The organism is Rhodoferax sp. (genome assembly GCF_013297935.1).
GTDB lineage: Bacteria > Pseudomonadota > Gammaproteobacteria > Burkholderiales > Burkholderiaceae_C > Allorhodoferax.
In genome coordinates, this window is the sequence record NZ_JAAFIX010000003.1 from 113,951 (window position 1) to 171,268 (window position 57,318).

Annotated in this window: 49 protein-coding genes, 1 tRNA gene and 1 pseudogene (2 of these 51 only partly in view); 18 read left to right on the forward strand and 33 right to left on the reverse strand. The window is 62.0% G+C overall.

Annotated features, from left to right (window positions below; all coding sequences use genetic code 11):
- From QZW03_RS06030 to QZW03_RS06050, 5 genes are all read right to left on the reverse strand, one after another.
- A protein-coding gene (locus QZW03_RS06030) for an integrase arm-type DNA-binding domain-containing protein (protein ID WP_296509080.1) crosses the window boundary here: on the reverse strand, positions 1-1,069 show its 5' portion. The gene continues 155 nt to the left of window position 1, outside the view; only the first 1,069 of its 1,224 coding nucleotides appear in the window; the start codon lies at positions 1,067-1,069; the stop codon falls past the left edge of the window.
- A gap of 160 nt (positions 1,070-1,229) precedes the next feature.
- Positions 1,230-1,317: transfer RNA gene (locus QZW03_RS06035), tRNA-Ser, on the reverse strand.
- Positions 1,318-1,380: 63 nt separating this feature from the next.
- Positions 1,381-2,691 carry a serine--tRNA ligase gene (serS, locus tag QZW03_RS06040; RefSeq protein ID WP_296509081.1) on the reverse strand — a complete coding sequence of 437 codons (1,311 nt, stop codon included), beginning with the start codon at positions 2,689-2,691 and terminating at the stop codon, positions 1,381-1,383.
- A gap of 102 nt (positions 2,692-2,793) precedes the next feature.
- A complete protein-coding gene (ispH, locus tag QZW03_RS06045; RefSeq protein ID WP_296509082.1) occupies positions 2,794-3,744 on the reverse strand; it encodes a 4-hydroxy-3-methylbut-2-enyl diphosphate reductase in 951 nt (316 codons plus the stop codon).
- On the reverse strand, positions 3,741-4,205 hold the full coding sequence (locus QZW03_RS06050) for an FKBP-type peptidyl-prolyl cis-trans isomerase (protein WP_087496686.1): 465 nt from the start codon (positions 4,203-4,205) through the stop codon (positions 3,741-3,743). The genes ispH and QZW03_RS06050 overlap by 4 nt, the downstream gene beginning before the upstream one ends.
- A 56-nt stretch (positions 4,206-4,261) precedes the next feature.
- Here QZW03_RS06050 and radC point away from each other — a divergent pair, with 56 nt between their 5' ends.
- Entirely contained in the window at positions 4,262-4,981 is a 720-nt protein-coding gene (gene radC, locus QZW03_RS06055; protein ID WP_296509083.1) for a DNA repair protein RadC, read from the forward strand.
- A 13-nt stretch (positions 4,982-4,994) separates the two neighbouring features.
- A complete protein-coding gene (locus tag QZW03_RS06060) occupies positions 4,995-5,639 on the forward strand; it encodes a Smr/MutS family protein (protein ID WP_296509084.1) in 645 nt (214 codons plus the stop codon).
- Positions 5,640-5,677: 38 nt separating this feature from the next.
- Here the strand turns inward: QZW03_RS06060 and QZW03_RS06065 are convergent, their stop codons facing one another.
- The 17 genes from QZW03_RS06065 to apbC form a co-directional block, all read right to left on the reverse strand.
- Positions 5,678-6,079, reverse strand: coding sequence for a group II truncated hemoglobin (locus tag QZW03_RS06065; protein ID WP_296509085.1), 402 nt, complete (start codon positions 6,077-6,079; stop codon positions 5,678-5,680).
- Between the two features lie 2 nt (positions 6,080-6,081).
- Positions 6,082-7,410: a type II toxin-antitoxin system HipA family toxin gene (locus tag QZW03_RS06070; RefSeq protein ID WP_296509086.1), complete on the reverse strand. Its 1,329-nt coding sequence runs from the start codon at positions 7,408-7,410 to the stop codon at positions 6,082-6,084.
- Positions 7,410-7,751, reverse strand: coding sequence for a hypothetical protein (locus QZW03_RS06075; RefSeq protein ID WP_296509087.1), 342 nt, complete (start codon positions 7,749-7,751; stop codon positions 7,410-7,412). Before QZW03_RS06075 ends, QZW03_RS06070 begins: the two co-directional genes overlap by 1 nt.
- Positions 7,752-7,916: 165 nt before the next feature.
- Positions 7,917-10,433 carry an FtsX-like permease family protein gene (locus QZW03_RS06080; protein ID WP_296509088.1) on the reverse strand — a complete coding sequence of 839 codons (2,517 nt, stop codon included), beginning with the start codon at positions 10,431-10,433 and terminating at the stop codon, positions 7,917-7,919.
- A gap of 233 nt (positions 10,434-10,666) precedes the next feature.
- Positions 10,667-12,148, reverse strand: coding sequence for a SulP family inorganic anion transporter (locus QZW03_RS06085; RefSeq protein WP_296509089.1), 1,482 nt, complete (start codon positions 12,146-12,148; stop codon positions 10,667-10,669).
- Positions 12,149-12,524: 376 nt separating this feature from the next.
- Positions 12,525-13,790, reverse strand: coding sequence for a gephyrin-like molybdotransferase Glp (glp, locus tag QZW03_RS06090; protein WP_296509090.1), 1,266 nt, complete (start codon positions 13,788-13,790; stop codon positions 12,525-12,527).
- Entirely contained in the window at positions 13,790-14,497 is a 708-nt protein-coding gene (mobA, locus tag QZW03_RS06095) for a molybdenum cofactor guanylyltransferase MobA (RefSeq protein ID WP_296509091.1), read from the reverse strand. Before mobA ends, glp begins: the two co-directional genes overlap by 1 nt.
- Entirely contained in the window at positions 14,484-15,311 is an 828-nt protein-coding gene (locus QZW03_RS06100) for a substrate-binding domain-containing protein (RefSeq protein WP_296509302.1), read from the reverse strand. The genes mobA and QZW03_RS06100 overlap by 14 nt, the downstream gene beginning before the upstream one ends.
- The gene (locus QZW03_RS06105) at positions 15,311-16,021 is read right to left on the reverse strand and encodes an ATP-binding cassette domain-containing protein (protein WP_296509092.1); all 711 of its coding nucleotides are present in this window, start codon (positions 16,019-16,021) and stop codon (positions 15,311-15,313) included. The genes QZW03_RS06100 and QZW03_RS06105 overlap by 1 nt, the downstream gene beginning before the upstream one ends.
- Positions 16,018-16,761: an ABC transporter permease gene (locus tag QZW03_RS06110; protein WP_296509093.1), complete on the reverse strand. Its 744-nt coding sequence runs from the start codon at positions 16,759-16,761 to the stop codon at positions 16,018-16,020. Before QZW03_RS06110 ends, QZW03_RS06105 begins: the two co-directional genes overlap by 4 nt.
- The gene (locus tag QZW03_RS06115; protein WP_296509094.1) at positions 16,758-17,708 is read right to left on the reverse strand and encodes a formate dehydrogenase accessory sulfurtransferase FdhD; all 951 of its coding nucleotides are present in this window, start codon (positions 17,706-17,708) and stop codon (positions 16,758-16,760) included. The genes QZW03_RS06110 and QZW03_RS06115 overlap by 4 nt, the downstream gene beginning before the upstream one ends.
- Positions 17,709-17,716: 8 nt before the next feature.
- The gene (fdhF, locus tag QZW03_RS06120; protein ID WP_296509095.1) at positions 17,717-20,611 is read right to left on the reverse strand and encodes a formate dehydrogenase subunit alpha; all 2,895 of its coding nucleotides are present in this window, start codon (positions 20,609-20,611) and stop codon (positions 17,717-17,719) included.
- Between the two features lies 1 nt (position 20,612).
- A complete protein-coding gene (locus QZW03_RS06125) occupies positions 20,613-22,415 on the reverse strand; it encodes an NAD(P)H-dependent oxidoreductase subunit E (RefSeq protein ID WP_296509096.1) in 1,803 nt (600 codons plus the stop codon).
- Positions 22,416-22,441: 26 nt separating this feature from the next.
- Positions 22,442-24,070 (reverse strand): OFA family MFS transporter, encoded by a 1,629-nt coding sequence (locus QZW03_RS06130; protein ID WP_296509097.1) that lies wholly within the window; start codon positions 24,068-24,070, stop codon positions 22,442-22,444.
- 139 nt (positions 24,071-24,209) lie between these two features.
- Positions 24,210-25,751 carry a methyl-accepting chemotaxis protein gene (locus tag QZW03_RS06135; protein ID WP_296509098.1) on the reverse strand — a complete coding sequence of 514 codons (1,542 nt, stop codon included), beginning with the start codon at positions 25,749-25,751 and terminating at the stop codon, positions 24,210-24,212.
- Positions 25,752-25,861: 110 nt separating this feature from the next.
- On the reverse strand, positions 25,862-26,809 hold the full coding sequence (locus tag QZW03_RS06140; RefSeq protein ID WP_296509099.1) for a LysR substrate-binding domain-containing protein: 948 nt from the start codon (positions 26,807-26,809) through the stop codon (positions 25,862-25,864).
- A gap of 15 nt (positions 26,810-26,824) precedes the next feature.
- Complete coding sequence (apbC, locus tag QZW03_RS06145) at positions 26,825-27,916, reverse strand: iron-sulfur cluster carrier protein ApbC (RefSeq protein ID WP_296509100.1); 1,092 nt, start codon at positions 27,914-27,916, stop codon at positions 26,825-26,827.
- Between the two features lie 131 nt (positions 27,917-28,047).
- On the opposite strand from apbC, the gene QZW03_RS06150 reads away from it, so the two are divergent.
- Complete coding sequence (locus QZW03_RS06150) at positions 28,048-29,334, forward strand: patatin-like phospholipase family protein (RefSeq protein WP_296509101.1); 1,287 nt, start codon at positions 28,048-28,050, stop codon at positions 29,332-29,334.
- A 5-nt stretch (positions 29,335-29,339) separates the two neighbouring features.
- Here the strand turns inward: QZW03_RS06150 and QZW03_RS06155 are convergent, their stop codons facing one another.
- Positions 29,340-30,275: a LysR family transcriptional regulator gene (locus tag QZW03_RS06155; protein WP_296509102.1), complete on the reverse strand. Its 936-nt coding sequence runs from the start codon at positions 30,273-30,275 to the stop codon at positions 29,340-29,342.
- A gap of 113 nt (positions 30,276-30,388) precedes the next feature.
- On the opposite strand from QZW03_RS06155, the gene QZW03_RS06160 reads away from it, so the two are divergent.
- On the forward strand, positions 30,389-31,003 hold the full coding sequence (locus tag QZW03_RS06160; protein ID WP_296509103.1) for an NAD(P)H-dependent oxidoreductase: 615 nt from the start codon (positions 30,389-30,391) through the stop codon (positions 31,001-31,003).
- Between the two features lie 116 nt (positions 31,004-31,119).
- Here QZW03_RS06160 and QZW03_RS06165 read toward each other — a convergent pair whose 3' ends face one another.
- The 4 genes from QZW03_RS06165 to QZW03_RS06180 all read right to left on the reverse strand — a co-directional run bounded on the left by QZW03_RS06165 (position 31,120) and on the right by QZW03_RS06180 (position 34,879).
- On the reverse strand, positions 31,120-32,427 hold the full coding sequence (locus QZW03_RS06165; RefSeq protein WP_296509104.1) for a hypothetical protein: 1,308 nt from the start codon (positions 32,425-32,427) through the stop codon (positions 31,120-31,122).
- A gap of 11 nt (positions 32,428-32,438) precedes the next feature.
- On the reverse strand, positions 32,439-34,010 hold the full coding sequence (locus QZW03_RS06170; RefSeq protein WP_296509105.1) for a ShlB/FhaC/HecB family hemolysin secretion/activation protein: 1,572 nt from the start codon (positions 34,008-34,010) through the stop codon (positions 32,439-32,441).
- A 121-nt stretch (positions 34,011-34,131) separates the two neighbouring features.
- A complete protein-coding gene (locus QZW03_RS06175; RefSeq protein WP_296509106.1) occupies positions 34,132-34,278 on the reverse strand; it encodes a hypothetical protein in 147 nt (48 codons plus the stop codon).
- A gap of 64 nt (positions 34,279-34,342) precedes the next feature.
- Positions 34,343-34,879 (reverse strand): PadR family transcriptional regulator, encoded by a 537-nt coding sequence (locus QZW03_RS06180; protein ID WP_296509107.1) that lies wholly within the window; start codon positions 34,877-34,879, stop codon positions 34,343-34,345.
- A gap of 138 nt (positions 34,880-35,017) precedes the next feature.
- On the opposite strand from QZW03_RS06180, the pseudogene QZW03_RS06185 reads away from it, so the two are divergent.
- The 5 genes and pseudogenes from QZW03_RS06185 to nadB all read left to right on the forward strand — a co-directional run.
- Positions 35,018-37,042 (forward strand): annotated as a pseudogene (locus tag QZW03_RS06185) (NADPH-dependent 2,4-dienoyl-CoA reductase); the annotation flags it as partial.
- Between the two features lie 573 nt (positions 37,043-37,615).
- A complete protein-coding gene (locus QZW03_RS06190; protein ID WP_296509108.1) occupies positions 37,616-38,428 on the forward strand; it encodes a crotonase/enoyl-CoA hydratase family protein in 813 nt (270 codons plus the stop codon).
- Positions 38,429-38,812: 384 nt separating this feature from the next.
- Positions 38,813-40,981: a methionine--tRNA ligase gene (metG, locus tag QZW03_RS06195; RefSeq protein WP_296509109.1), complete on the forward strand. Its 2,169-nt coding sequence runs from the start codon at positions 38,813-38,815 to the stop codon at positions 40,979-40,981.
- 27 nt (positions 40,982-41,008) lie between these two features.
- The gene (locus QZW03_RS06200) at positions 41,009-41,755 is read left to right on the forward strand and encodes a YoaK family protein (RefSeq protein WP_296509110.1); all 747 of its coding nucleotides are present in this window, start codon (positions 41,009-41,011) and stop codon (positions 41,753-41,755) included.
- Positions 41,756-41,791: 36 nt separating this feature from the next.
- Entirely contained in the window at positions 41,792-43,399 is a 1,608-nt protein-coding gene (nadB, locus tag QZW03_RS06205; RefSeq protein ID WP_296509111.1) for an L-aspartate oxidase, read from the forward strand.
- Positions 43,400-43,411: 12 nt separating this feature from the next.
- Here nadB and QZW03_RS06210 read toward each other — a convergent pair whose 3' ends face one another.
- On the reverse strand, positions 43,412-44,395 hold the full coding sequence (locus QZW03_RS06210; protein WP_296509112.1) for a LysR family transcriptional regulator: 984 nt from the start codon (positions 44,393-44,395) through the stop codon (positions 43,412-43,414).
- Positions 44,396-44,542: 147 nt separating this feature from the next.
- Here QZW03_RS06210 and uraD point away from each other — a divergent pair, with 147 nt between their 5' ends.
- Genes uraD through QZW03_RS06230 form a run of 4 tightly spaced genes read left to right on the forward strand, consistent with a single transcriptional unit; the run spans position 44,543 to position 48,122 of the window.
- Positions 44,543-45,082 (forward strand): 2-oxo-4-hydroxy-4-carboxy-5-ureidoimidazoline decarboxylase, encoded by a 540-nt coding sequence (gene uraD, locus QZW03_RS06215; RefSeq protein WP_296509113.1) that lies wholly within the window; start codon positions 44,543-44,545, stop codon positions 45,080-45,082.
- A 27-nt stretch (positions 45,083-45,109) separates the two neighbouring features.
- Positions 45,110-46,177 (forward strand): TRAP transporter substrate-binding protein, encoded by a 1,068-nt coding sequence (locus QZW03_RS06220; RefSeq protein WP_296509114.1) that lies wholly within the window; start codon positions 45,110-45,112, stop codon positions 46,175-46,177.
- A 21-nt stretch (positions 46,178-46,198) separates the two neighbouring features.
- On the forward strand, positions 46,199-46,819 hold the full coding sequence (locus QZW03_RS06225; RefSeq protein WP_296509115.1) for a TRAP transporter small permease: 621 nt from the start codon (positions 46,199-46,201) through the stop codon (positions 46,817-46,819).
- Positions 46,812-48,122: a TRAP transporter large permease gene (locus tag QZW03_RS06230; RefSeq protein ID WP_296509116.1), complete on the forward strand. Its 1,311-nt coding sequence runs from the start codon at positions 46,812-46,814 to the stop codon at positions 48,120-48,122. The genes QZW03_RS06225 and QZW03_RS06230 overlap by 8 nt, the downstream gene beginning before the upstream one ends.
- Before the next feature lie 98 nt (positions 48,123-48,220).
- On the opposite strand, the gene QZW03_RS06235 is transcribed toward QZW03_RS06230, so the two are convergent.
- The 5 genes from QZW03_RS06235 to nadC all read right to left on the reverse strand — a co-directional run bounded on the left by QZW03_RS06235 (position 48,221) and on the right by nadC (position 54,495).
- The gene (locus QZW03_RS06235; protein ID WP_296509117.1) at positions 48,221-50,200 is read right to left on the reverse strand and encodes a methyl-accepting chemotaxis protein; all 1,980 of its coding nucleotides are present in this window, start codon (positions 50,198-50,200) and stop codon (positions 48,221-48,223) included.
- 133 nt (positions 50,201-50,333) lie between these two features.
- Positions 50,334-50,732, reverse strand: coding sequence for a response regulator (locus QZW03_RS06240; protein ID WP_296509118.1), 399 nt, complete (start codon positions 50,730-50,732; stop codon positions 50,334-50,336).
- A gap of 97 nt (positions 50,733-50,829) precedes the next feature.
- Complete coding sequence (locus tag QZW03_RS06245) at positions 50,830-52,422, reverse strand: methyl-accepting chemotaxis protein (RefSeq protein WP_296509119.1); 1,593 nt, start codon at positions 52,420-52,422, stop codon at positions 50,830-50,832.
- A gap of 100 nt (positions 52,423-52,522) precedes the next feature.
- Positions 52,523-53,626 carry a quinolinate synthase NadA gene (gene nadA, locus QZW03_RS06250; RefSeq protein WP_296509120.1) on the reverse strand — a complete coding sequence of 368 codons (1,104 nt, stop codon included), beginning with the start codon at positions 53,624-53,626 and terminating at the stop codon, positions 52,523-52,525.
- On the reverse strand, positions 53,626-54,495 hold the full coding sequence (gene nadC, locus QZW03_RS06255) for a carboxylating nicotinate-nucleotide diphosphorylase (RefSeq protein WP_296509121.1): 870 nt from the start codon (positions 54,493-54,495) through the stop codon (positions 53,626-53,628). The genes nadA and nadC overlap by 1 nt, the downstream gene beginning before the upstream one ends.
- Before the next feature lie 95 nt (positions 54,496-54,590).
- Here nadC and QZW03_RS06260 point away from each other — a divergent pair, with 95 nt between their 5' ends.
- The 5 genes from QZW03_RS06260 to panC all read left to right on the forward strand — a co-directional run.
- Positions 54,591-54,923 carry a hypothetical protein gene (locus tag QZW03_RS06260; protein WP_296509122.1) on the forward strand — a complete coding sequence of 111 codons (333 nt, stop codon included), beginning with the start codon at positions 54,591-54,593 and terminating at the stop codon, positions 54,921-54,923.
- A 59-nt stretch (positions 54,924-54,982) separates the two neighbouring features.
- Entirely contained in the window at positions 54,983-55,189 is a 207-nt protein-coding gene (locus tag QZW03_RS06265) for a DUF3460 family protein (protein ID WP_296509123.1), read from the forward strand.
- Between the two features lie 62 nt (positions 55,190-55,251).
- Complete coding sequence (locus tag QZW03_RS06270; protein ID WP_296509124.1) at positions 55,252-56,100, forward strand: ScpA family protein; 849 nt, start codon at positions 55,252-55,254, stop codon at positions 56,098-56,100.
- A gap of 92 nt (positions 56,101-56,192) precedes the next feature.
- Positions 56,193-57,095, forward strand: coding sequence for a 3-methyl-2-oxobutanoate hydroxymethyltransferase (gene panB / locus QZW03_RS06275; RefSeq protein ID WP_296509125.1), 903 nt, complete (start codon positions 56,193-56,195; stop codon positions 57,093-57,095).
- A gap of 13 nt (positions 57,096-57,108) precedes the next feature.
- On the forward strand, positions 57,109-57,318 hold the 5' end (the start) of the coding sequence (panC, locus tag QZW03_RS06280) for a pantoate--beta-alanine ligase (RefSeq protein WP_296509126.1). It continues 615 nt past the right edge of the window; only the first 210 of its 825 coding nucleotides appear in the window; it begins with the start codon at positions 57,109-57,111; its stop codon lies beyond the right edge, outside the window.

Below are 57,318 nucleotides of genomic sequence, written 5' to 3' on the forward strand. Positions count from 1 at the left end.
GGTCAAAACCAAGCGCTTCACGAATCAAAGTCCGCCCGGTTGCCCGGAAACCATGCCACGTTTGCACCCCCTGATAACCAAGCCTGATAAGTGCGGCACCTAGCGCAGCTTCGGACATTGGCTGTTTTGGATTGGTAGCGCCGGGGAACACATATTCACGCTGACCCGTCAGGGGGTGGATTGATTCGAGAATCGCCACGGCTTGCGATGGCAGGGGGACAACGTGAGGCTGGCCCGTGGCTTTACCGGCCTTAGATCGCTTCATATCGGCGCTGGGAATTGTCCAAAGGCCCGCCGATAGATCAAGATCACACCAACGCATGCCGCGCAGGTTGCCGGGGCGCTGAAACAGGATGGGGGCTAGTTTGAACGCAGCGCAAACCGCAGGGGTTCCGGTGTATGCATGAATGACCCTGAGCAACTGGCCTACCTTTTGCGGGTCAACCAATGCAGCATGGTTTTTCTTTTCAGACTTTTTTAACGCTGGTGCAATGTCTAGGGTGATATTGCGCTCTGCCCTACCGCTAGCGATTGCCAAGCCCCATACCCCCCCGGCAGTGACCCGGACGCGCTTAGCGCTCTCCACAGCCCCCCGGCGCTCTATACGCCTGAGCACTTCTAGCAACTCCGGGCCGGTTATCGATGCAATGGCACGTTTGCCGAGCCATGGCAAAAGATCTTTATGGATGTTGCGATATTCACGCTCATAGTGTGAAGCGCTCCACTCCGACTGCTTCAAATCAAGGTATTCGAGAGCGACAGATTCAAGACTGTTAGCAGCTGCAACCGCTTTTTTTAGCTTATCCGCCCGCTTTTGATCGCTGGGGTCAATCCCTTGAGCAAGCAACTCCCGTGCATCGTTGCAATCTCTGGCAGCTTTTGCCAATGTCACAGCAGGGTAGACGCCGAGGGCAAGGGTTCTTTGTTTCCCGTGCATCCGATAAGCCATGCGCCAATATTTGCCCGAGGCCGTAACGTGCAAATAAAGCCCCTTACCGTGCGAATACTTTTCGCCGGTTGCCGCGCCTTTGTGTTTGACCTTTTTTACAAAGGTGTCGGTGAGTACCATGCGCCCCCCTAGAGTTGGATTTTTTATGTACCAACAAAAATACCAACATTTTTGCTGGATTCCATGATACCAAGCCGGACGAAGTGGGACGTAAAAAAACCCGCTCTCCAATGAAGAAGGCGGGTTTTAGGGCTTTATGGGACTGTATAAAACCGATAACTGGAGGAGAAGGAGGGATTCGAACCCTCGGTACCTTTCGGTACGCCTGATTTCGAGTCAGGTACATTCGACCACTCTGCCACTTCTCCTGAATTCGTGTCGGTCGAAACGAAGCCACGATTCTAGCAGGCTTGTCCGACCGTTTTGAGGGCTCAGGCCTTGAGCACGCTCACGCCGCCCATGTAGGGGCGCAGCGCTTCGGGGACGGTAATGCTGCCATCGGCGTTCTGGTGGTTTTCCAGCACCGCCACCAGTGCACGGCCCACGGCCAGGCCGGAGCCGTTGAGGGTGTGCACCAGCTCGTTCTTACCCTGCGCGTTTTTAAAACGAGCCTGCAAACGGCGGGCCTGGAAGGCTTCGCAGTTGGAGACCGAGCTGATTTCGCGGTAGGTGTTTTGGGCGGGCAGCCAGACTTCCAGGTCGTAGGTTTTGCTGGCACCAAAGCCCATGTCGCCAGTGCACAGGCTCATCACGCGGTAGGGCAAGTTCAGCTTCTGCAAAATGGCTTCGGCGTGACCGGTCATTTCTTCCAGCGCTTCGTAGCTCTGATCGGGGTGGACAATTTGCACCATTTCCACCTTGTCGAACTGGTGCTGGCGGATCAGGCCGCGGGTATCGCGCCCGGCGCTGCCCGCTTCAGACCGGAAGCACGGGGTGTGAGCCGTGAGCTTGATGGGCAAGTCGGCCTCGGCGGACACCACGTCGCGCACAAAGTTGGTCAGTGGCACTTCGCTGGTGGGAATGAGGTAGAGCGCGGTGTTGTCATCGCCGCCCTCTTGGCCGCCCTTTTTGGCGGCAAACAGGTCTTCTTCAAACTTGGGCAGCTGGCCGGTGCCGCGCAGGCTGTCGCCGTTGACGATGTAGGGCGTGTAGCACTCGGTGTAGCCGTGCTCGGTGGTCTGCACGTCCAGCATGAACTGGGCAAGGGCGCGGTGCAGGCGGGCGATTTGCCCTTTCATGACGGTGAAGCGTGAGCCGGTGAGCTTGACGCCCATTTCAAAGTCCAGCCCCAAGGGATTGCCCAAGTCCACATGGTCTTTGACTTCAAAGTCGTAGGTCTTGGGGGAGCCCCACGTGCGCACCACCACGTTGCCGTGCTCGTCTTCACCCACGGGCACACTCTCGTGCGGCAGGTTGGGCACAGCTTCCAGCATGGTTTGCATTTCGGCCTGAATGGCGTCCAAACGGGTGGCAGAGGCCTCCAACTCGGCCTTCAGGCTGCCCACTTCCGCCATGGCCGCGTCAGCCTCTGCGTGCTGGCCCTTGCCTTTGAGCATGCCGATCTGTTTGCTCACGCTGTTGCGCTTGGCCTGCATCTCTTCGGTGCGCATCTGGATGGTCTTGCGCTCGGCTTCCAGCGCCGTGAAGGCCTCCACATTCAAAAAGACCTGTGGGTTCTTGCGGGTCAACAGGCGGGCAACTACCGAATCCAGGTCTTTGCGCAGCAGGGTGATGTCTAACATGGCGTTTCTCGTACTTTCGGGTCAAATCAGGTTCAAATCGGGCTCTAGCCCTCTATTTTATTGCGCGAGCAGCTACGTTTTTAGTAGCGCCCAGCACCGGCATCAGACTTCCAGCTTCAGGCCCTTGGGCAGCGGGAACTTCACGGTTTCTTCAATGCCGTCCATCTTGCGCACCGACACAGCGCCCAGCGCCTTGATGCGGTCGATCACGGCCTTCACCAGCACCTCCGGGGCGCTGGCACCCGCGGTCAGGCCCACGCGCTGCTTGCCTTCAAACCACTCGGGCTGGAGCTCATCGGCGTTGTCCACCATGTAGCTCTCGGTGCCCAGCTTCTGGGCCACTTCGCGCAGGCGGTTGCTGTTGGAGCTGGTAGGGCTGCCCACCACGATCACAATGTCCACCTGCGGGCTCATCACCTTGACCGCGTCCTGGCGGTTCTGGGTGGCGTAGCAAATGTCTTGCATCTTGGGTTTTTGGATTCGCGGAAAGCGGGCTACCACGGCGGCGGTGATTTCGGCCGCGTCGTCCACGCTCAGGGTGGTTTGGGTCACCACGGCCAGTTTGTCGGTCTGGCCGGGCTGGATGCGGGCTACGTCGGCCACGTCTTCCACGAGGTGAATGCCGCTCTCCAGCTGGCCCATGGTGCCTTCCACCTCGGGGTGGCCTTTGTGGCCGATCATCACAAACTCATAGCCTTCTTTGTGCAGCTTGGCTACTTCGACGTGCACCTTAGTCACCAGCGGGCAAGTGGCATCAAAAATCTGAAAACCCCGACGCTCCGCCTCGCGCTGGATGGCTTGGCTCACGCCGTGGGCCGAGAACACCAGCGTCGCGCCCGGCGGCACATCGTCCAGCTCTTCGATGAAGATGGCGCCGCGCTCTTTGAGGTCGTTCACCACATAGGTGTTGTGCACGATTTCATGGCGCACGTAGATGGGGCGGCCGAACTTGGCCAGCGCCTTCTCCACGATCTCGATGGCGCGGTCTACGCCCGCACAAAAGCCACGTGGCTCGGCCAGCAGAATTTCTTGGGGCAATACAGTGGTGGTCATAACACTCCAATCAGCTGCACTTCAAACGTGACTGGCTGGCCGGCCAGCGGATGGTTGAAGTCAAACAACACCGCGCGCTCGGCGCCTTCGCCGCGCAGTTGCAGCACCACACCGGCAAACTGGCCTTGGCCATCGGGCGTGGGGAACTGCACCACATCGCCCACGTTGTAGGTCTCCAGCGGATCGCCCATTTGCGTGAGCACCTTGCGGGCCAGCCACTGCTGCATGTCGGGATTGCGTTCGCCAAAGGCGGCACCTGCCGGCAGCTCAAAGGTGGCGCGCGCGCCCTCTTCCATGTCCATCAGGCAGGCCTCGACGGCGGGCGAAAGTTCGCCTGTGCCCAAGCTCAGCGTGGCGGGCTTGCCATCGAAAGTGTTGATGATGTCCCCGGCGGGGCCGCCCAAGCGGTAATGCAAGGTAAGAAAGGAGCCCGGCTGAACCCGGGGAAGCGTGCTGGTCATAGAAGTCCCGATAAACTGCCCCGTATTATCCCGCCCCCGACGCCCCGCCCCTCCCTATGCCCCTCAAAGACCTCCCCCTGGAAGCCCAACCGCGCGAGAAGTTGCTTGCGCGAGGCCCCGGGGCGCTCAGCGATGCGGAGTTGCTGGCGATTTTGTTGCGCACCGGTATTGCTGGCAAAGGGGTGTTGCAGATGGCCGAGGAGCTGCTGCAACTCAAAAAAGATAGCGCCTCGCGCAATAACGACGGGCGCCAGGGCGGGTTTGGAGGCATAGCGGGACTGCTGCACGCTACCGCCGACGACCTCAAGCGCGTCAAAGGCCTGGGACCTGCCAAGCGGGCCGAGATTGTGGCGGTGCTGGAGCTTGCCCGCCGCGCCATGGCGCAGCGCCTGCAGGAGCGCGAGGTGTTTGCCGACCCGCAGGCCGTCAAGCACTACCTGCAGCTCCACTTGGCCGCCAAAGGGCACGAGGTGTTTGCGGTGCTGTTTTTAGACACCCAAAACAAGCTACTGGCCATGGAAGAGCTGTTTCGCGGCACGCTCACCCAGACCAGCGTGTACCCGCGTGAGGTGGTCATTCGCGCGCTGCACCACGGTGCGGCGGCAGTGGTGCTGGCGCACAACCACCCCAGCGGCAGCGTGCAGCCCAGCCGTGCGGACGAGGCGCTGACCCACACCCTGAAAGCCGCGCTCGCGCTGGTGGATGTGCGGGTGCTGGACCACATCATCGTCGGGCCGGGTCAGGCGCTGTCTATGGCTGAAACCGGCCTCATTTAACCCAAGGGCACCCATGAAAATCAACGCCCTTTCCGACCTGAAGCTGGTCAAAAAAGAAATCGAGGCCCAGGCAGCCCGCGAAGCGGCGCTGGCCGCGCAAAAAGCGCTGGACGCCAAACGCAAAGCCGCGGCCAGCAATCTGTTTCAAGCCGCCATCGGCAAGGTCAAACCCTTGGAGCCACCACAGCGGGCCAAGCTCACCCCGGAGCCACCCAAGCCTATTCCTAAGCAGCAGATGCTGGACGACGCGGCCGCGCTGCAAGAGGCGCTGAGCGACGAGATCGACGTCACCACCCTGCTCGACACCGACGAGCACCTGAGCTTTCGCCGCCCCGGCGTGGGCACGGACGTGACGCAGAAGCTGCGCAAAGGCAAGTGGAGCATCCAAAAGCAGATTGACCTGCACGGCTACCGCAGCGACGAGGCGCGCGAGGCCCTGGGCGCCTTTATCCGCGAGTCGCACCGCAACGGCATCCGCTGCGTGCGCGTGGTGCACGGCAAGGGCCTGGGCTCGCCCGGCAAAGCGCCGGTGCTCAAAGAAAAAGTGCACAAGTGGCTGGTGCAAAAAAGCGAGGTGGTGGCTTTTGTGCAGGCCCAGCCTGCGCAGGGTGGCGCGGGGGCGCTGGTGGTGTTGCTGCAGCCGCAAAACCGCGCCTGAGCCGCGCTTGAGCCGCGCTTGAGCCGCGAGAGTTCGCCTCAGTTAGCGACGTTGCGCATCCAGTCGGCGGTTTGAAAAAACGAGGCTTTGAGCCGCTCGTGCAGCACTGGGTCGATGTTGGTTTCTCCCATGGACTGGTCCATGCAGGCCAACCACTGGTCGCGCTCCAAAATGCCAATTTTGAACGGCATGTGCCGTGCCCGCAGCCGCGGGTGACCGAAGCGCTCCACAAAGTAATCGGGCCCGCCCATCCACCCGCACAGAAACCAGAACAAGTGATCGCGCGCCTTGTCGAGGTCGGTGCCGTGGGCAGCGCGCAACTCGGCGTAGCGCGGCTCCAGGTCCATCAGGTCGTAAAAGCGATCGACCATAGCGCGGATTACGGGCTCACCGCCTATGGTGTCAAACAGGGTGGGGGCGTTGGGTTCTTGGATTTGCATGCTTAATCTTTCAAAGTCTTAGTTTTGCGTATCTCGGCTTGCAGCGCGGGCGATGCAATGTCGTCCAGGCTGCGCATGGCGGGGGCCAGTTGGTCCAGCAGGCGGCCCATGCCGGGGTGGCCGGCTGCCAGCTCTTCAAACGTGGTGCGCCACTGGCGTAACTCGCCCCAGATGCGGCGGATGATGGCGATGGCCGTGGTGCGCTGCGGCACAAAGGCACTGTAGGCGGACATGGCGTTGTCCAGCGTGGCGAGCTTGCCTTGCTGGCCCACTTGCAGATGCAGTTGGCGCTCAAACGCCATGCTGGGGCGCGGCACTACGTCGTACAAGGGGCTGAGCGACCAGCCGGGGTGCTGCCCTAGCGTGGCGGTGTGGCGCAAAAAGCCGTGGTTGCGCAGGTGGTCGTCATCGTTGCTGACAAAGATGTTGAACACCATGCGGCCAAACAGCTCTTCGCAGTTGGCGCGTATCTGGCTGGGGTGCACCTGATCGCGAATGGCCTGCGCCAAGTGGCCATAACCTTTGGTGCGCGATTCAAACTCATCACACGCTACCAGCGTCAGGCCACTCACGAAGGGCAGGCGCTCCTCCCGCTCCAAGGCGCTTGTCACACGATCGAAGCGCCGCACCAGCAAGACCGACTTGCCTCCAATGTCGATGACCTTGACGTCAGGCACTGTCAGGCCACAGCGGCCTGCCAGTTGCAGGGTGAAACTCTCGGCCCGGGCCATGTCGAGGGTGTCGCCCACCGCTGCGAATTTGGCCAGCCACAGCACACCCGATTCGTCCCGCACCGAGGCTTTGGGCCGCGCGCCACCCGCGCTCGGGCCGGCGCCGAATACATCGGCCAGGGTGGCGGGTATGGGCAAGCCCTGCTCGATGCGCTCTGCCGCTTCCAGCATGTAGGGGAGCGAGCGAATAGGCGCTGCGCCTGTGTGCATCGGGCTATCGAGCGATTCGCGCACATCCAGTGCGCCCACACGGTCGCTACCTGCACCGAGCAGGTAGTCGGCCTCAGACAGGCTGTTGGCAGGCACGCGGCGCTGAGCTTCGATGACGCGGCGGCCCCAGGCGTCGGGCGCAGCATCACGTATGCCGCCGAACTGCGCGAGTTGGTTCACCGGAAACATCTCTGTACCGCGCACACGGCCTTTGTCAGCCAGACTGAGGCTGATGGGGTCGATCTCAAAAGCGTCGGACCTGTCGATATAGCGGGTGCCGTAGGCAAAGCTGGAGGCCACGACTTCACGCTCTTGGGTGAGCGACAAGCGCCCGGCAGGCGCCCAACCTTCCGTCAGATGGCCAAAGACATAAAGCGTGCGCTGTGGCATCAGAAGTCCAGCGCTTGTAGTTCAGCGGCCGACATGGGACGGACCCGCTGGGTGGCCTCGGCCTGTGCGAGGGCCGCAAGAGAGGGGTCAGACTCTTGCAGCAAGGCCGGAAGCGACAAGCCCGGTGCAATGGCCTCCAAGTAGCGAAAAATCTGCCCCCATGTACGGCTGGGATCGCCCTTCTCAATCAGCACCGCCGTGGAACGGGCCAGGCCGGCGCGCGCGGCAGCATCCGCTTGGCGCACCTTGCGAGCGCGCCGAAGTCGAGCCAGCTTGACGCCAATGCCTTCCATTTCAGCCAGATGCTGGGACGTCAGAAGAGGCGCTTCATTGTATTTCATGTCCGCAATTTCAATCACAATCGACTTAAAGACTGATATTACGGACATTTCAGCGATAGAGCAAGCAAGCTTTAGAGAAAATGCTCTTCAGCCACGAAAAATGACATGAAAAAGTGCTGCCAGCCCACGTAGATATTGCGCGAGAAGCTATTAAATCAGTAGCAATCAGCTCGATGCGCGTCGCAGGGTTTCGACCACGGGGCGGCGCAGCACATCGCGCAGGCCCCACCAGCCGGCGGCCAGCGCGAGCACGGCACCGGCCAATGCGCCAACCAGTGGCACCCAGAGCTGCACGGTCCAGTCGAACTCAAACACGTAGCGCGCCAGTGCCCAGCCCACTGCTGCCGCCACAACCGAGGCCAAAAAGCCTGCCAGCAGGCCCACGCCCGCCAGTTCGGTGCGCTGCACCTGGCGCAGCAGGCTGCTGCCCGCGCCCACCGCCCGCATGATGGCGAACTCGCGCGCACGGTCTTCACGGGTGGCGGTCACCGCCGCAAACAACACCACCAAGCCCGCCGCCAGCGTGAAGCCAAACAAAAACTCCACCGCGCGGATCACCTGGTCCAGCACGCGCTGCACCTGGTTGATGGTGCTGCTCATGTCCACGTTGGTGATGTTGGGGAATTCGCGAACCAGTGCGTTGTCAAAGCCCTTGGTCTCCGGGGCCTTGAACGCGCCCATGTAAGTGCTGGGCACGTCTTTCAAGGTGCTGACCGGGAACATCACAAAGAAGTTGGCCCGCATGGAGCCCCAATCCACCTTGCGCAGGGACGTGATTTTGGCCTCGGTCTGCACGCCGCCCACATCAAAGCGCATGGTGTCGCCCAGCTTGAGGTTGAGGGTTTTGGCAATGCCCTCTTCCACGCTCACCGCGCCGGCCTCTTCCTCCGTCCATTGGCCGCCCACAATGATGTTGTGCTGCGGATTTTTGGCGCTGTGTGAGAGGTTGAATTCGCGGTCTACCAGGCGCTTGGCGCGGTCCTCGGTGTAGTCGTCGGGCGACACCACTTTGCCATTCACCGCCACCAGCCGGCCGCGGATCATGGGGTACCAGTCGAATTTGGAGACGCCCTTGTCGGTCAGGGCTTTTTGGAAGGCATCGGACTGCTCGGGCATCACGTTGATGACAAAGCGGTTGGGCGCATCCGGTGGCGTGGCTTTGCGCCAGCTGGCGATCAGGTCGGTGCGCAGCAGCACCAGCAGCACCAGCGCCAACAGGCCCACCGACAAGGCGCTCACTTGCACCACGGTGTAGGCAGGGCGGGCCGAAATCTGGCGGGTGGCCAGCACCAGCCAGCGCGGGGCGGTAGTCTCGTTCACGCTCTTGCGCAGCAGTTTCACCGCCACCCAGCTCAGCGCGGCAAACACCAGCACCGCAGCGGCGAAGCCGCCCACGGCAATCAGGCCCAAGGTCAGGTCGCTACTGACCGTGAGCAGCAGCGCGGCAAAACCAGCCACCCCCACTGCCAGCACGCCCAAGGACGCAGGGCGCAGGTTGCCCACATCGCGGCGAATCACTCGCAGGGCCGGCACCTGGGCCAGCTGCAACACTGGTGGCAAGCCAAAAGCCATGAGCAAGGTCAGGCCCATGCCCACACCCAGCAGCGCGGGCCACAGCGTCGCCGCCGGCAGGGCCGCGTCGACCAAGCCGGCCAGCAAGGCCACGAACAGGTAGTGCACCCCAAATCCCACGGCCACGCCCAGCGCGCTGGCAAACAGGCCTACCAGCGCAAACTCAAACGCATAAGCGCTGGCAATGGTGCGCTGCGAGAGGCCCAGCACCCGCAGCATGGCGCAGTCGTCCAGGTGGTTAGCGGCAAAGGCGCGCGCGGCCAGAGCTACGGCCACAGCGCTGAGCAGCGCAGCCAACAGGGCCACCAGGCTCAAGAATTTGTTGGCGCGGTCCAGGGTCTGGCTCATTTCAGGGCGGCCGCTTTGCAGCGACTCGACCCGCACACCGCGCACTGCGTCTTTGACCTGGGCATCCGCCCACTGCACATAGGTTTTGACAGCGGCCTCAGGGCCTGCCACGGCCATGCGGTAGCTCAAGCGGCTGGCAGGCTGAATGAGCCCGGTGGCGGCAATGTCGGCCTCGTTGAGCATGACGCGGGGCGCAAAGTTCATGAAGCCACCGCCCCGGTCGGGCTCAATGACCAAAATGGCGCCCACCTTCAGGGTGGTGTCGCCCAGCAAAATCGGGTCGCCCACTTGGATGCCAATGGCATCCAGCAGAGCAGCATCTACCCAGGCTTGGCCGGGGGCAGGAATGTCTTTGGTGGGGGCGTCTGGCGTATCGGGCGCGCTGCTGATGCGCAAGGTGCCGCGCAGCGGGTAGCCGGTTTCTACGGTTTTGAGGGCCACCAGCTTGGCAGCGCCGCCTTGGGCATCGCTGGCGCGGGCCATGGTGGGGAAACCCAGGGTGTGAACCACCTGCAGGCCGAGTGCGCGGGCACGCTCTTCAAAAGCCGCGGGGGGCTTGTTGTCGCTGGAGATGACGGCATCGCCACCCAGCAGCTGGCGCGCATCGCGCTGTAGGCCGCCTTGCAGCCGGTCGGCAAAAAAGCCCACCGCCGTGAGCGCCGCCACGGCCAGCGTGACCGCCAGAATGAGCAAACGCAGCTCGCCGGAGCGCACATCGCGCCAAAGGGTGCGCCATCCGAGGCGCCAGAAAGACAGGTTCATGCCGCCACCTTACCAGCTTGGGAAAAGCCACAAACAATGCGGGCCGGGTTTACCCGGTGGGGAGGCGCATAGGCATTGTGATGGCACGGGCTTCAGGATGGGGGCCTCTGCACTCGCCCGGCCATAACTGGCTCATCGCAACCCGACACCGAGGTATCGCACCGTGCTTTCCTGCTTGGTGCGTCCCGGGATCAATTGCGCTGAACGAATGGCGGGCGAGGATGCATCGGGGCTCAGTGCCCCATCAAGATGTTGTCTGCAAGGTCCTTGTCATGCACGCCGAACTTATCGACCATGGTTGCGCTGGCCTGGTTGAGCCCGAGCACATTCACCTCCACGCCCTTGCGGCGGAACTTGAGCACCACCTTGTCGAGCGCGCTGACCGCCGTAATGTCCCAGAAGTGAGCGTGGGTGAGGTCGATGCAGACAGTGCTCTGCGTGGAGTCGAAATCAAACGCATCGACAAAGCGCTCGGCCGAGGCGAAAAAGACTTGGCCATAAATCTCGTAGGTGCGCGTCTGGCCCTCATGCTCAGACTTCACTTGGATGACCAAAATCTGTGCAATCTTGTGGGCGAAGAAGAAGCCTGAGAGCAACACCCCAGTCAGCACGCCGCGCGCCAAGTCGTGGGTGTAGACGGTAACCGCCACGGTCGCCAGCATGACGAAGCTCGAGCTCTTCGGATGCTCCCGCAGGTTCTTGAATGACCCCCAGTTGAAAGTGCCGATAGACACCATCACCATCACGGCAACGAGTGCAGCCATCGGAATTTGCTTAACCCAGTCGCCCAAGAACACGACCAGAATCAGCAGTACGACCCCTGCGATCAGGGTGGACAGACGTCCGCGACCGCCGGACTTCACGTTAATGACCGACTGCCCAATCATGGCGCAGCCCGCCATGCCGCCGATGAATCCGGTAGCGATATTGGCAACGCCCTGTCCCACGCACTCGCGGTTTTTGTTGCTCTTGGTATCGGTCATCTCGTCCACGATGGTGGCAGTCATCAGCGACTCCAGCAGACCGACCACCATCAACGTGACGGAGTACGGCAGGATGATGCGCAGCGTTTCCCAATTGAGGGGTACGTCAGGCAGCAGGAACACCGGCAAGCTGTTGGGCAACTCACCCATGTCGCCCACGGTTCGGATATTCAGGCCCAGATAGATGGACACGCCAGTGAGCAGCACGATGGCGACAAGCGGAGACGGCACGGCCTTGGTGATGTAGGGCAGCCCGTAAATGATGGCCAACCCGGCGGCAGTCATGGCATAGACCTGCCAACCTACGTTGGTCAATTCAGGCAACTGGGCCATGAAGATCAGAATGGCCAGCGCGTTGACAAAGCCGGTCACCACCGAGCGGGAAACGAAGCGCATCAAGGCGCCCAGCTTGACCCAACCCGCAAAGATTTGCAGTACGCCCGTCAGCACCGTAGCAGCGAGCAGGTATTGAAGTCCGTGGTCTTTGACCAGCGAGGCAATCACCAGCGCCATGGCACCGGTCGCCGCCGAAATCATGCCCGGGCGACCCCCTGCGAAGGCAATGATGGTCGCAATGGAAAACGACGCATACAGACCAACCTTCGGGTCGACCCCCGCGATGATGGAGAAAGCGATTGCTTCAGGAATCAGGGCCAGCGCAACCACCAGACCGGCGAGCACATCGTTGCGGACATTGGAAAACCAGTCCGACTTCAGCGTGGTAAGTGACATAGAAATTGAGGACGACGCACGGGCGCAATCCAGATAGGAGGACAGAAATGAACCCGGGTCGCACTTGGCGACTGGTCAGGTGTAAAGATTCAGGCTGGGCCGGGTGCCCGGCTGCCTTAAGGTGGTGTCACGGAATAAAAGTAGCCGCGTGGCATATCGGCGCCCCGGTAGTGCACGGGGCAAAGTAGATAGGTCAGTAAACACCGCGACATGCAGAGAATTCTATCCCGCGGCCCCAACAGGGCGGCCCTCAATCTTTGCTAACGGGCTATCCCGCTGAAAGCATGCTTAATGGTTTGCGGGCAGTAGCACACCCCACCAACGGAGCCAAGTCAACACTCCGCAGACCCACAGCCCGCGCTACAAAGTCGCCGCGCTACATCACTCCGTCAAACATCATCACGCTGACCGCATCACCCACCGCCACGTTGCCCTGCTCGTGGCCCAGCACGATGAGACCGTTGGCTTGCACCATGGAGCTGAGCACGCCCGAGCCTTGGTTGCCGGTGGTGCGCACTTGCAAGCGCCCGTCTGCGCCGGTGCTGACGATGCCGCGCTGGTACTCGGTGCGGCCGGCTTTCTTGCGCATGACCTCTTGGCTGTGGGCCTGCAAGAGCGGCAAAGGCTTGGGGGTGGCGCCCATCATCTGCAAGAGCGCCGGGCGCACCAGCGACAAAAAGGTCACCATGACCGCCACCGGGTTGCCCGGCAGGCCAAACAGCACGGTGCTGCCGATGCGGCCCAGCGCAAACGGGCGGCCCGGCCGCATGGCGATGCGCCAAAAGGCCACATCGCCCAGGCGGGCCATCATGCCTTTGGTGAAATCGGCCTCGCCCACGCTCACGCCGCCGCTGCTGATGATCACATCGGCCTGCGCGGCGGCGCTGCGAAACGCGGCCTCCAGCGCAACAGGCTCGTCGGGCACCACACCCAGCTCCACCACCTCGCAGCCCAGGCGCTCCAGCAGGCTGGTCACGGTGTAGCGGTTGCTGTCAAACACTGCGCCCTCGCGCAGCGCCTCGCCGGGGGATTGCACCTCGTCGCCGGTAGACATGTAGGCCACTTTCAGGCGGCGCACCACGGGCAGCTCTTTCAGGCCCAAACTGGCCGCTAGCCCAAGTGCCGCGGGCGCTAGCAGCTCACCTTTTGATAGCGCTACGCCACCGAGTTGCAGGTCTTCTCCGCGCAGGCGGCGGTTGTCGCCCGGGCGCAGGCGGTCTGCAGGAATTTGCACCAGGTCGCCCTGCACGGTGGTCATTTCGTGCGGCACCACAGTGTCCAGCCCGGCGGGCAGGATGGCGCCGGTCATGACCTTGAGGCATTCGCCCGGCTGCAGTGTGCCCGTCCACGCTTTGCCAGCGAGCGCAGTGCCTGCCACGCGCAGTTGCAACTGGGCCGCCACGGCCAGCAGGGTGCCGCTGAAGGCAAACCCGTCCATGGCCGAGTTGTCGTGGGCGGGCACGGCCATGCCGGAAATCACGTCGGCGGCCAGCACCCGGCCTGCGCACTGTCGCAGGGGCAGGGTCTGGGTGCCCTGCACCGGCGCGACCATGCGGGCGATGAAGGCGTTGGCGTCGTCCATGCGCAGGGCTTGTGGGTCGTAGCCCTGCAAAGAGCGGGAGATAGCGTCCAGAGAGTTCATCAGGTTTCGAGCTGGCGGAGTTCGTCCAGCGTGTTGGCGTTGGCAAAGGCGCGAGGGTCGTCCCCCAGCGCATCAAAGGGCACTGCGGTGCAGCGCAGGGTGGCAGTCCAGGCGTCGACCTTGCGGCCGCCGCTGCTCAAAAAGGCGTGCAAACCGGGCGCCACCGCCGTGCGCATGAGGCAAAACACGGGCTGGGCGCGCAAGGTTATTTGCCCATCGCGCCCGGCCTCGGGGGCCATCACCACGGCCATGTCGGCATCGGCTTGCAGCAAGGCGGCCAAGAGGCGCTGGGCCATATCCAGAGGGAACAGCGGGCTGTCGCAGGGCACGGTGAGCATTAGCGGGGTGGCGCACACATCGAGCCCGGCTTGAAAACCGGCCAGCGGCCCGGCGAACTCGCTATCGCGGTCCGGCACCACCTGCACGCGCCCGGCACCCAGAGTGGCCTCGCCCAAGGCGCGGTAGACCTCGGGGTTGCGGTTGGCATTGACGATGGCTTGCGCCACCGCCCCGCCGAGCGCCCCGCCCTGCTGGGCCTGCAGGCGCTGCAAAGCGTGTTGCGCCATGGGCAGGCCGTTGAAGAGTTGGAGGCCTTTGTCGACCCCGCCCATGCGCATGCCGCGGCCACCCGCCAGCACCAGGGCCGTGATGTCCTGCAAGCTCGGGGCGTGGGCCGGGTGCGCCGGTACAGATTCAGTTTTTGGCATTCGGGAAGAAAAGTGGTTCACCACCGATTTTGTAGCCTGCAATGACCGCCTGGCCCGCCGCTGACGTCACCCAACCCACAAATTTCGCCGCGCCGGTGGTGTTCACATGCGGATGCTTGGCGGGGTTCACCGGTAGCACGCCGTATTGGTTGAAGAGCTGCTTGTCGCCTTCCACCAGGATCACCAGATCCGCCCGGTTTTTGAAATTGAGCCAGGTACCCCGGTCGGTGAGGACGTAGCCACCGGTGGAGGCGGCAATGTTGAGGGCCGGGCCCATGCCACAGCCGCACTCGCGGTAGCTGGCGAATTTGGGGGCCTCCAGGCCGCTGGCTTTCCAGTAGCGCAGTTCGGCGGCGTGGGTGCCGCTGCGGTCGCCGCGGGAGACAAAGTTGCCACCGGCGGCTGCCAGCTTTTTGAAGGCCGCCACAATGTCTTTGCCGCGCACTGCCGCAGGGTCTGCAGCAGGGCCCACCAGCACAAAGTCGTTGTACATGACCGGCAGGCGCTGGGTGGCAAAGCCTTCTTGCACCAGTTTTTCTTCGGCGGCCTGGTCGTGCACAAACAGCACATCGACATCGCCGCGCCGGCCCATGTCGATGGCTTGGCCGGTGCCCACGGCCACCACCTTCACATCAACCCCCGTGGCGGCTTTGAAGGCGGGCAACAAGTGGGCAAACAAGCCCGATTGCTCAGTGGAGGTGGTAGACGCCATCACCAGCGCCTGCGCTTGCGCAGCACCTGCCGCTACTAAAACAATAGCTGCCAGCGCATATTTCACGGGGGCTAGAGCCCTGAATGACTTATATTTTTGAATCACAGTCCTTCTCCCTTTACAAAATTAGCCGCCTCTGGGGAATGCAAGCGCAGGGTCGCGTTGTCAAAAAATTCCAAAACCGGCAAGTCCGCCAACAAGCGCCCCTGCTCCAGATAAATCACCCGGCTGGCCAAGCGCTTGACCTGCCCGAGGTTGTGGCTGGCAAACACCATGGTGCCGGCAAAGCCCTGCACTGTGGACTCGACCTCGCGCTTGGAGTGCAGGTCCAGGCTGGCGGTGGGCTCGTCCAGCAAGAGCAGCTGGGGCTCCAGCGCCAGCGCGCGGGCCAAGGCCACCCGCTGGGTTTGGCCGACCGAGAGTTGGCGCCCGCGCCGCTGTGCAACGTCGCGCAGGCCGGCCGCCTCCAAGGCTTGCAGGGCACGCTCACGCGCCTGCGGCCAGCGCACGCCCTGCAACCACAAGGCCAGCGCCACATTGCTCTGCACACTGAGCCGCAACAGCACGGGCCGCTGAAACAGCATGGCCTGCCGCACGCCGGGCCCGCCCTGCACCGAACCCGTGAGCGGCTTTTGCAAACCGTGCAGCACGCGCAGCAAGGTGGACTTGCCGCTCCCGTTGGCCCCCACCAGCGCCACCCGCTCGCCGGGCGCAATCTGCAGACTCACCCCGTTGAGCGCCAGCGGTGCGCCGTGGCGCGGGGTGAGCGCGACCGACACGTTGTGGACCTGCAGAAAGGGCGCGGGCGTCACCGTGGCGCCCCCACTGCCGCGGCCGACTCGGGGCCTGCGGCGTCGGCCTTTTGCAACCAGGCGCGCACGGCGGCCAGCAGCAACTGCAGGGCCAGCACCACGCCCAGCAGCACCAGACCCAGGCCCATGGCCAGCGGCAAGTCGCCCTTGCTGGTTTCCAGCGCAATGGCGGTGGTCATGACGCGGGTAAAACCGTCCATATTACCGCCGACCAGCATGACCGCGCCCACCTCTGCAATGGCACGGCCAAACGCCGCCAAGGCCACGGTGAGCAAGGCACTGCGCTCGTCCCAGGCCAACAACAAACCGCGCAGCCGGGGCCCGGCACCCACCGAGCGAAGCTGCTCGCCATGGGCGGCGTCGGCGTCTTCGACGACCTGGCGTACCAGCGCAATCACTATCGGCAAGACCAGCACGGTTTGCGCCAGCAACATGGCTTTGAAAGAATAGAGCCACCCCAAAAACCCGAGCGGGCCAGAGCGCGAGAGGAGCAAATACACCGCCAGCCCTACCACCACCGAGGGCAGCGACAGCAGGGTGTTGAGCAGCGCCAGCACCACCCCGCGGCCGGCAAACCGGCTCACCGCCAGCCATGCGCCCAACACCACGCCCACGCCGCAGGCCAAGAGAGTGGCCAAGGCGCTCAGCGCCAGTGAGCGCCCCACAATTGACCACAGCATGGGGTCCGCATCGGCAATCAGCTGCAAAGCGGCCAGGCCGCTGTCCCCCAAAGAGCTCAAGCGCCGGCCCCGAGGGGTTCCGGCACCGTCTCCCACTGCAGGCGGTGCGCGCCGCTGAAACACAGAAAGCGGGTGTTGAGAGCCCGGCCAATGGCGCACAGGCCCAGATCGGTGGCCACAGCGTGGCCCATTTGGGTCATGCCACTGCGGGAGATCACCACGGCCACGCCCATCTGGGCGGCTTTCATGACCATTTCGCTGGTCAGGCGGCCGGTGGTGTAAAAAATAAGACCATTCACATCGAGTGGCGCAGCGGCAAGGAGTCGGGGCGGCAGAGCACTTTGCTCCGTGTCCCCCGCCCGCTGCGGGGGCTCCTCCTTGACCTGCGCAAAACGCTCCGCCGCCCCGCCGCCAAGGGCCTGCAGCGCCATCCAGCCGGCAATGGTGTCGATGGCGTTGTGGCGGCCCACGTCTTCTACAAAAATCAGGCGCTCGCTCCCCCGGAACAAGGCGCAACCGTGCACCGAGCCGGCAGATTTGTAGGTGCTGTCTTGCAAGCGGATGGTGTTGACGATGTCATACACCTGCGCCTGTGTGACCACGGTGGGCGGCAGCGCAATGCCCTCAATGTGCTGCATGACCTCGCCAAACAAGCTGCCCTGGCCGCAACCGGTGGTGACCACCCGCTTGGCGGTCTTGGCCTCGACGTCGGCAATGCCGCCTATGGTTTTGACGGCTGCGGCCCCGACCTCCCAGTCCACGGTGATGGAGTCGATAGCACGCGCATCGGGCACCAGCCGCTGGTTGATTAGGTACCCCAGCACCAGCCACTCGGGGCGCTCGCCCAGGGTCATGAGGGTGACGAGTTCGCGCTTGTCGACATACACCGTGAGTGGGCGCTCCGCCGGAATCTCCAGCGCCTGCCGCTCCCCATGCTGGTTGACCACCATGATGCTGTGCGTCAGTGGCGCACGGGCTTGGGTGAGGTATGGCAGGGCAGCGGTCATAGCGTTTTTCAGGCGGTGGCAGGCGCCGGGTTGGTGCCGTAGCCGCTCATGGCGGCCGGCGTGCCGCCCCGACGGATGGCCACAGCGCAGTACTTGAACTCGGGGATTTTGCCGAACGGGTCCAAGGCGGCATTGGTCATGAGGTTGGCTGCTGCCTCGTAGTAGGCAAACGGCACAAACACAGCACCCCGCGGCGTGCCGTCGTCACGGCGCACATGGAGCGCCACGTTGCCACGGCGCGAAGCAATGGTGATCACATCGCCCGCTTGCAACTGCAGGGCTTGCAGGTCGTCCCCGCACATGGAGGCGGTGGCCATGGGCTCGATGGCGTCGAGCACAGTGGCCCGGCGCGTCATGCTGCCGGTGTGCCAGTGTTCCAGCTGACGGCCGGTGATGAGCACAAACGGGTAGTCCGCATCGGGGCGCTCGTTGGCGGGAATGATGTCTGCCGGCACCAGGTGCACCCGGCCGTCGTCGGTGGCGAACTTGTCAATAAACACGGTGGGGGCACCGGGGTCTTCGGCACTCAGGCAGGGGTAAGTCACGCTGGACTCGCGCTGCAGGCGCTCCCAGGTGATGCCGGAGATGGCGGCGTGCATGGCTTGGCGCATTTCTTCGTAAACCGCCGCCACGCCGTCGCTCTCGCCGGGGTAGTTCCAGTCCAGGCCCACGCCTTTGGCCATTTGCTGCAGGATCCACAAGTCAGGCTTGGCCTGGCCGGGCGGGTTCACTGCCTTCTTGCCGAGCTGCACCATGCGGTCGGTGTTGCTGACGGTGCCGTCTTTCTCGGGCCAGGCGGTCGCGGGCAGCACCACATCGGCCAACCAGGCGGTTTCGGTCATGAAAATGTCCTGCACCACCATGTGCTCCAGGCTGGCCAGCGCGTGGCGTGCATGGTTCAGGTCGGGGTCGCTCATGGCGGGGTTCTCACCCATGATGTACATGCCGCGCACCTTGTGCGGGTCGCTGTCGTCCGCCAGCGCCTTGTGCATGATTTCCACCACGGTGTAGCCGGGCTGGTCGTCAAGCTTGGTGTTCCAGAAGTCTTCAAACCAAGCATGCGCGGCCTTGTTGGTCACGCGCTGGTAGTTGGGGAACATCATGGGGATGAGACCGGCATCGGACGCGCCCTGCACGTTGTTCTGGCCACGCAGCGGGTGCAAGCCGGAGCCGGGCTTGCCGATCTGGCCGGTCACGGTGACCAGGGCAATCAAGCAGCGCGCGTTGTCGGTGCCGTGCACGTGCTGACTCACGCCCATGCCCCACAGAATCATGGCGCCCTTGGCCTTGGCAAACTCACGGGCCACTTCACGCAGCGTTTGCGCAGGGATGCCGCAGATGGGCTCCATAGCCTCGGGGCTGTAGCCCTTGACGTTCTCTCGAAGCGCCTCAAAGTTGCTTGCCCGCTTGGCAATAAAGTCCTGGTCCGCCAAGCCTTCTTCAATGACCACGTGGATCAAGGCGTTGAGCATGGCCACGTCGGTGTCGGGCTTGAACTGCAGGGTGCGCCAGGCGTGCTTGCCGATGTCGGTGATGCGCGGGTCAGCCAACACAATCTTGGCGCCCTTCTTGGACGCGTTCTTCATCCAGGTGGCAGCCACCGGGTGGTTGGAGGTGGGGTTGGAGCCGATCACAAAAATCAGATCAGAGTGCTCCACGTCGTTCACCTGGTTGCTCACCGCACCGGAGCCCACGCCCTCTAAGAGCGCCGCCACGCTGGAGGCGTGACACAAGCGGGTGCAATGGTCGACGTTGTTGCTGCCGAAGCCGGTGCGCACCAGCTTTTGGAACAGGTAGGCCTCTTCGTTGCTGCCCTTGGCAGAGCCGAAGCCGGCCAAGGATTTTTTGCCATAGGTGTCGCGCAAGCTGCTGAGCGTGCCGGTGGACAGGGCCAGCGCCTCTTCCCAAGTAGCTTCACGGAACACCGAGGACCAGTCGGACGAATCCCGGTTGAGGTCGTTCAGCATTTCCGGATCTTTGGACACACCGGGCTTGCGAATCAGGGGCACAGTCAAACGCTGCGGGCTGTGGGCGTAGTCAAAGCCGAAGCGCCCTTTCACACACAGGCGGTTGTGGTTGGCCGGGCCATCGCGCCCGTCAACACTCACGATAACGTTGTCTTTGACGTTGTAGGTCAGCAAGCAACCCACACCGCAGAACGGGCAGACGGAGTCCACCTTTTTGTCTACCACCTGGGTACCCAGCTGGGTCTTGGGCATGAGCGCGCCGGTGGGGCAAGCCTGCACACATTCGCCGCAGGCCACGCAGGTGCTTTCGGCCATGGGGTCGTTCAGGTCGAACACGATCTCCGAATGCGAACCCCGGTTGGCATAGCCGATCACGTCGTTGACCTGCTCTTCGCGGCAGGCGCGCACGCAGCGGTTGCACTGGATACAGGCATCCAGATTGACGGCCATGGCGGGGTGAGAAATGTCGGCCTTGGGTTGCTCGCGGCGCAGGGCTTTGAGCTCGGGGCGCACGGACACATCCATACGCGCAGCCCAGGCGCTCAGTTCGCCGTGTTGCTGACTGGCGTCGGGCACAGCGGCGTCGGAGTCATTCCATTTGTAGCCCTCGTCCGGCATGTCGGAGAGCAGCATCTCCAACACCATCTTCTGGCTTTTGACAGCGCGCTCGCTCTTAGCCTGCACTTCCATGCCAGCTGTCGCGCTGCGGCAGCAGCTGGGTGCGAGGGTGCGCTCACCTTTGATTTCGACCACGCAGGCGCGGCAGTTGCCGTCGGCACGCAGGCCGTCATGAAAGCAGAGGTGGGGAATATCAATACCGTGGCGTTTGGCGGCCTTGAGGATGCTTTCGCCCTCGAAGGCGACCACGGTTTGCTGGTCCAGCTTGAACTCAATGGTTTGCGGCATGACTTCCGCAGGTTTGGCAATGGCATTCATGTCAGGACACCTCGTGGGCAAAATATTTCTGGACACTGCGCACCGGGTTCGGGGCCGCTTGGCCCAGACCGCAGATGGATGCGTCAGTCATCACCACATTCAAATCTTCAAGCGTTTCGTGGTCCCACACTGCGGACTCCATGAGCGTAGCGGCCTTGGCGGTGCCGACGCGGCAGGGGGTGCATTGGCCACAGCTCTCGTGGGCATAAAAACGCATCATGTTCAGGGCTGCATCGCGCGCCTTGTCGTGCTGGCTGAGCACGATCACCGCCGCCGAGCCAATGAAGCCGCCATAAGGCTGCAAGGTATCAAAGTCGAGCGGCACATGCGACAGGCTGGCCGGAAAAATACCACCCGATGCACCGCCCGGCAGATAGGCGTACAGGGTGTGGCCGTCGAGCATGCCGCCGCAATATTCGTCGACCAGCTCCGCCACCGAGATGCCGGCCGGGGCCAGCTTCACGCCGGGGAACTTGACGCGGCCGCTGACGCTGAAGGAGCGCAGGCCTTTGCGCCCGTTGCGGCCGAAACTGCTGAACCAGTCGGCACCCTTTTCCACAATATCGCGCACCCAATAGAGGGTTTCGAAGTTGTGCTCCAGGGTGGGCCGGCCGAACAAGCCCACTTGGGCGATGTAGGGCGGGCGCATGCGGGGCTCGCCGCGCTTGCCCTCGATGCTTTCAATCATGGCGGACTCTTCGCCGCAAATATAGGCCCCCGCGCCACGGCGCAATTCAATGCGGGGCAAAGGGCAAGGCGGATTGGCCTGGAGCTTGGCGATCTCGGTTTCCAGAATCGCGCGGCAGCCGTGGTACTCGTCCCGCAGGTAGATGTAGCAAGCCTCGGTGCCCACCACTTGGGCGGCCACCAACAAGCCTTCCAGGAAACGGTGCGGGTCGCGCTCCAGGTAGGTGCGGTCCTTGAAAGTACCGGGCTCACCTTCGTCAATGTTCACGGCCATGAGGCGGGGAGCGGGCTGGTCGCGCACGATGCGCCATTTGCGCCCGGCCGGAAAACCGGCTCCACCCAAACCACGCAGGCCGGAGTCTTCCATGGCCTTAATGACGGACTCGGCGTTTTGGGTGCCTTGGCTCAGGGCGGCGGCCAGTGTATAGCCGCCCTTGGCTTTGTAGGTGTCGTATCCGGTGTAGCCGGGGGCTACTTCCACCGCATGGGGTTCCGGGGACACGGCGCGTTCCGCATAAGCGGACGCTATGAATTCTGTAGCTTGCGGCGCAGACGGGTGGACGGCTTTGGCCTCTTTTACCAGTTGCGCAATGGACTCCACCGTCGCCCGGGGCACAGGGTGCTGGTGCACGACTGCGGCAGGCGCTTGTTCGCAGCGGCCGATACACGGCGCCGGAATCACGCGAACGTCTTCATTTCCGAGTATGGAAGGCAGGCGCGCCAACAAATCTTGTGCGCCCGCCATCTCACAGCTCAAACCATCGCACACCCGTACCGTCAACTGCGGCACGGTCTCGTCACCCCGCACCACCTCGAAGTGGTGGTAGAAGGTGGCGACCTCGTACACCTCGGCCATGGGAATGTTCATTTCCTTGGCCAAGGCCACCAAGTGCCTGTCGTGCAGGCAGCGGTACGCGTCGTTGAGTTTGTGCAGGTGTTCAATCAACAGGTCACGCCGGTGAGGCGCAGCGCCTACCAGCGCCCGCACCTCCGCCACAGAGGCGTCATCAGCCTGGCGGCCTTTGAGTTTGCTTTTGCGACGGATGCGATCCCGCATGTCCTCGACAGTGGCCAAGGGCACTGAAGTGATGTGCGGAGCGGTGCTGGGTGCTGTCATAGCGATCCTGTTGAGAGTCTTAAAAGTTACGCGAAGAACTTGGCAACGCTTTGCAGTGTGCGGTACACACCCCACGCCAAAGGCAAGCCCACGGCCAGCCAGGCAAAGCCCACCACCCATGTCGGGATGGTGTCAGCGCCACCGGTGCTGGTGCCGACTTCGGCTGCAACTGCGCGCTCGTGCGCGAGCTTTTTCTCTTCAGCCAATTCGGCGTCGGTCATGAACCATTTGTTGTCGAGCGGCTTGACCAGCAGGTTGCAGATCAGGCCCACCACCAACATGCCCACCAGGATGTACATGGTCTGGTTGTAAACCTGCTCACGCGGGATGCCCATACCGAGCTGGTATTCGCGCATGTAGTTCACCACCACGGGGCCCAACACGCCGGCAGTAGCCCACGCAGTCAGCAAGCGACCATGGATGGCTCCTACCATCTGGGTACCGAACAAGTCGGCCAGGTAGGCGGGCACAGTGGCAAAGCCACCGCCGTACATGCTCAAAATCACGCAGAAGGCGCCCACAAACAACACGATGCTGCCCGCAGCGGCGCTACCGGGAACGCTGAAGTACATCAGGCCGCCCAGCACGAAGAAGACCACATAGGTCATCTTGCGACCCATCTTGTCGGACAAGCTGGCCCAGAAGAAGCGGCCACCAATGTTGAACAAGCTCAACAAGGCGGTGAAGCCGGCTGCCACGGTGGCAATCGCTTTGAGTTGGTCTTTGTCGAGTTCGCCGAACTTGGCTTGCACGCCGATCAGGCCGCCACCAAACACTTCTTGCAGCATGGGGGAAGCCATACCGATCACGCCGATACCGGCGCTCACGTTCATGCACAACACCATCCAGATGAGCCAGAACTGGGGAATGCCCCAGACCTTTTTCACATGCACATGCTTCTGCGTGATCATGGTGTTGTTGACCTGCGCGGGTGGAGGTGTCCAGCCGGCGGGTTTCCAACCGGTTTCAGGCACGCGGTAGCCAAAGGCACCGGCCATCATGAACACAAAGTACACCAAGGCCATGACCACGAAGGTTTGCATCACGCCCACATCGGTGGGGGTGGCAAAGTACTTCATCAGGTCAGCGGCCAAGGGGGAGCCGATCATGGCGCCACCACCGAAGCCCATGATGGCCATGCCGGTAGCCATGCCGCGACGGTCCGGGAACCACTTGATCAGGGTCGACACCGGCGAGATGTAGCCCAGGCCCAAGCCAATGCCACCGATCACGCCGGAGCCCAAAATCATCAGCCAGAACTGGTGGGTATGGATGCCGATCGCAGAGATCAACATGCCGCCACACCAGCACACAGCCGACACCACACCGGCCTTGCGCGGGCCGGCCCGCTCCAACCAACCACCCCAAGTGGCAGCGCTGGAACCCAGCAACACAAAGAACAGGGTGTACATCCAGCCCAGGGTCGAAATCTGCCAGTCACATGTGGTGGTGAATAGCTGCCCCCAGAAACCTACGTCGGGCCCGCATTTGATGGCTTCTTTGATGCCCAATGCTTTGGAGAGTGGCAACCAAAACACGGAAAAGCCATAGGCCATGCCGATGCAGAGGTGAATAGCGAGTGCGGCAGGCGGTACCAGCCAACGGTTAAAGCCGGGGCCGGCGATGATCCGTTCCTTGTCAAGAATTCCAGACATTAAGTCTCCTTAGGGATTGATAGAAACACTGGCTCACCGCTGTCCAACGGGGCGAGCGCAGTGTCACCGGTCAAGCAGGATGAGTCCAATGGATTCACCACATGCATTGATTCAAAAAATAAATGCTGCCATGCAGCATTTACGTAGGGGTCTTGAACGTGTTGACGGCGTCCGTCAAGGTGTGGGATTGGTCCCGCATGCGCATGGCGGCAGCGGCGGCCTCTTCGACGAGCGCGGCGTTTTGCTGGGTCATCTGGTCGATTTCTGAGACGCTGCGGTTCACGCTCTCGATGCCGGCACGTTGCTCCAGGCTCGCATTGGCAATGCCATCGATGTAGCGCACCACCTGGGCAATGGAGCTTGTAATTTGCTCCATCGATTCGCGTGTTTTGCCGACCAACAGGCTGCCGGCGGATACGTTGTTGACCGACACCGTGATCAAATCTTTGATTTCGTGGGCCGCTTTCGAGGAGCGTTGCGCCAGATTACGCACCTCGGAGGCCACCACTGCAAACCCGCGCCCCTGTTCACCAGCGCGGGCAGCCTCGACTGCCGCATTCAGGGCCAGTATGTTGGTCTGAAAGGCAATGCCCTCGATCAGGGCAATGATGTTGTTGATCTTGTTGGCACTGGCCGATATCTGCCCCATGGTGCTCACCACCTCTTGCACCACTTGACCGCCACCGCTCGCCACGGATGCCACGGTGCTCACCAAGGTATTGACCTTTTGGGCCTGCTCTGCCGTCTGCGCCACCGTGGCGGTGAGTTGGTGCACCGCACTGGCAGCGGCGTTCACTTCACCGGCCTGCTTTTCGGTACGGTTGGCGAGATCGACATTGCCGTCGGCAATTTCATTGGTTCCCATGGCCACCACGTCCGAGGCGCTGCGCACTTTGGCAATGAGTGCCGACAAACCCACGTTGATGCTGTTCATGGCCATCAGCACCTGCCCGATGTCGTCACTGGTTCCTACATGCACCTGGCGTGTGAGGTCTCCGGAGGCCATGCGCTGCGACGCAGAGCGCCCGGCTTTCAGGGGCTGTGCTACGTAGCGGTTCATGAGTGTGTAGGTCGTGAGCCAGAGCACCGCAACCATGAAGACGCCCATGCCGGCTTCTTTAAAGCTATCGAGCTGCCCGCCTGCGGCGAGGTAGAGCAACTCCACAACTCCGTACACCCCGGACAAACGCCAAGCCATGGAGGCTGACAGCCCCATGCCCGGCGAATCGCTGATGTCCAAGCCCACGAACAAAATGCCGATGACCTGGCCCCGACCGTCTTTGATGGGCTCGTAGCGGGTGAGGTATTGCTTGCCAAACACAATCGCATAGCCGATGTGGGAGCGGCCTTGCATCACATCCTGATAGGCGGGCTGGGAGCGGTCCAGCGGTGTGCCGATGGCGCGCTCGCCATCCTGCTTGCGCACCGAGGTGGTGACCCGGAAAAAGTCGCTACCGTCTCTTGCAAAAACCGTGGTGACGAGGCCGGTGTCGTGGGTGAAACCGTCGGCCAACGAGAAATCCATGTTGAGCGTACGGGAGCCATTGCGCAGCGCAGGCAGTGTGCGCCCTTGCACATCGACCCGTGCATTCGGGTCCAGAGAGTACGTGCCGCTCAGGCTGGCCGCAAGTTTGCGGCTTGCAGCGTCGACACGCCGACGGGGGCCATTGATGAAACGCATGGAGACACTTCTCTGTGATTGCAGTGGTCGACCTGACGTCCAATGACCCCGCATTAATTAAGGCTTTAAATCTCACAGTTTGTACACCAATTCAATTGACTTGAATCAAATTAAAGAGCGGTAAAAAGTCCTGTATGCGTCGCCACATGGCGCAACCATGCACCGTCCTGCACGAGTTGCAAGGCTGCCTCCATGGCGCGGGAGGGCCGCACCGCCGACTGCGCCATGAAGCTGATGGGCGTCTGAATTTGCGGAGACACCAGGGGCGCAGCCTCCAGCTCGCGGTAACCACGCACTGTGGACACCAGCGCTCCCGGCATCACACTGCATACCTGACCGGCCACGACGCTGAGCGCCATGGTCAAAATGGAGTTGGTTTCCATCACCACGCGTGGCGCGCAACCCGCGGCAGAAAACGAGGCATCCACAATCGTGCGGTTGTGCATTTCGGGCGTGAGCAAACACAAAGGAACATTCGAAGCTTGCAACCAAGTCTCGGGTTCGACCAGCTGCAGTTCCGCCGGATGCGGCACTTTGGCTTTTCGTAACAAGAAGTAGTGTTCGTTGTATTGCGGATACGCCGTTAACTGAACCGCCCGCAAATTCATGCGCTCGGTGTAACCCAAGGCAAGGTCAATGGCCAGGCTCTCCAAGCGTTTCTCTAACTCAGTGGAGCTGAGTGACAGCACCACCGGCATCAAATCCGGGTGGCGGGCATGGAGCATGGCGGCAAAGCGCGCCGCCACCGGCACGGCCGTCGGCACCGCACCCACCACAAAACGGCCCGCAGGCCGGTCGGCTGTGCCGCGCAGCAATTGGGCCAACACCTTGTGTTCGTGCAACATGCGCCGGGCAGACTCCAGCACCTGGTCGCCCTCCGGCGTGAAGCCTACGAAGGTGCGCCCCCGCCGCACAATGACGACCGCAAACTCTTCCTCCAACGCGCGCAAGGCGTTGGAAAGAGCCGGCTGGGTAATATGGCAGGCCTGTGCCGCCCGGGCAAAGTGGCGGTGCTCATCCAAAGCGACCAAATAGCGCAACGACGACAACAGGTTCATGCGAATGCGGCCCTGTTAGCTGTTTTTGCTGATGGTGATGGTCGGGAACTTGCTGGAGAAGTCTTTGGACTGGGCTGCAATCTTGATTGCGACTTGGCGTGCAATGCCTTTGTAGAGACCCGCCACCTCGCTGTCAGGTGCGGCTACCACCGTTGGTGTGCCGCTGTCGGCTTGCTCGCGGATGTGCAGGGCAAGCGGCAAGGCGCCCAGGTAGTCCATGCCATAGCCGGCCGCCATTTTCTTGCCGCCATCGGCCCCGAAAATGTGCTCCACATGGCCGCAGTTGCTGCACACGTGCACTGCCATGTTTTCCACAATGCCGAGAATCGGCACACCCACCTTCTCGAACATCTTGATGCCTTTTTTGGCGTCCAGCAGCGCAATGTCTTGCGGCGTGGTCACCACCACGGCGCCTGTCAAGGGAACCCGCTGGCTCAGGGTGAGCTGAATATCGCCGGTGCCCGGGGGCATATCCACGATGAGGTAGTCCAGGTCTTTCCAGTTGGTCTGGCGCAGCAACTGCTCCAGAGCCTGCGTGGCCATGGGGCCGCGCCAGATCATGGCCTGGTCGCCATCCACCAGAAAACCGATAGACATAACCTGCACGCCATGGTTTTCCATAGGCTCCATGGTCTTGCCGTCGGTAGTGTCGGGGCGGCCTTCAATCCCCATCATCATGGGTTGGCTGGGGCCGTAAATGTCTGCATCGAGTATGCCCACCCGTGCGCCCTCGGCGGCCAAGGCCAGTGCCAGGTTGGCCGCGGTGGTGCTCTTGCCCACACCGCCCTTGCCGGACGCCACAGCCACAATGTTTTTCACCCCCGGCAACAACTGCACACCACGCTGCACCGCATGGGGCACGATGTTGAGCTTGGGAGAAACAGTGACGGATCCTACGCCCGTCACAGCGCTGGCAGCACGGGTAACCAGCTCTACCAACACCGGCCATTGGCTCTTGGCGGGGTAGCCCAGCTCCAAGTCGAGGTGTACATCAGCGCCTTGCAGCTTGATGTTTTTGAATGCTTTGGCACTGGCAAAAGTTGCGCCGGTGTTCGGGTCCATCAGGCTCTGCAGGGCCTGGGTAATGTCTTTTTCGGTAAACGCCATAAAAACTCCTGAATCGGGAGAGTCTATCCAAGGGGGCATACCCGCGGCAGGCAGAGGTGGAATCGGCATGCATTAAATCGAGGGTTAACACCGCACACTTTTCTATTTACAAGCCCGGCAGGCTTTTCATAATGAGCAACATGAGTGCTGCCATGCCCACCGTCCCCATGACCGGCCTGCTGTTGACCGGGGGCGGTGCGCGCGCCGCCTACCAGGTGGGTGTTCTGGAGGCCATTGCCGACCTGCGGCTGGCCTGCGGTGCCGGCGGGCAGCCCAACCCCTTTCCTATCATTGCCGGCACCTCGGCCGGGGCCATCAATGCGTCGGCCTTGGCCTGCGGCTCAGATGATTTCGATGGCGCGGTCCGCAAAATCGCCCACACCTGGAAGAACTTTCATGCGCACGATGTGTACCGCGCCGACCACCTGAGCATGCTACGCTCCGGCGCGACCTGGATCACGCTGCTCTCACTGGGCTGGGTGCTGGCCAAATGGCGGCGGGTCAAGCCCCGGTCCTTGCTGGACAACAGCCCTCTGGGTGAACTGCTTAAAGGCCTGGTGCCGCTGGAGCGCCTGCCGGATCTGGTGCGCCGGGGGCACTTGCAAGCGCTGGCGGTGACCGCATCGAGTTACAGCACCGGCGACCACGTGACGTTTTTTGAGGGCGACAAGCGCCTCATGCCGTGGTTCCGCACCCAGCGCTTTGCGGTGCGGGATCGCATCACCCACGATCACCTGCTCGCCTCCAGCGCGATTCCGTTTGTGTTTCCCGCTACCCAGTTGCACATCAACGGCCGTGATGAATACTTTGGTGACGGCTCTATGCGTCAGAGTGCACCGGTAGCACCCGCTATTCATTTAGGAGCAGAGCGCGTCCTGGTGATCGGGGCCGGGCGCATGCACGAGCCCAAAGAAGAAGCTCACTTACACACCACCAGCAGCTACCCCAGCATTGCCCAGATCGCGGGCCATGCCTTATCGAATATCTTTTTGGATGCTCTGGCGGTGGATGTAGAGCGGGTGCAACGCATCAACCAGACCATCAAACTGGTTCCTGAGGAACTGCGCAAAGGCAGCGCCTTGCGCCCGGTCGAGCTGCTGGTCATTGCGCCTAGCCAACGGCTGGATGCCGTGGCCTCACGCCATGTGGGCGACCTGCCCCATGCCGTGCGCACCATGCTGGGCGGTGTGGGCGTGTCGTCGGCCAAGGCCGACGTGAAAGGTGCCGCACTAGCCAGCTACTTGCTGTTTGAGAGCGGGTACACCACCGAGCTCATGGCCCTGGGCTACGCGGACGCCCAAAAGCAGCGCGCCGAAGTCTGCAAGTTCTTCGGCTGGAGCGACCCCGCCGCCGGTGACCCGGAGCCAGGGGACACCGGATTTGTGGATCGGCGGGTCGACCCGCTGCGCCTGCGCTAAAAGGGCTAGTCCAACTGCGGGCAGCCCGGCGGCAAGCGGGGCATGCCCTCGTTGCTCGTGTGATCTGCCAAAAAGTCCAAAAAACGCCGCACCGCAGGCACCATGCCCCGCCGTGAGGGATACACCGCATGAAAGATACCGCGTGGCGGCGCCCAGCCGGGCAACACGTGCACGAGCCGCCCCTGCTCCAACTCACGGCGGCACATGTAGTCGGGGAGAAAACACATTCCCGTGCCCTGCAAGGCAGCAAATTTAAGGGTGAGCAAGTCATCCGCCACGTAGCGGGGCTCATGCACCAGCGTATGAACCGCACCGCCCGGGCCGTGAAGGACCAGGGTGGCACGCCCGTCGATTGCGGCCATAGCAACGGTGTCCATCCGCGCGAGCTCTTCAATGGATGCCGGGCGCCCTTGGCGCTCCAACAGGAGCGGGCTGGCCACCAACACCGTAGTGGACTCGCCCAGCCTTTTCACCACGAGGCTGCCACTCTCATCCAGGGTGGTGCGCACACGCAGTGCCACATCGACGCCCTCCTCCACCAGGTCCACCACACGGTTGCTGATGCGCATGTCCACCTTCACTTGGGGGTGCCGCGCCAGAAACAGGGCCATGATGGGCCCCACAGTGCTTTGCGCTAACGTGACCGGGCAGGCCACGCGGATGGTGCCCCTTGGCTCAGTCTGCACTTGTTCCATGGCGTGCGCGGCCGCCTCTGCGGCATCCCGCACCGCAAGACAGTGGCGCAGATAGACCTCGCCCACTTGGGTTAAGGACAACTTGCGTGTGGTGCGCTGCAGCAGTCGCACGCCCAAGCGATCCTCCAGCTCTGCGACCCGGCGCGACAGCTTGGACTTGGGCTGCCCCAGGTGCCGCCCCGCAGCGGCAAAGCCGCCGTGCTCCACCACCTCGGCGAAGTACAGCATGTCGTTGGTATCTTGCATCTCAGCGCCCTATTGTTCTGAATTCAGGACAATCTAACGCAAAGTTGCTTACTTATCAAACATTCGCTTATTCATGACACTAGTCACATCGAACCACCCCCTGAAAGATCTGTATGAAACTCTTGCACATTGACTCCAGCATCCTGAGCGGCAACTCTGTATCCCGCCAACTGACCAAAGACACCGTGGCCAATTGGATCAGCAAACACCCCGCCACCACGGTGGACTACCTGGACCTGGCCGTAGACACCCCCAACCACCTGTCCGCCGAATCCCTGGGCTTTCGCATGCCCGCCGGCTCCGCAGACCTGAGCGACGCGCAAAAGCGTGAAAACGCAGTGTCTGAAGCGTTGGTGAGCCAGTTTTTGGCCGCCGATGTGATCGTGGTGGGCGCTCCGCTCTACAACTTCAGCATTCCCAGCCAGCTGAAATCATGGATTGACCGCATCGCCCAAGCCGGCCGCACCTTCACCTACACCGAAACGGGCCCCAAAGGCCTGGCTGGCGGCAAGACCGTGATCGTGGCCTCCACCCGTGGCGGCGTGTACTCCACCAACGACTGGGGCCGTGCCGCTGAGCACCAAGAAAGCTACCTGCAAACCGTGTTCGGTTTCCTAGGCATCACCGACGTGCGCTTTGTGCGCGCCGAAAGTGTGGCCATGGGCGACGCGAAGAAGGCGGAAGCTTTGACAGAAGCGGCAAATGACATAGCCAAGCTGGCGGCTTAATCAGCTTCACTACAGTGCCCGCTGGGCGCTGCCCCAAAAACTAAGCCCGGTTCTGCCGGGCTTTGTTGCTATCCATCTTCAGTCACCGCACCATCCGGCGGCTGACCAGCCCAGCATCAATAAAGTTCTTTGAACCCGATGATGACCAAGTGGTAGCCACTGTCACCGGTCAAGTGTGCTTCGTCGTAACGATGCATGCTGGCCATGGTGGGGTGGTACACCTCGACCAACTGAGTTTCATGCGCATGGGCTGCGCCATTCGCCGCATGCCCTGCAAGCAACTTGGGCGCTACGGGGTTCAGTGCAGTGGGCGCCTTGCCTGGTGCCGCATACCCCGGCACATTGACTTGTCCCGGCGTGGGTTGGGGCGCCGTAATTTGCCCCGCCGTAGGCACAGGGCCTTGGCCTGCCAGCCCCGGTGCATTCACGGGTGTAGGAACCAGACCAGGGGCAGCCAGACCGGGTGTGCCACCCGGCGTGGGGGCCAGCACAGGTGCTTTGACCTGCAAAGGGACGGGCACTGTCTGCGCAATTTGTTGCGGCACATTCACGGGCTGCAGGCGCACCCATCCTTTATTCAGCCCCAGTTGCGTCAAGCTGCCATCCGGGTTGACAGTGGGACCCGCGTACCCGCCATGCTGGACAGCAACGGATTGAATCTGCAGGAGCGTGGCGTAACTGATCGGTTTTTTATTCAGACCCGACGGATAGAGCGCGGTGTCCCATGCGGGACTCAAATAAAACCAGCCGTCGGGCGAACCCGTGGTGGGGGGAACCAGTGCGGCCTGCGCGGTAGGCACCAGGCCAGGGGCCACCAGCCCCGGCGTATTCACAGGTGTAGGAATCAGCGCAGGGGCAGCCAGACCGGGCGTGCCACCCGGCGTAGGAGCCAGCGTGGGGGCTACCACCTGTAAGGCAGGTGGAACCGCCTGTACCACCTGCTGTGGAATGTTCACTGCTTGCAATCGCACCCAACCCTGTTGCACACCACGAGGGGTTAAGCTGCCATCAGGATTGACATTTGGCCCTTTATAACCCGGAAGTTGGGCGGCGCGCGCTTGAATCATAAGCATCCAAGCGTAAGTAATTGGGCGCGAGCCCAAACCAGAAGGGTTGCGCGTCAAATCGGCCGAGTGCGGAAGGTAGAACCACCCATCAGGCGAATCCTGTACCGTTGGCCCGGCGGTAGATGGCGCTGGCTGGGCCGCCACGGCACCCAGCGAAACAACGCCGCCCACAGGCGTAACGTCCCCCACATCACCCGTTGGCAAGGGCTTGCCCAATTTGACCTGGCGGTCTACCTGGTTCGCAACGGTACTAGGACACAGCTTGCCGCTTTTGGCCACGCAGGCCCAGGCGGAAGGCGCGATGGCGCTGGTCAACCCCAAGACCAACCAAGACAGTTTCAGAGACTTTAGATTCATCGCAGTGCCCCTCAAAACTTATAGACCATTTGTGCCCACGCGTGCATGGTGGCCGAGCCGTCGAGCAGGTTGGCAGGAATCGTGTTGTTGACTTGCCAGCCGATGGCGCTGCGCAGCTCAAACGACTGCCACTGCTGACTAAAGCCCACCCCAGCAGACTGCAGTGTGTAAGACTCATCTGAAACGCCGGGAACCACCACATTGCCGACATACTGCTTGGCATGCGTAGTCAGCTGGCCGTAGTCGTAAAACAAAGACCATTGCTGTCGTCCTCCCAGGGGCGCCCAGGCCGCGTTGTACCGCACATCCCAATGCACGCGATAGCCCTTGTCACCCAACAGCGCACCGCTGTGGTAGCCCGCAAAATTGTTCGCCCCACCAAAGGACATGGACTGGCTGCTGTCCATGTGCTTGGATGCAAGCTGCCCCGTCAGTTCAACGTAGGTTTGCCAATTGCCGGTGATGTGCTGCAACCGCGAGGCTTGCCACACCAAACGGGAGAAGTTGCCTGCGGTTTGCGCAGTGTCCAGGTCATCTTGTTTGTATGTTGCGTAGCCATCCAGATCGACATTGCCAAAGATACCTTCCAGGCTCAACCGGCTGGTGCCTCCCCCGCCTAGGCCGTCAATGCGGTCTCCGGACAGCTTGGCGTGGAAGGTATTGACGAAGCGGTCCGTGACCGTACCGGTGTTGTTTTCGTCATTGAGATGCTCACGACCCACGCGAATTTCAGAATATAGATTGCTGCTGCGGGAGCGAACAAAGGGGTAGCTCATATACGCGCTGAGCTTTTGTGAATACCCCCGCAATTGGCTCAGCTGGTCCGTTTTATAGCCCAGCGCATCCACCGCCATCCCGGCACGCAAACCGGTGCTATTAAGTGGCACGCTGGCATCAACAAAGACAAGGGTGGAGGCCTGATCGGACACATTGCCACCCAATGAAAAACGCTCACCGCGTCCGAAGGGGCTGTTCACATTAATGGACGCGCCAAGTCGATTTTTTCCCGTGTAGGAACTGCCTGAGTTGTCCACATAAATCTGTCCGTCCACCAACTTGCCATCGTACGGATAGGACTTGAATTTCGCCTCACCCGGCTGCGCGCCCGGATAGAGCACGTTTTCAGACCCACTCACACCCGGCAAATCATTGGTCAATAATATGGCGCGCTCGTATTTGTCAGCCCGTAGCGTGCTGCCGGGCTGCAAAGCGCTCTGCAGCTGGCCCAGAATCACCGCGTCGTTGACCCGGCTGCTAGAGCGCCCCAGCTCAATGCCCTTGTCGGCAAGGCGGCCCTCTACGACCTTCAAGACGATCTCTTTGCCGCTTTCACTGGCCATGGGGTAGACCTTGGTGGCAAAGGCGCCGGCTTCTCGAAGGCTGTGTTCCAAAACGGGGGCAGCCAAGGCGCAACCAAGGGCTGGGCCGGCATCCTCAATATGCGGTTGAATCAGCTGCCGCACCGCCTCGTCGGAGAGCTGGGTCGCCCCTTGGACGATACAGCCCTCCATGCGGATATCCGCTGCATAGGCCGTGCTGGCGACCAGCAAACAGATCGAAGTCGTACTCAGTAATTTTTTCATATCGTTGAACCTGCCCCTGTTTTGACACGCGATTTCACCGATCCAATTATGCAAGCCTGTGCGACCGGTTTGTTTTGGGGCAGCCTGCCCACAAGCCCCCACATCACTACCTACCAACTGCTTACGACCACCTTGACATCCCCTTCTCCCAAGCCGCGCCCATCAGGGCTAGCAGCCCATCCGGAATCCGCGTGTCCGTCTTGAAGCTCTGCAACGTTTCCAGCAGGGCCTGCGCAATGCGCTTCAACACTTCGCGTGGTCGGGTCACACCACACACCTGGGTCCCAAAGTCGACTGTTAGCCGATGCTTCCCAGGAAACTTCAAAAGATCATTAATCCCCCTCCAACACCCCCAACGCCTCCCGCGCCCAGGCGATGCTCCCCTCCTCATACATGATACCTTTCTTCAGGATCAGATGCTGCAAGCGCTTGGCGCGCGGCATCGCGTCGCCCCGCGCAAAATCGCGCGCCTCAATGGCGCGGTAGTGGGTCAGGTGCTCGCTGTGGTGGGCAATGCGCGCGCGCAGCTCGGCGCTTAAATCCACCTCGCCCAGCGCGGCATCGGCGCGCAGTTTCACGGTGAACTCATCGCGCAAGTCCATAGGCGCAGAGGGCTCTTGGGTCCAGCGCACCAGCTCGGCCCGCCCGTCCGGTAGTACCTTGTATTCGCGCTTGCGGGTGGCACCGGCGTCGGGCGCGCTGTCGGACACGATCCAGCCCTTGTCTTCCATGCGGGCCAGCTCGCGGTAAATCTGCTGGTGCGTGGCGTGCCAGAAGTAACCAATCGACTTGTCAAACCGGCGCGCCAGCTCGTAGCCGGAGGACGGTTTTTCAATCAGCGAAGTGAGCACGGCATGGGCAAGCGACATCCGGGCAAGTCTAAGGGCAGCACTCTAACTATGCAACCAGTTGCATAAACCTAGCTAGACTTCTACACTGCAACTGGTTGCATAGCCGCGCGTGCCTTGGTGCCGCCCGGCCACCCGAACACGTAACAGGAGACACCCATGACTGCCGCCCTCACCTACCCCCACATGCTCGCCCCCTTGGACCTGGGCTTTACCACCCTGAAAAACCGCGTCCTCATGGGCTCTATGCACGTGGGACTGGAAGAAGCCAAAGACGGCTTCACCCGCATGGCCGCCTTTTACGCCGAGCGCGCCAAGGGCGGGGTGGGCCTGATCGTGACCGGTGGCATTGCCCCCAACGACCGCGCCCGCCCTATGCCCGGCGGCGCTGCCATGACCACGCAAAAGGAAGCGGACAAACACAAGGTGGTGACCGACGCCGTGCACGCTGCGGGCGGCAAAATTTGCATGCAGATCCTGCACTTCGGCCGCTATGCCTACCACCCCGAGTTGGTGGCACCCAGCGCACTCAAGGCGCCCATCAGCCCCTTCCGCCCGCATGCGCTGACCACTGAAGAAGTGAGCCAAACCATTGAGGACTACGCCAACGCGGCGGCCCTGGCCCAAAGCGCGGGCTACGACGGCGTGGAGATCATGGGCTCTGAGGGCTACCTGATCAACGAGTTCATTGCCAAGCAAACCAACCAGCGCGACGACGAATGGGGCGGCAGCTATGAGAACCGCATCCGCTTCCCGCTGGAGATCGTGCGCAAAACGCGTGCACGGGTGGGGGCTAACTTCATCATCATCTTCCGCCTCTCTATGTTGGACCTGGTGGAAGGCGGCTCTACCAAAGAAGAGGTGGTGCAACTGGCGCAAGCGCTGGAAGCGGCGGGCGTCACTATTCTGAACACCGGCATCGGCTGGCACGAGGCCCGCATTCCCACCATCGCCACCAAGGTGCCGCGCGCCGCGTTTGCCTGGGTGACCGAGCAGCTCAAAGGCAAGGTGAAAATTCCGTTGATTGCCACCAACCGCATCAACACGCCTGAGGTGGCCGAGCAAATCCTTAGCAGCGGCCAGGCCGACATGGTGAGCATGGCCCGCCCCTTTCTGGCCGACCCGTTGTTTGTGCAAAAAGCGGCTGAGGGGAAGTCGGACCAGATCAACACCTGCATCGGCTGCAACCAGGCCTGCCTGGACCACACCTTTGGCGGCAAGATCACCAGCTGCCTGGTCAACCCGCGCGCCTGCCACGAGACCCTGATGGTGGACAGCCCCGCCCCCAGCAAAGAGCGCATTGCCGTAGTGGGCGCAGGCCCCGCCGGTTTGGCCTTTTCTACCGAAGCGGCCAAGCGCGGCTTTGAGGTGACGCTGTTTGACGCGGCCAGCGAAATCGGCGGCCAGTTCAACGTGGCCAAGCAAGTGCCCGGCAAAGAAGAGTTTTACGAGACGCTGCGCTACTTCGGCAAGCAGATTGAGCTGACCGGCGTGAAGCTGCAGCTCAACCAAAAAGTGAGCGCCCAAGACCTGACAGCAGCTGGCTTCAAGCATGTGGTGTTGGCCACTGGCGTTACACCGCGCCTGCCGGAGATTGAAGGCATCCACCACCCCAAAGTGCTGGGCTACCTGGACGTGCTGCGCGACAAAAAACCGGTGGGCAAAACTGTGGCTTTGATTGGCGCAGGTGGCATTGGCTTTGACACGGCTGAATACCTCCTCCACGAAGGCACCAGCCCCAGCCTGGACCAAGCGAAGTTCTTCGCCGAATGGGGTGTGGACACGACCTACGCCAGCGCAGGTGGACTGAAGCCTGCCCACATTGAGAAGACACCGCGCAAGGTTTACCTGCTACAACGCAAGACCAGCAAAGTGGGCGACGGCTTGGGCAAGACCACCGGCTGGATTCACCGCACCTCGCTCAAGAACCGCGAGGTGGACATGATCAACGGCGTGACCTACCGCAAGGTGGACGACGCGGGCCTGCACATCACCGTGGGCGACAAAGACATGGTGCTGCCCGTGGACAACGTGGTGGTCTGCGCGGGCCAAGACCCGCAGCGCGCGCTGCAGGCTGACCTGCAAGCCGCTGGCGTGAACGTGCACCTGATTGGCGGCGCCGACGTCGCCGCCGAGCTGGACGCCAAGCGCGCCATCAAGCAAGGCACCGAGCTGGCGCTGGCCTTTGGCGCTGCGCCTGCCAAGGCGGCCGACGCCGGTGCTACACCCACGCTGGCGCAAACCCTGCCCGCACCGGTGGCCGCCAGCCTCAAGCTGTGGCACCAGATGATTGCCGAGAACAACTTGGCTGAGCTGCCCACCATCCTGCACCGCAAGGCCGTGTTCCGCTCGCCCATGGCCCACACGCCCTACCCCAGCGCGCAGGCCGTGCAAGTCATCTTGACCAACGTGGTGCAGGTGTTTGAAGACTTCAAATACCACCGCGAGCTGGCCAGTGCCGACGGCCACAGCCTGGTGCTGGAATTCAGCGCCAAGGTCAATGGCAAAGAGCTCAAGGGCATCGACATGGTGCAGTTCGATGCCGAGGGCAAGATCACCGACTTTGAAGTCATGGTGCGCCCCATGAGTGGCTTGCAGGCGTTGGGCGAGGAAATGGGCAAGCGCTTGGCACCCTATATGGCCATGATGAAGCCACCCACCGCCTAATAGTCCCTTTGTACGCTATGGTTTTGCTAGCTGCTCGCGCATATTCCACGAGGGCTAGCGGCCTAAAACATCTAAAAACAGGAGATAAGCATGCAGTTTGAGACCCTTAGCATCACGCTGGACGCCCACATCGCCACCGTACGCCTGAACCGGCCCGACAAGGCCAACGCTATGAACGCCACCATGTGGCAAGAGATTCGCAAGGCATTTGAGTGGGTGGACCGCACGCCCGAGGCCCGCGTGGCGGTGTTGCAGGGCGAGGGCAAGTTGTTTTGTGCGGGCATTGATCTGCAGATGATGATGGGCATCAGCGCCGACGTGCGCAACGACTGCGATGGCCGCACCCGCGAGGCCATGCGCCGCGTGATTCTGGACATGCAAGACACACTTACCAGCCTGGAGCGCTGCCGCAAGCCGGTGCTGGCGGCCATCCACGGCGGGTGCATTGGTGGGGGTATTGACCTCGTCACCTGTGCCGACATGCGTTACGCCAGCGCCGATGCGTACTTCACCATCAAAGAAATCGACATCGGCATGACCGCCGACGTGGGCACCCTGCAGCGCCTGCCCAAGCTGGTGGGCGATGGCATCACCCGCGAGCTGGCCTACACCGGCCGCAAGATGGACGCTACCGAGGCCGAAAGCATCGGCCTGGTGAACCGCGTGTTCGAGAGCCGCGAGGCGCTTTACGCCGGGGTGCAAGACATTGCGGCCACCATTGCCGCCAAGTCGCCCCTGTCGATCCGCGGCACCAAAGAAATGATCACCTACGCCCGCGACCACAGCGTGGCCGACAGCCTGAACTACATTGCCACCTGGAACGCCGCCATGCTGATGAGCCAGGATTTGACGGAGGCGATGACGGCGAACATGCAAAAGCGGACGCCTGTTTTTAAGGACTGAACATCGTTCCGCTCTTGGGGTTTTGCTGAGCCCGCAGCAGACCAGGGGTACGTACCTCCGCTCGTGTCCCCCGCCCGCTCCAGCGGGCTCCTCCTTGACCTCGCTGCGGCACGCACCCCTGGCCTGCTGCTGCGAAGTGACGTTTTCATGGTTTGCAAGCCAAGTCAATTCCAGAGCGGAGCGGCCGGCTGTTTTCGCAATGTGCCTAAAAACATCCGTGCAGGATCAGGCGGGCCGGGCGTTTTGCGTAGGTCAAGGAGGAGCCCGCGCAGCGGGCGGGGGACACGGAGCAAAACGCCCGGCCCGCCTGATCCCCCCGCAAACACGGCAACCCAGCACAGCCCGACTAAAATCATCGGTTCCTCCGTGAAAGTCGATTTCTCCATGCCCCGCCAACTCTTCGTTACCACCGCACTCCCCTACGCCAACGGCAACTTCCATATCGGCCACATCATGGAATACATCCAGGCCGACATCTGGGTGCGGTTCCAGCGCATGCAGGGCAACGCGGTCAACTTCGTGGGTGCGGACGACACGCACGGCGCCCCCATCATGATTGCGGCTGAAAAGGCTGGCGTGACGCCCGAACAGTTCGTGGCCAACATCGCCGCCGGCCGCAAGCAGTATCTGGATGGCTTTCACATCAGCTTTGACAACTGGCACAGCACCCACTCGCCCGAAAACACCGAGCTGGCCCGCCAGATTTACCGCGACCTGCGCGACCGCGCCGATGGCAGCCTGATTGAAGTGCGCACCATCGAGCAGTTCTTCGACCCCGAGAAGAACATGTTCCTGCCCGACCGCTACATCAAGGGCGAGTGCCCCAAGTGCCACGCCAAAGACCAGTATGGCGACAACTGCGAAGTCTGCGGCTCGGTGTACGCACCGACCGACCTGATCAACCCCTTCTCGGCACTGTCTGGCGCCAAGCCCGAGCTCAAAAACTCGGAGCACTTTTTCTTCAAACTCTCCGACCCGCGCTGCGTGGAGTTTCTGGAAAACTGGACGCAAGACGGCAAGCTGCAGCCCGAGGTGGCCAACAAAATCAAAGAGTGGTTCAGCGTGCGCACCAACCCGGACGGCACCCAGAGCGAAGGCTTGGGCGACTGGGACATTTCCCGCGATGCGCCCTACTTCGGCATTGAGATTCCCGATGCACCGGGCAAGTACTTTTATGTGTGGCTGGATGCCCCCGTGGGCTACTTGGCCTCGCTGAAGAATTGGTTTGACAAGGGCGGCCCCAAATCCGCGCATGGCGACACCCGCAGCTTTGACGAGTACATGGCCTCGCCGGACACCGAGCAGTACCACTTCATCGGCAAAGACATCGTCACCTTCCACACCCTGTTCTGGCCCGCCATGCTGAAGTTCAGTGGCCGCAAGACGCCCGACAACGTGTTTGTGCACGGCTTTTTGACCGTGAACAACGGCGAAAAGATGAGCAAGAGCCGCGGCACCGGCCTGGACCCGCTCAAGTACCTGAACCTGGGCATGAACCCCGAGTGGCTGCGCTACTACCTGGCCGCCAAGCTGAGTGCGCGAAATGAAGACATTGACTTCAATGCCGAAGACTTCATGCTGCGCGTGAACAGTGATTTGATTGGCAAGTTTGTGAACATTGCCAGCCGTGCGGCGGGCTTTTTGACCAAGCGCTTTGAGGGCCAGGTCACCAGCGACTTCGGCACCCAGGGCGGCGCCCTGCTGACCGAGATTCGCGGTGCGGCCGATGGGCTGGCTGCCAACTTCGAGGCCCGCGAGTACGGCAAAGCCACCCGCGAAATCATGTTGCTGGCCGACAGGGTCAACGCCTATGTAGACCAGAACAAGCCTTGGGACCTGGCCAAAGACGTGGCCAACAACGCAGCTCTGCACCAGGTGTGCTCGGTGCTCATCAACGCGTTTGACGCGCTGAGTCGCTACCTTGCGCCCGTACTCCCCGGCTTGGCTCTGGCGGTGCAAGGTTTTGTGGGCCGTCCCATGACCACCTGGCGCGTGGACGGTGATGTGCAGGCCATCCAGCCTTACCAACACCTGATGCAACGCGTCACTCCTGAGCAGCTCGAAGCGCTTTTTGAGCCAAAAGAGCCTCTAGCCCCCGCAGAACCTGCGCAAGCAGCTCCTAAAAAGGTAGTAAAATCAGCACCTGCGGCCGTACCTGCGGACCCCAATGCCCCCGGTGGCGAGGCATTGGCCCCCACCATCAGCATTGACGACTTTGCCAAGATCGACCTGCGCATTGCCAAAATCGTGAACTGCGAAGCCGTAGAGGGCTCCACCAAGCTGCTGCGACTGACCCTCGACGTGGGCGAGAAAAACGCCGAGGGCCAGCCCACCACGCGCAATGTGTTCAGCGGCATTGCCAGCATGTACAAGCCTGAAGAGCTGGTGGGCCAGCTCACCGTGCTGGTGGCAAACCTGGCACCGCGCAAGATGAAGTTCGGCATGTCGGAGGGCATGGTCATGGCGGCCAGCCATGCCGATGAGGGCGCCAACCCCGGCATCTACATCCTGAACCCCTGGCCCGGTGCACAGCCCGGCATGCGTATTCACTAAACCCTGGCTTGCGAACCGCTCCCACACATGCTCCATTGGTTCCACGGCTGGGTTGACACGGTTCGCACACCGCAAGCCAATACCCGACTGGGCATGGTGTTGGCCGCGGTCGCCGGAGCCACCAACGCGGGCGGCTTTCTGGCGGTGCATGAGTACACCTCGCACGTCACCGGGGTGGTCTCCACGGTCGTGGACTCTGTAGTGCTGGGCCACACCGATGTGGCACTCACAGGGCTGGCCATGCTGGTGTCGTTTGTGCTGGGTGCCATGACCACGGCCATTTTGGTGAACTGGGGGCTTCGCCGCCAGTTGCACATGGCGTATGGCCTCCCCCTGCTGCTAGAGGCCGGGCTGTTGCTGCTATTCGGTGTGTTCGGCGGCGCCATGAACTACGCCACCTACTTCTTTGCCCCGCTCACCGTCGTGTTGCTGTGCTTCATCATGGGGCTTCAGAACGCGGTGATCACCAAGATCTCACGCGCTGAAATTCGCACCACCCACCTGACCGGTCTGGTAACTGACGTGGGCATTGAGCTGGGCAAGATGGTCTACATCAACACCGCCCCGGGTGAGCCGCGCGTGCAGGCCAACACCGACAAGCTGCGCCTGCATGGCTTGCTGATCGGCAGCTTTATTGCCGGCGCGCTGGGCGGCGCCATGGGCTTTAAGACCCTGGGATTCATCACCACCGTGCCACTGGCAATGGCGCTTTTGCTACTCATTTACCGGCCCATGCTGCTCGACGCGCGGCGCTGGTACCTGCACACCCCTTAACCCGGGCATGTGCCCGGGCCCAACCACTTTTGTGTCATGACAACTTCCACGCACCCCATACTGCACTTTGACGTGCTCATCGTTGGAAGCGGCCTCGCCGGCCTGAGTGCGGCGCTGCTGCTCTCGCAGCAATACCGCGTAGCCATTTTGACCAAGCGAGCAGTGCGCGAAGGCAGCAGCGGCTGGGCCCAAGGCGGTATTGCCGCCGTGTGGGACAAGGACGACAGCTTTGCCGCCCACGTGGACGACACCCTCATTGCCGGAGCCGGCCTGTGCGACCTCAAAGCCACCCAGTTCGTGGTGGAAAACGCGCCCCAGTCGATCGCCTGGTTGCAAAAGCTGGGGGTGCCGTTTTCAGAAGAAGCCGGCCACGCCGGCCAGCTGCACCTCACGCGCGAAGGCGGCCACAGCGCACGCCGCATCGTCCATGTGACCGACGCCACCGGTGCCGCTGTACAGCAGACCCTGATCGAGCAGGTGAAAGCCAGCCCCAATGTGACGCTGTTTGAACACCACACGCTGGTGGACCTGATCACCACCACCAAGCTGGGGCAGACTGGCCCCAACCGCTGCGTAGGCCTCTACGCGCTGGACGACGATACCGACGAAGTGCTCACCTTCCAGGCAGCCCACACCATTCTGGCCACCGGCGGCGCGGGCAAGGTCTACCTCTACACCACCAACCCTGACACCGCCACGGGCGACGGCATTGCCGCCGCCTGGCGCGCAGGCTGCCAGGTGCAGAACATGGAGTTCATCCAGTTCCACCCCACCTGCTTGTTTCACCCGCACGCCAAGAGCTTTTTGATTACCGAGGCCGTACGCGGCGAGGGTGGCCGCCTGCTGCTGCCCACCGGCGAGCGCTTCATGCCCAAGCACGACCCGCGCGCCGAGCTGGCCCCGCGCGACGTGGTGGCCCGCGCCATCGACTTCGAGATGAAGAAAGGCGGCTTCGATTGCGTGTACCTCGACATTTCGCACCAGCCGCTGAGCTTTATCCTGGAGCACTTCCCCAACATTTATGCCCGCTGCCTGGAGCTGGGCATCGACATGGCCAAGCAGCCCATCCCCGTGGTGCCGGCTGCCCACTACACCTGCGGCGGCGTGGTCACCGACCTCGATGCCCGCACCGATGTGCAAGGCTTATATGCCGTGGGCGAAACCGCTTGTACCGGCTTGCACGGCGCGAACCGTTTGGCATCAAATTCGCTGGTGGAGTGCATGGTGTTTGCGCGGGCAGCTACTGCTTTGATAGCAAGTGAACTCTCTGCAGGCAAGACAGATCAACCCCGCGAACTCCCCGCCTGGGACGACAGCCGCGTGACCGATGCGGATGAGAGCGTGGTCATCTCCCACAACTGGGACGAGTTGCGTCGCTTCATGTGGGACTACGTGGGCATTGTGCGCACCAACAAACGCCTGGACCGCGCCGCCCACCGCATTGCGCTGCTGCAAGACGAAATTCAGGAGTTCTACGCGCACTTCCACGTCACGCGCGACCTGCTGGAGCTGCGCAACCTCGTTCAGGTGGCCGACCTGATTGTGAAAAGCGCCCAAGCCCGCCACGAGAGCCGAGGCCTGCACTTCAGCCGGGATTACCCCGGACTGCTGGACGCTGCGGTGCCTACGACACTGAAGCCTTGAGCCCCTCGCAAATCAGGCTGTTTTCACCAAGGCCAAGCCGGGGCCTACCGCTTGTAAACGGGCGACGGGCGCAGCCACCAACATCCGGTCAGCCACTTCTTTGAGTACCTGCCGCAGCCAACGCTGCGCCGGTGCGCGCTGGTTGCGGCTGTGCCAGATTTGGTAGAAGCGCATGTGCGGGTAGTCGATCGGGCAGGGCACCACGATGAGCGGCAGCGTGCGGGCATAGTGCTCTGCGAAATGGCGACTGATGGTGAAGATCAAGTCGGTCCCCGGCAGCATGTTGGGCGCCATGCTGAAGAACGGCACGATCATGCGCGCGTTGCGCGTGAGCCGGTGGGTGGCGAGGTACTTGTCGATCACCCCCCGGTGGCTGGATGAATAGGGCAGTGGCACCACATGCGGTGCATGCAGATACTGCTCCCGGGTCATGGGGCTGCGCGCCAGCGGGTTGTTACGGTCCATGAGGACGACCACGTCGTCTTCCAGCAGCGGCGCGGTGTGCAGGTGCTCCGGGGGCTCCGGCCAATTGCCGATGACAACGTCGAGCTCGCCATTGGCCAAGGCCGCTTCGAAGTCATAGCCCGGCCCCAAGGGGTGCACCATCAGCCGCGCGTTGGGGGCATCGCGCCGCAGCGCCTTGGCCACACCGGCCATGAACACGGTAGACAGGTAGTCCGGGCAGCCGATCTTGAACAGTTGTTGGGTCGTTTCAGGCTCAAACTGCTCCCCGGCGGTGAAGAGTTTGTCGATATCAGCGAGTGCGCCCCGGGCGGTTTCCAGCACTTCCAGGCCGCGGGGCGTAGGCACCATGCTGTTGCCGCTGCGCACCAGCAACTCGTCGTTGAACACCAAGCGCAGCTTGCGCAGTGCCGCACTGATGGCTGGCTGGGTTTGGTTCATACGGGTTGCCACACGGGTGAGGTTGCGCTCACTCAGCAAGGACACCAGCACCCTGAGCAGGTAGGTATCGAGGGGATCGTTTTGACGGGCCATGGCCATTCTCCGGAGTAGCCAAAGCCCAAGCACATGTTATGCCAGTCATAACAAACACCGCGCGCACGCCGGGGGGAGCCACCCTAAACTTTTATGGGTGGGCGATACGGCTCACTTATTGCTTACCCCTTTACAAGGCTTTTCGACATGCACGTCACGCTCCCCTCTCCGACAGCACAGCTCCGGCTGGAGACTTTGAACGCCATGTCCGAAGAGCGTTTCGTGGAATGCCTCGGGGAGGTGTTTGAGCACTCCCCCTGGGTGGCACGCGCAGCGTTTACAGCGGGTCCGTTTGCGGACATCGGCACACTGCATACCGCCATGGTCGCTGCCATGAACCGGGCTGAAGCCCCGGCACAACTGGCTTTGTTATGCGCCCACCCGGAGCTGGCAGGTAAAGCGGCCCAACGAGGGGAGCTCACGGACGCGTCTACCCAAGAGCAATCGCGCGCTGGACTGGATGCCCTCACCCCCCAGGAAATGCTGCAAATCACCGCCCTGAACGCCGCCTACCGGGAGCGCCATGGTTTCCCGTTCATCGTGTGTGTGGGCCAACACACCAAAGCCAGCATTTTTTCAACCTTCGCCCAGCGTGTGGCCCAAGACCCGCACCACGAACGAACCGAAGCGCTGCGGCAAGTCGCCGCCATTGCGCTGTTGCGTTTGAACAAACTGATTTCCCCTTAACTCCATCCACCCACCTCAGGACTCACCATGCACCAACACCCTCACCCCCTCCGCAAAGCACTCAGCACCCTCGGCTTAGCCCTGGTGCTCGCGGGCTCCGCCAGCGTTGCATCGGCAGCCGATTTCACCATGCGGGTGGCCGGCAACTTTTCGTCCAATGTGCGTCACTCGGACGGCATTGAGCGCCCCTTTTTCACCGGCCTGCCCAAGGCGACCGGCATCGACATGGACGTGAAGTTCAACCCCATGGATGTGGTGAACGTGAAGCCCGACGACGCTCTGCGCCTGCTGCGCTCCAATGTGTTTGACGTGATGTCGGTGCAGATCGGCAGCGTTGCGCGTGACGATCCATTCTTTGAAGGCATTGACCTCGCCGGTGTCTCCACCAACATGACCATGCTGCGCGAGTCCATGGAAGCCTACCGCCAGGTCTTCGACAAGCGCCTACAAGAAAAATTCAAGGCCAAGGCCCTGACACTGTGGCCCTTCGGCCCTCAAGTGTTCTTCTGCAACAAACCCATCAAATCGATTGCCGACTTCAAGGGTCTGAAGATCCGCAGCTTCACGCCCAGCATGTCCGCTATGTTGCAAAACCTGGGCGCCACACCCGTCACCCTGTCGTTCTCTGAGGTGTATTCCGCACTGGGCAACGGCGTGGTGGACTGCGGTGTCACATCGGCCAACTCGGGCAACTCCGGCAAGTGGCCTGAAGTCACCCAGTACTTCTACCCCCTGGCCGTGGCCGGTTCGGTACAGGGTCACTTTGTGAATATCGACTTCTGGAACAAGCTCAGCCCTGCCCAGCAAGCCAAGATTTCCGCCGAGTTCAAGAAAATGGAGGACCAGATGTGGGATCTGGCCGAAGAAGGCACGGCCGACTCCATTGCCTGCAACACCGGCAAGACCTGCAAGAACGGCACGCCGTTCAAGATGACCCTGGTGCCAGTCACCGCCGATGACCAAGCCAAGGTAAAAGCCGCCTCTGCCGCTACCGTGCTGCCCATGTGGAAAACCGTGTGCAACAAGGTCGACCCCAAGTGCAGCGACACCTGGAACGCCACCGTGGGCAAAGCCCGTGGCATGACCATCAACTAAGGCCGCACCGCGCAACACGCAATGTCCAGTACCAACCCGATCAGCCAAGCCATTGCGCCGGCCGCCCGTTATGCCACCCTGGCATTCGGGTGGGTGGTACTGGCCTATGCGGTTGCGCTCAGCCTTGAAGTGCTGGGTCGCAAACTCTTCAACACCTCGTTCAAAGGCATCGATGAACTCGGCGGATTTGTGCTGGCCGTGAGCGCCGCCATTGGAGCGTCCTACGCCATGGCCCAGCGCAGCCACACCCGGGTCGATGTGTTTCTGGTGCGCTTTCCGCGCCCGGTGCAAAGGGTGCTTAACACCCTGGCCATGGCGTGCTTTGCTTTCTTCGCTACCTTTGCCGCCTGGCGCGGTATCTCGGTGCTGATGGAAACTCTGGACTTCAAAAGCAGCGCACCGAATCTGGAAATCGCACTGTGGATTCCGCAATCCGCCTGGGTGCTGGGCCTGGTGCTACTGGCACTTATCTCGCTGGCCTACGCCTTTCATGCGCTGTATTTGCTGGTGACCCGACGCCCCGAACTCAACGCCTGGTATGGCCCCACGAGTGCACAGGAAGAACTGGAAGCCGAGCTTGCCGAGCTCAAGGCGCGCGGTACCGCCCAGTCGGCCGGCATGCAAGGGGGCTCCCATGGCTGATATCTCGATCGCGGCAGTCGCGGCAGGCTTTGTGCTGCTCATCGGCCTGATGTGTCTGGGGCTGCATGTGGCCTTTGTGATGTTCATCCTCAGCCTGCTGGGCGCGGTGATGTACATCGGCTGGCCGGTGGCGTTGGAGTACGGCACCCAGTACTGGAGCGCCAACAACAACTTCGTGTTGGTTTCGGTCCCCCTTTTCATTTTGCTCGGTGAGTTGCTGGTGCGCGGAGGCTTTACCGACAAGATGTACCGCGCCCTATCCGACTGGCTCTCACCCCTGCCGGGCGGTCTGCTGCACTCCAACATCGGTGCCTCGGCCCTGTTTGCCGCAGTGTCGGGCTCGTCAGTGGCAACGGCGGCCACCATCGGTACGGTAGCACTTCCGGCCTTTAAGCAACGCGGCTACAACGCCCGCCTCGTGCTGGGCACCATCGCCGCCGGGGCCACACTGGGCATCTTGATACCACCGTCGATCAACATGATCATTTACGGTGCTATGACCAACACCTCGGTGGGCAAACTTTACGCGGCGGGTGTGGTGCCGGGCTTGCTCCTGACGGCGCTCTTCATGGCGGTGATCGTGGTGGTCTGCCTCTGGAAACCCGCCTATGCCGGGACCCAAGAGCCGCCTTCGCCGCTCAAAGACAAGCTCCTGCGCTTGCTGGATCTGATACCGCCCGTCACGGTGATTGTGTTTGTCATGGGCAGCATCTACGCCGGCTGGGCCACGCCTACAGAGTCTGCGGCACTGGGTGTGGTGGTGTCTTTGTTGCTGTGTGCGGGCTACGGCCGGCTCAACATCAAGATGCTGCATGAATCATTCCTGACCACGCTGTCCATCACCGCGATGATCATGCTGATTGCGGCTGCCGCGTTCTACCTGAACTTTGTACTCGGCATGATGGGCGTGCCCGACATGCTGACCAAGTTTGTCACCGGCATGCAGGCCAGCCCCGGCCAGATCATTCTGGTGCTGACTATTTTGTACCTGATTCTGGGCTGCTTTCTGGATGCTTTGGCCATGGTGGTGGGCACCATTCCTATTGTGTTCCCCATCGTCGTGGCGCTGGGCATCGACCCGGTGTGGTTTGGCATCTTCCTGGTGATCATGGCGGAGCTGGCGCTCATAACCCCACCCGTGGGCATGAACCTGTATGTGGTGCAAGGCGTGCGCGGCGAGGGCAACATCCTTGATGTGATTTACGGCGTGCTGCCTTTCCTGCTCATCATGCTGCTGCTAGTAGCACTGATCTGGTTTTTCCCCGCCATCGTGATGTGGTTACCGGGAATGCTTTCAAGCTGATCATTGCTATCAAAAAAATAGCTGCTCCCCCTTTAAAAAAAGGGGCTAGCAGCTCTTTTTATTGATAAACACAAAACCCAACCGGCCCGGTCGCACGCCTACGCTACTTTGAAGTTGGCAATTTCTCCACGCAAACCCTCGGACTGGTCGCTCAGTGCACCGGCAGCCGCGCTTGTTTGCTCCACCAGCGCTGCATTTTGCTGGGTGTTTTGCTCCAGCAGCTGAATGGCGGCCACCGATTGGCCCACGCCTTCGGCCTGCTCCCGCGAGCCCACCGCGATTTCGCGCAACAGCGTTTGAATGCGCTGGGCATTGCCCAGAATCTCCTCCATAGTGGCACCGGCGCTGTCCACCACCCGGCTGCCGTTCTCCACGTTGTGCACGCTGGTGGTGATCAGGTCCTTGATCTCCTTGGCAGCTGCCGCTGAGCGCTGGGCCAGCACCCGCACTTCGGTGGCCACCACGGCAAACCCACGCCCCTGCTCACCCGCGCGGGCGGCCTCAACCGCCGCGTTCAGTGCCAATATGTTGGTCTGAAAGGCAATGCCATCAATGGTGGAAATAATGTCGCCGATCTTGCGGGAAGACTGGTTGATGGCCCCCATCACCTGCACCACATCCCGGATCACCACTCCGCCTTGCTCAGCAACGCCCGCGTTTTCGCGGGCCAGGCTAGCCGCAGCCTCCGAGTGTTCTGCCATTTGCTTGGCGGATGCACCGATCTGCTCCATGGTGGCAGCCTGTTGCTCCAGGCTGCTAGCGGCCGACTCAGTGCGCGATGACAAGTCGAGGCTGGCGCGGGCAATTTCGGCACTGGTCCCGGCCAGATCGCGGGCCGAGTGGCGCACTTTGCGGATCAGCAGGTGCAGCGAGTCGTAGGCTTTGCGCAGATCCACAATCACCAAGGCCGGCTCGTCCCGCCCCCAGGGCTGACTGGGTGCCCGGCGTAAGTCGCCTTCAGCCATTTCCTGCAGGTGCTGGCTGATCAGGCGCAAGCCCCCGCGGGTGACCAGAAAGAACGCATAAAACGCATAGGCCGCCAGCAACAGCGTGACCACTAGAATCACAATGGTCAGGTGCACTTGTTGCTGCGCGCTCTTCACCCGCTTGTCGAGCAAGGTGTCGAGAACCGGCAGCAAGCGGTCTAAAAGGGCTGCCTGGGCCGTGAATGCGGCGTCGCCCTGGGCGGCAAAGCTGGCCAGGGCGCTGCTGTCGAGCGTGGCTGCGGAAATAATGGTTTTCTCGACCGCATCGAGAAACTTCTGGGTCGCGTCGCGCGATGCATCAATCTGAATGCGCGAAGACAACTCCGGCGTTTGCTGCACCGATTTGGCAATGCCCGCCAGCATATTGGCCTGGTGAAACTCTGCAATGGCATCCGCCTTGTCAATGGCCGCCCGGAACTGGAGGCTGAGCTGGCCGTCGCGCAAAGCGGCAGCGCCGGCCGCCCGCATCAGGCCGGTGCGCTCCATCAGGTCGGGCAGGCGAAAAGCCGCGGCGTCCATCACGTAGTAGCTGTCAATGTCCGGGTCCAGGGTGAGGTTGGATCCATCGGTGGCGGTGGTCATCACCGCAATCAGAGCCTGAATGTGGGCGGTGTTGCGCACAAAGCGCTCCACCGCATCGCCGCCCTGGCTCTTGGCGGCCGAGCGGGCCTGCTGAAGCTCCGCATAGGCTGCCACGGTGCCGAGGTTGGCACCCATTTCCTGTTGGATTTTTTCGAGTCCTGCGTACGACTTGTCGAGCGCCTCGGTCACTGCGCCCGAAGCGTCGGCCGGCGAGGCCCGCAATTGCAAAGCAAGTTGCAAGACCGGGCTAGCAGCTTGCAAGTAGCGCACACCGTCGCGCTCTTTGAGGGAGAACGCAATGGCTGCATTCTGCGCAGAAAAATAAGACCAGGAGAGCCAGGCAATGGGCAATGAAAACAGGAGAGAAACGATGAGCGCTTTGGAGGCAAAGTTAATGCTCCGCATGATGTGTACGCCCAATGCCCAGATGCCATGGGCACCGAAAAGACCGATGGGGGCGGGCTTGCTGACAGGCTCTGGCAACTCCAAGACACGCAAATTTTGTTTCATTCTCTATTGCTCCGTTACGACATCAACAGCTAAGCAAAAACTGTGTCACCCCGAGTAAGGCAAGGGTCCGTAGCTTCGCAACATTAAATAACAAATGCTTGTTAACTATAGGGCAGATAAAGCATGAAATTCCTTACAGCCTTTGATGAAACAACAACAATCCGCGCTGCAAGGCCTCCCGGGTCAGAGGCTTGGGTATCAGGCCTTTGGCACCCAAGTCGTGGAAGCGGGCTGCGTCTGAGGGCAGGTCGTTCCCCGTCACCATCAGAACCGGCGGCACGCGCTGGGCCGCAGCACGCCATTGCTGCAAGGTTTTGAGCACGCCGGTGCCATCCAGGTTGGGCATGCTTTCATCGAGCAAAACGCCGTCAAACCGCTGGGCCTGCAAGGCGGCCAAGGCCTTCACACCGTCTTCCACCAGCACCCCGGTGCAGCCAGCCTCTTTGAGCAGGCGCGCGGCCATCATGCGGTTAATGGGGTTGTCGTCCGCTACCAGGATGTGCAGGGGCCGATTGCGGGAAATGATTGCCATAGATTCCTATCGGTTCGCTCTTTTTTTGATAGCTACTCGCGCACATTCTATGCGGGCGAGTGCCCTAAAACGATAGAAAACAGGCTGATAAAACGCTTCAACCCGGAGCCGGCAACCTGGGCACGTCGGGCACCAGCCCCACGGCGGGTTCGCGGTGCAGCTTGAAGAACGCCACCGCCTCCACCAGCTGCGCCGCCTCGTGCTGCAAGCCGCTGGCGGCGGCCGCAATCTCTTCGACCATGGCCGCGTTTTGCTGGGTGGTCTGGTCGATCAGGCTAATGGCCTGCCCGACCTGCTGAACCCCGGTGCTCTGGGCCTCACTGGCCGCGCTGATGTCTGCCGCCACCCGGGTCACCTCTTGAATGGCGCTCACCACCTGCGACATGGAGGCCCCGGCCTTGGCTACCTGCGCGTTGCCCCGCTCTACCCGCTCCAGACTGGCCTGAATCAGCGTCTTGACTTCTTTAGCCGCTTCTGCGGAGCGCCCGGCCAGCAGCCGCACCTCTGAGGCCACCACGGCAAAGCCCCGCCCTTGCTCCCCGGCGCGCGCCGCCTCCACCGCAGCGTTGAGCGCCAGGATGTTGGTTTGGAATGCAATACCGTCAATCACGCTGATGATGTCCACAATGCGGCGCGCGCTGTGGTCAATGTCCTGCATGGTGTGCACCACATCAGCCACTTCAGCGCCGCCCCGGGTGGCCGCTTGCGACGCATTGCGGGCCAAGGTGTCGGCTTGGGCCGAGCGGGCCGCATTGATGCGCACCGTCTCGCCCAGCGCCTCCATGGACGCAGCGGTTTGCTGGATAGCACCGGCCTGCTGTTCGGTGCGGCTGGACAGGTCGTGGTTGCCCGATGCAATTTCGACACTGGCGCCCGCCACGGCCTCTGCGGCCTGCCGCACACGCGCCACGACCCCGCTCAGGCTCTGTTGCATGTGGGCGAGTTGCGCCATTACGCTCTGGGGCTGTGCCGACGCTTCTTCCACGGCACTGAAATCACCCGCCCCCAAGCGCTGCGCCAAGGCGTGGGCCTGTTCGGGCTCGCCCCCGAGCTGGCGGGTGATGCTGCGGGCAAAGCGCCAGCCAAACGCGGCAGCACACACGAGCCCGGCGCTGATCAGGCAGATGTTGGTCCACCACATTGCCTGGTAACGCTTACCGGCCGCTTCATAGGCGTCTTTGGCGCCGCCGATTTGCAGTTGCTGCAGTCCTTGGATACTGCGCCCCACCGGAATAGCAAGAGGCGTCATCTTCTCCACCATCGCGGCCTGGGCGGTGGTGATGTCGTTCTCCAGCAAGGCGGTGACGGCGGGTTGGAGACCTTGCGTTTCGTAGTGCTGGGCCGCTTTCTCCCAATCGGCGGCCCATGTCTGCGCCTCCGGGCTCAGCGGGCGCGCACGGTACCCGGCCCAGAGTGTGGCAATTTGTTGTTGATTGGCTTTGATCTCTTTGACACTGTGGGCAATCACCTCCGGCAAGGGGTTGGCCAAGGTCTGCGCCACATGCATGCGGCTGCTGTAGGTGAGTGCGTCCATCTGCCCTAGGGCGACGGCCGGCACGGTGCGGTCTTCGTACACGCTGCGCAGAGCGTCGTTGGACTGCCGCGCCCCGTACACCCCAAACCCGCCCACGAGCAGCAGCAAGGCTGCAAAACCGGCAACCAACACCAATAAGCGGGTAGACAAGCGCATAACAGCCCCAAAAAAGTGCCCACCATGGAGGCGGGGGAACCTTATTGAATGTCTGTGATGTGACGGTTTAATGACGCCGGCGCAGGCCGGTGGCGAGCGCTCAGGCGGCGCCGATATTCGGAATCAAACCACCCACGGGCTGGCCGTTTTTCAGCGCTGCCGTAAACGCCAGCATGCGGTCAATCGGCAAGCGGGCGCGGTCAATCAGTTTGTGGTCCACCTGAACTTCATTCAGGCCATGCTCAAGCACCCGCGCCACGCCGGCCAGGCCATTCATGGCCATCCAGGGGCAGTGGGCGCAGCTTTTGCAGGTGGCGCTGTTGCCGGCGGTGGGCGCTTCGATGAAGGTCTTGCCGGGGTTGAGCGTGCGCAGCTTGTGCAGCATGCCGTTGTCGGTGGCGACGATGAAGGTGTCAGCGTCCAGCGTTTGTGCGGCTTTCAAGATGGCGCTGGTCGATCCTACTGCGTGGGCCAGGGCCACCACCTCCTGCGGCGACTCGGGGTGCACCAGCACTTTGGCTTTTGGGTGCTCCTTGATCAGCGCTTCGAGCTCAAAGGCCTTGAACTCGTCGTGCACGATGCAGGCGCCTTCCCAGAACACCATGTCAGCGCCGGTTTCGCGCTGGATGTAACCACCCAGGTGTTTGTCGGGCGCCCACAGAATTTTTTGGCCCTTGTCTTTGAGGGCTTTCACGATGTCCAGCGCACAGCTGCTGGTCACCAGCCAATCAGCACGCGCTTTTACCGCAGCGCTGGTGTTGGCATAGACCACCACAGTGCGGTCGGGGTGGGCGTCACAAAACGCGTTGAATTCGTTGATGGGGCAGCCCAGGTCCAGCGAGCAGGTGGCGTCCAGGTCGGGCATGAGCACCGTTTTGTGGGGCGACAAAATCTTGCTGGTCTCACCCATGAACTTCACGCCCGACACCACCAGCGTCTGCGCGCTGTGGTCGCGGCCGAAGCGGGCCATCTCCAGCGAGTCGCTCACCAGGCCGCCGGTTTCTTCGGCCAGGTCCTGTAAATCCGGGTGCACGTAGTAGTGCGACACCATGACCGCGTTCTTTTCTTTCAGCAGGCGCTTGATTTTGTCTTTGAGTGCGGTGCGTTCGTCGGGGGTGGGCTCTACGGGCACGCGGGCCCAGGCATGTTTGGTCGAGCAGGCAGGTTGCTCGTATTCCACCTCAATCACATCACTGGCGCTCATCACAGGTCCTCAAATCGCATGGAGAAGTCGGTCGCCTTCACGTCTTTGGTCAAGGCCCCGATGGAGATGCGGTCCACCCCGGTGGCTGCAATGGCGCGCACCGTGTCCAGGTTCACGCCACCCGAGACTTCGAGAATCGCGCGGCCGGCATTGATGGCCACCGCCTGCATCAGCTGCGCCAGGGTCATGTTGTCCAGCAACACCATCTTGGCGCCGCAGTCCAGCGCTTCGCGCAGTTGCTCCAAGGTCTCCACTTCGACCTCAATGAACCTGGCCGTGGCGGCGAACTGGGTAGCGCGTTGCAGCGCGGCAGTGACCCCGCCTGCAGCGGCAATATGGTTTTCTTTGATGAGCACCGCGTCATGCAGGCCGATGCGGTGGTTGGTGCCGCCACCGGTTTTGACAGCGTATTTTTGGGCCAAGCGCAGGCCGGGAATGGTCTTGCGGGTGTCCACAATCGCCGCGCGGTTGCCAGGCACCTCGTTGACTGCATCCACAAAGGTGGCGGTTTTGGTGGCCACAGCGCTGAGCAGCTGCAAAAAGTTCAGCGCGGTGCGCTCAGCCGTCAGCAGGGCTTGGGCGTTGCCTTCAATTTCCAGCACCACCTGGTCTTGCTGGCAGCGCTGGCCTTCGCGCACATGCCAGATGATGGCGGCCGACGGGTCCAGGGCTCGCACGGCCGCAGTGGCCCAAGGCTCGCCGCAAATGACCGCAGACTCGCGGGCCATCACGCGCGCACGGGCACGGCGGGTGGGGTCAATCAAGGAGGCAGTCAGGTCGCCGGCGCCCACGTCTTCCGACAATGCGCGCACCACATCGGCCTGCGCCAGGGCGGCGATATCGGCAGGGGAAAGGTCAAAAGTGCTCATACACCGGAGGATAACCGGCGCAGCTTGCACTGGTTTGTCAGCAGGTAAGCATGCCAAAATACCCTGTCCTCGCAACAGGTTTTTAGGAACACCGCATGACTCCCCGCATCACCGCCCTCTTTGCTGCCAGCACGGTCATGGGCCAAGCATCGGCCGCCACCCAACCGGGTTCCGCAGGGTTCGCAGGTGTGGTGGGAAGCTTGAGCCCCCTGCATTGGGCCTTGATCGCTGTCTCGCTGGCGCTGGTAGTGGGCCTGGTGATTCTGCGGGTGCGCCGGAACCGCGCCGCACGCGCTATGACCTCCCTCGATATGCAGCCGACCATGTTCGCGCATACGGTGATGGCCGATAACAGCATCAACCAGCGTACCGTCCCCCAACCCTTGGCTCCGCACCCGCACGCGGACCAGGTGTGGACTAGCCGGTAAGGCCCGTGTCCCGGAGCCGCTGATCCCTGCCGTTAAAATGGCGCGATTAAGGACCTGCAATGAACATCTTCCGCCGCCCCGACTACCGCTCTGAAGCCACCCAGTTCATCGACCAACTCAAGGTCGAGAAGCCCACGCTGGAAGCCGAGCAGCGCAAGGGCCGTGCCTTGCTGTGGGACAAAGTGGTGGACCGCATGGCTTGGAAAGGCTTTCGCAGTGCCCAAGTGGCGCAAAAGCCTTACGTCTACCAGACCAAGCACGATTAAGTGCCAAATCAGCCTCCAGCGCTCGTATTACTTGCGCGGATAGCTCCTGATTTCATAGCAAAATGACTTCCAATACCACCGGCGAGTCCACCGGAATCGCCGAACTCGGGCGCATGCCCGAGGTGGTGGACCAAGTGGCGCTGGCCCGCCTATATGGCGAGCCCCTGTTCGCCATGCCGCAGGACCTCTACATCCCACCGGATGCGCTGGAGGTGTTTCTGGAGGCCTTCGAAGGCCCGCTAGACCTGCTGCTGTACCTGATTCGCAAGCAGAACTTCAACATCCTCGACATTCCCATGTTGAGCGTGACCAAGCAGTATCTGGTGTACGTGGAGCAAATCCGCAAGCGTAACCTGGAGTTGGCTGCGGAATATTTGCTCATGGCGGCCATGCTGATTGAAATCAAATCACGCATGTTGCTGCCCCCCAAAAAGTCGGCCGAGGGCGAAGAAGCAGAAGACCCGCGCGCTGAGCTGGTGCGCCGCTTGCTCGAATACGAGCAAATGAAGCTGGCAGCCGCGCGGCTCAACGCCATCCCGCAGTACGGGCGCGATTTCCTGAAAGCCAATGTCTACATTGAGCAGAGTCTCAAGCCCCGATTCCCGGATGTGGCGGTGGAGGAGCTGCAAAGCGCCTGGCGCGACATCCTGAAGCGGGCCAAGCTGGTGCAGCACCACAAGATCAGCCGTGAAGAGTTGTCGGTGCGCGAGCACATGAGCATCGTGCTCAAAAAGCTGCAGGGCCAGCGCTTTGTGGGCTTTGAAGATTTGTTTGACACCAGTTACGGGACCCCGGTGCTGGTGGTGACCTTCATCGCCCTGCTGGAGCTGGCCAAAGAGACTCTGATCGAAATCACCCAGGCGGAGGCCTTTGCGCCCATTTATGTGCGGCTGGCCTATTCACCCGCTTGAGCCGGGCTCTCTATTTCGCGGCACATAACTGCGGTTAGTATTCGCCCCACTTTCGCCAAACCCTTGGTAATCCCGTTTTTTTGGAGTCCTCTATGGCCCTGAACCCGACCGGTGAACAAGCCTCTAGCGCAACCAACGCGACTCCTTACGGCACGCTGCCCCCGGCATCTGCGCCGTCTACCCGCAAGCCCATCAGCCTGCCCCGCATTCAAGAGATGCACACCCGGGGTGAAAAAATCACCATGCTGACCGCCTATGACGCGACCTTCGCGGCAGTGGCCGACGCGGCCGGCGTGGAGTGCATATTGGTAGGCGACTCGTTGGGCATGGTCTGCCAGGGGCGCCACAGCACCGTAGGCGTGACCCTGGAAGACATGGCCTACCACACCCAAAGTGTGGCCCGGGGCTTGCGCCGCGCACAAGGCACGGCATGGCTGATTGGCGATTTACCTTTCGGCAGCTACCAGGAGTCGAAGGAGCAAGCCATCCGGAGCGCCAGTGTGCTGATGCAGGCGGGCGCCCACATGGTCAAGCTCGAAGGCGGTGGCTGGACCACGGAGGTCGTGCAGTTCTTGGTGCAGCGCGGCATTCCGGTGTGCGCGCACCTGGGCCTGACCCCGCAGACCGTGCACGCCTTGGGCGGCTACCGGGTGCAGGGCCGCGGCGATGCGGCCGCCGACATCATGAAAAAGCAGGCTCTTGAGTTGCAAGACGCGGGCGCCACGATGGTGGTGCTGGAAATGGTGCCTGCCCCGCTGTCTGCCGAGCTGACACGGGAGCTGCCGCACTGCGCCACCATCGGCATTGGCGCCGGCAAAGGAACCGCCGGCCAGGTACTGGTGTTGCATGACATGCTGGGTGTGAACCTGGGCAAGAACCCCAAGTTCGTGCGCAACTTCATGCTCGAAGCCACCAGCATCCGGGGCGCCATGGAGACCTATGTGGCCGCCGTGAAAAACGGCAGCTTTCCGGACGACGCCATCCACGCCTGGTAACTTGGCCCGCACTATGAAACTGATTCACACGATTGCTGAGTTGCGCGATGCCCTTAGCCAGTACCGCCATCCGGCCGTAGTGCCCACCATGGGCAACCTCCACGCGGGTCACTTGGCCTTGGTGCGCCAAGCCAAGCCTCTGGGCGATGTGACGATTTCCACCATCTTCGTGAACCGGCTGCAGTTCGCACCGCACGAGGACTTCGACACCTACCCCCGCACC

What these genes read in the sequence shown, in the direction of transcription:
- serS (WP_296509081.1), bottom strand. Translation starts at nt 2,691, where the DNA reads ATGTTAGACATCACCCTGCTGCGCAAAGACCTGGATTCGGTAGTTGCC.
- ispH (WP_296509082.1), bottom strand. Translation starts at nt 3,744, where the DNA reads ATGACCACCACTGTATTGCCCCAAGAAATTCTGCTGGCCGAGCCACGT.
- QZW03_RS06050 (WP_087496686.1), bottom strand. Translation starts at nt 4,205, where the DNA reads ATGACCAGCACGCTTCCCCGGGTTCAGCCGGGCTCCTTTCTTACCTTG.
- radC (WP_296509083.1), top strand. Translation starts at nt 4,262, where the DNA reads ATGCCCCTCAAAGACCTCCCCCTGGAAGCCCAACCGCGCGAGAAGTTG.
- QZW03_RS06060 (WP_296509084.1), top strand. Translation starts at nt 4,995, where the DNA reads ATGAAAATCAACGCCCTTTCCGACCTGAAGCTGGTCAAAAAAGAAATC.
- QZW03_RS06065 (WP_296509085.1), bottom strand. Translation starts at nt 6,079, where the DNA reads ATGCAAATCCAAGAACCCAACGCCCCCACCCTGTTTGACACCATAGGC.
- QZW03_RS06070 (WP_296509086.1), bottom strand. Translation starts at nt 7,410, where the DNA reads ATGCCACAGCGCACGCTTTATGTCTTTGGCCATCTGACGGAAGGTTGG.
- QZW03_RS06075 (WP_296509087.1), bottom strand. Translation starts at nt 7,751, where the DNA reads ATGAAATACAATGAAGCGCCTCTTCTGACGTCCCAGCATCTGGCTGAA.
- QZW03_RS06080 (WP_296509088.1), bottom strand. Translation starts at nt 10,433, where the DNA reads ATGAACCTGTCTTTCTGGCGCCTCGGATGGCGCACCCTTTGGCGCGAT.
- QZW03_RS06085 (WP_296509089.1), bottom strand. Translation starts at nt 12,148, where the DNA reads ATGTCACTTACCACGCTGAAGTCGGACTGGTTTTCCAATGTCCGCAAC.
- glp (WP_296509090.1), bottom strand. Translation starts at nt 13,790, where the DNA reads ATGAACTCTCTGGACGCTATCTCCCGCTCTTTGCAGGGCTACGACCCA.
- mobA (WP_296509091.1), bottom strand. Translation starts at nt 14,497, where the DNA reads ATGCCAAAAACTGAATCTGTACCGGCGCACCCGGCCCACGCCCCGAGC.
- QZW03_RS06115 (WP_296509094.1), bottom strand. Translation starts at nt 17,708, where the DNA reads ATGACCGCTGCCCTGCCATACCTCACCCAAGCCCGTGCGCCACTGACG.
- fdhF (WP_296509095.1), bottom strand. Translation starts at nt 20,611, where the DNA reads ATGAATGCCATTGCCAAACCTGCGGAAGTCATGCCGCAAACCATTGAG.
- QZW03_RS06125 (WP_296509096.1), bottom strand. Translation starts at nt 22,415, where the DNA reads ATGACAGCACCCAGCACCGCTCCGCACATCACTTCAGTGCCCTTGGCC.
- QZW03_RS06130 (WP_296509097.1), bottom strand. Translation starts at nt 24,070, where the DNA reads ATGTCTGGAATTCTTGACAAGGAACGGATCATCGCCGGCCCCGGCTTT.
- QZW03_RS06135 (WP_296509098.1), bottom strand. Translation starts at nt 25,751, where the DNA reads ATGCGTTTCATCAATGGCCCCCGTCGGCGTGTCGACGCTGCAAGCCGC.
- QZW03_RS06140 (WP_296509099.1), bottom strand. Translation starts at nt 26,809, where the DNA reads ATGAACCTGTTGTCGTCGTTGCGCTATTTGGTCGCTTTGGATGAGCAC.
- apbC (WP_296509100.1), bottom strand. Translation starts at nt 27,916, where the DNA reads ATGGCGTTTACCGAAAAAGACATTACCCAGGCCCTGCAGAGCCTGATG.
- QZW03_RS06150 (WP_296509101.1), top strand. Translation starts at nt 28,048, where the DNA reads ATGAGCAACATGAGTGCTGCCATGCCCACCGTCCCCATGACCGGCCTG.
- QZW03_RS06155 (WP_296509102.1), bottom strand. Translation starts at nt 30,275, where the DNA reads ATGCAAGATACCAACGACATGCTGTACTTCGCCGAGGTGGTGGAGCAC.
- QZW03_RS06160 (WP_296509103.1), top strand. Translation starts at nt 30,389, where the DNA reads ATGAAACTCTTGCACATTGACTCCAGCATCCTGAGCGGCAACTCTGTA.
- QZW03_RS06165 (WP_296509104.1), bottom strand. Translation starts at nt 32,427, where the DNA reads ATGAATCTAAAGTCTCTGAAACTGTCTTGGTTGGTCTTGGGGTTGACC.
- QZW03_RS06170 (WP_296509105.1), bottom strand. Translation starts at nt 34,010, where the DNA reads ATGAAAAAATTACTGAGTACGACTTCGATCTGTTTGCTGGTCGCCAGC.
- QZW03_RS06180 (WP_296509107.1), bottom strand. Translation starts at nt 34,879, where the DNA reads ATGTCGCTTGCCCATGCCGTGCTCACTTCGCTGATTGAAAAACCGTCC.
- QZW03_RS06190 (WP_296509108.1), top strand. Translation starts at nt 37,616, where the DNA reads ATGCAGTTTGAGACCCTTAGCATCACGCTGGACGCCCACATCGCCACC.
- metG (WP_296509109.1), top strand. Translation starts at nt 38,813, where the DNA reads ATGCCCCGCCAACTCTTCGTTACCACCGCACTCCCCTACGCCAACGGC.
- QZW03_RS06200 (WP_296509110.1), top strand. Translation starts at nt 41,009, where the DNA reads ATGCTCCATTGGTTCCACGGCTGGGTTGACACGGTTCGCACACCGCAA.
- nadB (WP_296509111.1), top strand. Translation starts at nt 41,792, where the DNA reads ATGACAACTTCCACGCACCCCATACTGCACTTTGACGTGCTCATCGTT.
- QZW03_RS06210 (WP_296509112.1), bottom strand. Translation starts at nt 44,395, where the DNA reads ATGGCCCGTCAAAACGATCCCCTCGATACCTACCTGCTCAGGGTGCTG.
- uraD (WP_296509113.1), top strand. Translation starts at nt 44,543, where the DNA reads ATGCACGTCACGCTCCCCTCTCCGACAGCACAGCTCCGGCTGGAGACT.
- QZW03_RS06220 (WP_296509114.1), top strand. Translation starts at nt 45,110, where the DNA reads ATGCACCAACACCCTCACCCCCTCCGCAAAGCACTCAGCACCCTCGGC.
- QZW03_RS06225 (WP_296509115.1), top strand. Translation starts at nt 46,199, where the DNA reads ATGTCCAGTACCAACCCGATCAGCCAAGCCATTGCGCCGGCCGCCCGT.
- QZW03_RS06230 (WP_296509116.1), top strand. Translation starts at nt 46,812, where the DNA reads ATGGCTGATATCTCGATCGCGGCAGTCGCGGCAGGCTTTGTGCTGCTC.
- QZW03_RS06235 (WP_296509117.1), bottom strand. Translation starts at nt 50,200, where the DNA reads ATGAAACAAAATTTGCGTGTCTTGGAGTTGCCAGAGCCTGTCAGCAAG.
- QZW03_RS06240 (WP_296509118.1), bottom strand. Translation starts at nt 50,732, where the DNA reads ATGGCAATCATTTCCCGCAATCGGCCCCTGCACATCCTGGTAGCGGAC.
- QZW03_RS06245 (WP_296509119.1), bottom strand. Translation starts at nt 52,422, where the DNA reads ATGCGCTTGTCTACCCGCTTATTGGTGTTGGTTGCCGGTTTTGCAGCC.
- nadA (WP_296509120.1), bottom strand. Translation starts at nt 53,626, where the DNA reads ATGAGCGCCAGTGATGTGATTGAGGTGGAATACGAGCAACCTGCCTGC.
- nadC (WP_296509121.1), bottom strand. Translation starts at nt 54,495, where the DNA reads ATGAGCACTTTTGACCTTTCCCCTGCCGATATCGCCGCCCTGGCGCAG.
- QZW03_RS06260 (WP_296509122.1), top strand. Translation starts at nt 54,591, where the DNA reads ATGACTCCCCGCATCACCGCCCTCTTTGCTGCCAGCACGGTCATGGGC.
- QZW03_RS06265 (WP_296509123.1), top strand. Translation starts at nt 54,983, where the DNA reads ATGAACATCTTCCGCCGCCCCGACTACCGCTCTGAAGCCACCCAGTTC.
- QZW03_RS06270 (WP_296509124.1), top strand. Translation starts at nt 55,252, where the DNA reads ATGACTTCCAATACCACCGGCGAGTCCACCGGAATCGCCGAACTCGGG.
- panB (WP_296509125.1), top strand. Translation starts at nt 56,193, where the DNA reads ATGGCCCTGAACCCGACCGGTGAACAAGCCTCTAGCGCAACCAACGCG.